The organism is Legionella wadsworthii DSM 21896 = ATCC 33877, assembly GCF_000701265.1.
GTDB lineage: Bacteria > Pseudomonadota > Gammaproteobacteria > Legionellales > Legionellaceae > Legionella > Legionella wadsworthii.
On the sequence record NZ_JNIA01000023.1, the window covers coordinates 56,982 to 114,652 of the forward strand.

Consider the following 57,671-nt stretch of genomic DNA (forward strand, 5'->3'; position numbering starts at 1 on the left):
TTTTGAAAAATTATAATAAGTTTGACTTTTATCTTGCCACTTACCCAAGAAATCCCGAATATGTTTGTCTAAATCTAAAAACAAAGAGGGAGGCGGTGTTTTTAAAATATCTGTTGACTCATTTTCTAGTAAGGCACTGATATATTTTTCAAAACGGTGTCTAGACTTATGGAGATCAGATGGCAGAATGAATTTTAAATAAGGTTGAAAAATGGGAAATAACTTACAGCATTCTTCTTTTGCTTTTTTATCAATACTCGTTAATAAAAAATTATTGTGACCATGTCGCCGTGATTTCAGCTCAATTTGTTTTTTTATGATATCGGAAAATTGGTTGTATGCTACCAGAATTTCCCGGAATTCATCTTTACCAAACCACTCTAAATCTATATGGTCTAAAAATGTATGGATATTTCTATTTAACCTATTAAAACTTTCTGTAGATGGCGCGCTTTTGATGGGTCTTGATGCAAACAAATCAGATAAATAATGTTCAAAACTGATTGCTAGGTTTTTAATCTCTGGTGCGATAATGGCAGTTAAATAAGGTTGAAAAACCTTTTTTTGGGCCAAGTCGTCGAATTCAGAAGAAATGATTGAAGTTAGATAAGGTTGAAAGACTAGAAATAATTGTTGGCATTCACTTTTTAATTCAGGAGCAAGAGCGTGTATACCTAAACTCTTTTCATAAAGAGCAGGTTCTTGTTCCATGTGTTCTTTAATAATGTGTGCAAAACGCAAATAAGCAAATTTTACATGTTGAAATTCTGCTTTAGAAAGTCTGGAATTTCTATCTTTTTCTTTTTCGGTGTCCAGAGGTATGGACTCATCAAGAGCATAAACATCCGCTTCTTCATGAAATGGGAATAAAACCAATTTCGCTTTTTTGTGGACCGAGTCAATGAGATCTTTATTTAAGTCAATATGAAACAACTGGCTGTTTTCATCTTTGGTAATTAAATCCTTTAATGCTTTTTCTTGAGCTAATATCCTGCTGATATGATCTACTGGAAGACGACGTGTCATATAGCGTATAGGCCTTCCCACATAAGAAGACCAGTCTTCGGGTTTGGTTAACCTAGAGATAATGAGATCATTTAAATTAAGATCCAGTTTGGCCATGTACGGCTTAATTAATTTATAAAGTAGGGTTAATTCCTTTTTGATATCTGCTGGAAGCTGATACAAACTGAGAGATTTGTATTGAGGATCATTTAATATTTCAAAAAACTGTTTACATGCCGAATTTGCCTTCTGAATCCTATTTAATTTTTTATTGGCTTTATCAATCCTTTTATAGGTTGTTTCCAATCTTAATTCAATAAAACGAGTATCTTCAATTTCGAGTAACTCTTCACCTTTCGCTTTGAAGTCTATTGCTTTTTTGGGTAAGTAAAGTATTTTTTCATATAAGACTTTGACTTGCTCCATTAGAGGAACTGACAAAGTTCCAGGCTTTAGCATGGCATTGTCTTCAATTTTATCAACCAAGCTAAACAAAGCTGGTAAAACCTCATATTTTAGTTTAGCCAGTTTCTCTCGAATCAGATCTTGGGAAGCCTCGCTCAGCTCTCCTATTTGTTCCAGTGAACTTGTGGAGAGGGTGATAATATTGCGGATGATATGGATATAATTTAAGAATTTTAAAGAAACAAAAAAACTATTCCCTTTTAAATTTTCAATATCATTCAATAAATTAAGGGCGGCTCTTTGTAATTCATCCAGTTTTTCCTGGTTCAGTTTCGGCTCGGATTTTTTTATTTCCGAAGAAAATTGTTCGATGTATTGGGTTAATCTATTGATATAACTCGGTAAAACAGCACTAAATTGGGTAAGAAAGTTAAAATCTACATCCCCACCGATAGGACGCATTTGATCAACTGCAATTCCTGCGATTTCGCCTGCTTCATAGGCTATAGGCATGGGATCAAGAGCCTTTACAATCTCTTCTTTGTTTTGAGCTTGTTTCTTAACAAATTCTTGAATTTGGTTGAATAAGGGAATGATAATAGAGAGCTCTTCCTGGAACATCTCTTTAAGATCAACATCTAAATGAGTCAGGAGATAACTGGCTTCATAGGCAAGATCTATGGTTTTACCATAAAGTAATTTCAGATCGGAATAACTTCTTTTTATATTTCTGACATCTACATTTTCTAAATCAATAAAAGTTAATCGTGCATAATAAAGTGCATTAATTAATTTTTTAATCTGAGAAATATTATCTGGATCCAGGGAGTAATCTTTAAAAGGTGCCCAACTGGTATGACCTAATCTGGACGTTGCTGACAATACTCTTGCCCTAAATGCTTTCAGGGTAAAGGGTTGGGAATGGCCTCTTTTAGAGGTAATACTTAATATATCAGGTAAAAAGGGTTCTAAATCTTCAGCTTTAAAACCTGGCTGTAGAGGAAGGCTGAGTTCTTCTTTCTTAATGAGACCAGTTCTTAATTTCCCTGTAGAATCAAGAACCGTGTACCGAAGACCTTTATCTACTGCACGGACGTATAATACGCCCTGTTCCACTTTCATGCCTTTTGTTATTAAGGATATCTTATAGTGAAATGGATTGGGGGCTGCAATTTCTTCCAGGACAGCATCTTTAATAATTTTATTATCAGGAGTAATGACTGAGTAGGCAATTTTTCCATTGTGCGCTCTTATATAAACTTTACCAGGCTGCAATTCGGTTTCGTCTGACATGAAACAAAGTTCATAGCGTGGAAAATAAGGAGCGATTCGATGACTTACATGTTTACTGTAAAGAACATCAAAAATTTTAGTGTCTATCCTTTCCAGTAATTTAGATATCTGGTTTTGCTTGAATGACTCTAATAATTTTATATATTCTTCAAATATCATTTACAGATAACCTAATGAAATTCATAAATAATTTCTGTCATTATATTATTTCGAATTAAGAATACCACAGTTTGGCAATATTTTCGTCGGTTATTTTGGTAAAAGCAATGTATATTTTTTGTATGTTAATTTTTGTTAATAGCAAAATTTATGGTTAGTTTGCTATTTTTACCGACAACTCTAAAACAAACTCTGCCACTAATTCTGTTAGATTGGGATAATCGGTATAAGCTTTGACTTGAATAGGTTCAGATACGCGTTCTCCTGTTTTCTTGGACCTCTCTAACATGGCCTCGACTTTTGCCCCTTCCTGACATTGAAAATACACATCGGATTCTGGCCGGCGTAAAAACTGCGCTTGAAATGACTTAAAAACAAGAGAAACCTGTATTTTTTTTTGATGTGCATGATAGAAACCATACAAACCCCCGGCCAGATCAGCTCCGGCACACAGAGCTCCGAAATACATGGAATTTAAATGGTTGCGGCTGCGTCTATTTAAAGGAAGCCGTATAATTATTTCTGTATCGTTTATTTTGATGAGCTGGGGTTTTAAATAACCCAGTAAAGGTACTTTGAAATGGCTAAATTTCCATAGAAAAAATTTAAATTGTGTCAAGATATTCATGAATGTCCCTTTTCCAACAAGTCCTTCTTCTCAATGGATATTTGTTCCATCGCTGGAATTTTTTTTTTGTAGTATAATCTTTAATTTTTAAATGTATACCGGATCATTTCATTTTTAAGAACAAAAATATGCTAAAATAGTTGATTATTTTAAACGTTTGCAAAAGCTTTATACGCTTTAGCGTTTTGGCGTATAATTGACTCCTTTGCAGCTGCTAGTGAACCAGATTATCAGACTTTATGCATACAATCTCCATACGTGGTGCAAGAACCCACAACCTTAAAAACCTGGATTTGGATTTACCACGAGATAAATTAATTGTCATTACTGGTTTATCGGGTTCGGGAAAATCTTCTCTCGCTTTTGATACTTTGTATGCTGAGGGACAACGTCGTTATGTTGAGTCCTTATCTGCTTACGCAAGACAATTTTTATCCATGATGGAAAAACCGGATGTAGATTCTATAGAGGGTTTATCGCCAGCGATTTCAATTGAGCAAAAAGCAACCTCTCATAACCCACGCTCTACTGTAGGTACAATAACAGAAATTTATGACTATTTGCGTTTGCTCTACGCACGAGTAGGTGAGCCGCGCTGTCCCACGCATCATGTCAGCTTGCATGCGCAAACCATTAGTCAAATGGTCGATCAAGTATTGGCTTTGCCCACCGACAGTAAGGTCATGATTTTGGCGCCCGTGGTTCGTGAACGCAAAGGAGAGCAGGTCCAGTTACTACAACAATTGCAATCTCAAGGATATGTAAGAGCTCGTATTGACGGGGTATTATATGAATTGGATTCTCCTCCAAAGCTTGGCTTACGTACAAAACATACCATTGAAGTAGTAGTCGATCGTTTTAAAGTAAGACCCGACATGGCACAACGTTTGAGTGAGTCCTTTGAAAATGCTTTAAATTTAGCAGAAGGACTTGCAGTAGTGGCTTCAATGGATGAGCAGTTTCAAGATCTTGTTTTTTCTTCCAAATTTGCTTGCCCAGAATGTGGGTATAGTCTTAGTGAGTTGGAACCAAGACTTTTTTCTTTTAATAATCCAGTGGGTGCTTGTCCTTCCTGCGATGGGTTAGGTGTTGACCAGTTTTTTGATCCAGAGCGGGTAATTCATGATAAAACAGCCAGTTTGGCAGAAGGGGCCATAAGAGGTTGGGATAAGAAAACCAACTATTATTACTCGATGCTTGAATCCCTTGCACAACATTATCATTTCGACACCAGCACTCCATTTTGTGATTTGCCTGAAGAAATATCCCGTGTTGTTTTATACGGTAGTGGTCATGAAGTCATAGAATTTCAATATCATCGGCCTAATGGTGGTTATACGGTAAAACGTCATGCCTTTGAAGGCATTATTCCTAATATGCAGCGGCGTTATCGTGAGTCCGAATCGGGAATAATCCGTGAAGAGCTTGCCAAGTATTTATCCTCTCGGCCATGTCAGGAATGCCACGGCACAAGATTACGTGAGGAAGCACGCCACGTCTTCATCGATAATAAAAATTTACCTGAAGTAACTGCCTATTCTATAGATAAGGCTTATATATTTTTTAAAAATTTAAGCTTGCCAGGGCATAAAGGAGAAATTGCAGCCAAGATTAACAAAGAAATTGTTGAAAGACTGGGATTTTTGGTGAATGTAGGTCTGGATTACCTCTCTCTGACGCGAAGTGCTGAGACATTGTCTGGGGGAGAAGCCCAGCGTATTCGATTAGCAAGCCAAATCGGCTCAGGGCTAGTTGGAGTGATGTATATTTTAGATGAGCCTTCAATTGGACTGCACCAGCGGGATAATGATCGATTATTAAAAACACTGGTGCATTTGCGCAATTTGGGAAATACGGTGATTGTTGTGGAGCATGATGAAGATGCCATCCGCAATGCAGATTATATTTTGGATATAGGACCGGGCGCAGGAGTACATGGAGGTGAAATTGTCGCCCATGGTAGTCCGAAGGAAATTATGAAATCTCCCCATTCATTAACGGGGCAATATTTATCAGGCAAAAAATCTATAGCCATTCCAGAAAAACGCTTACCGATGAATCCTGAAAAAATGATTCATCTCAAAGGTGTTGTTTGCAATAATTTACTGGGTGTGAATGTCAGTATTCCTTTAGGTTTGCTCACTTGCATTACCGGAGTTTCCGGGTCAGGCAAATCCAGCTTAATTAATGATACGTTATATCCTTATGCTGCCAATCAACTCAATAGAGCCAGCTTGTTCATTCCCGGATCAGTTAAAGAGATTGAAGGTCTCAATTTGTGTGACAAAGTGATTGATATTGATCAAAGTCCGATAGGAAGAACTCCTCGCTCCAACCCAGCCACTTATACCGGTATTTTCACTCATATCCGGGAATTATTTGCAGCCACGCCAGAATCTCGAGCACGAGGTTATCAACCTGGACGCTTTAGTTTCAACGTGCGAGGTGGACGTTGTGAGGCATGCCAGGGTGACGGGCTTATAAAAGTTGAAATGCATTTCTTGCCGGATATATATGTATTATGTGATGTTTGTAAAGGAAAGCGCTATAACCGAGAAACTTTGGATATTCAATATAAAGGCAAAAACATCCATGAAGTTTTAGAAATGACCGTAGAGGATGCAAATCAATTTTTTTCAGCAATTCCTGTTTTAGCTAGAAAATGCCAGACTTTAATGGATGTAGGTCTTTCTTACATTAAATTGGGCCAAAGTGCCACCACCCTTTCTGGAGGAGAAGCTCAAAGAATTAAATTATCTCGGGAACTATCCAAACGAGATACAGGTAGTACTTTATATATCCTTGATGAACCCACAACAGGGTTGCACTTTCACGATACAAAACAATTATTGGGCGTATTATTTCGCCTGCGGGAGCAAGGAAATACAATCGTCATCATTGAACATAATTTAGACGTGATTAAAACCGCGGATTGGATTATTGATCTAGGCCCCGAAGGTGGAAGCAAAGGAGGGCAAATTATAGCAATTGGTACGCCAGAGCAAGTCTCTGAATGTGCCGCATCTTACACAGGCCAATTTTTAAAACCTATTTTAAATGCGCGATAATTTTTCCATTTTTGAATTGGAATTCCGCGTGATGAAATAGTGATATAAATAAAAACTGGCTGGCAAGAGAAAAGCCCAAGTGATGCCTACGAAATAATAAAAAGGTGAATTTTTTTCAATAAAGACTATGCTGCATCGTGCTCCGATTTGGTATGCAAAAGGCATTAAAAAAAGAGTTAGAATAAACCAGCTAAAATAATAACGTGTTAATTTTTCATTAAGAATAATAAGATTCAATCCAAAACTTAACCAAATACAAATCATCCAGGGCGCTGTAAAATAGGACCTGAAGGGATTTGCTTTAAAATAAATATAATTTTGGTACAACCAAATCATATCAGTCAGCGAACCAACCATTGCAATAAATATTGCGAAATAAAGTGCATTTAAATACGGCAAACGATTCATGGATTGCCAGGCAATTTGTACTGCAATGAATAGGAAACCCATTATTGGTGCAAGATACTCATTATTTTGAGCCGCAAAATAGAAGCATGCAATCCAACTCAAATAGTAGGAAATAAAATGAATACACCATCCAACTTTGCTTTGACTCATAATTCATACTCTTAGTGAATGGATCACCAAAAACCTCGATACACGTACTGTTTTTTTTATCATTTTCGATCTATAACTAAATTGTAGAAAATTTTGCATAGGATGAAAAATGGGCACCTTTTTTATTGTTCTTCTTATTATTGTAGTACTTTTATTTATATGGGCCATTAGTGTTTACAATACCTTAATTCAGCTCATAGAAGCGATTAATAATGATAAAAAACAAATTGATATTCAGTTAGATCGCCGTTTTAAGGTATTTGAGTCTTTAATTGAAGCGGTTAAAAAATATATGGATTATGAACAAACTACATTGAAAGATGTGGTTGCTTTGCGGAATCAGGCTCAAGCGGCTAAAGCTGCGGGAAATGAAGAAGGGCGTATTGCTGCGGAAAATCAAATCTCACAGATTGCATCTGGTCTTAATGTAGTATTCGAAAACTATCCTGAGTTGAAAGCAAATCAAAATGTCATGCAATTGCAAGAAGAGATTGTGAATACGGAAAATAAGCTCGCTTATGCCAAGCAAGCTTATAATGATGGCATTGAACGGTATAATGCAAAAAAGAAATCATTCTTTGAATCGATGGTTGTTTCGTTCTTTGCTTCTTCATTGGATAAGGATTTTGTTTACTGGGGTCTACCTGAAGAGCAGATCCAAGCTAAAGAAAATTATACCGTAAAGTTTTGAGGCTAAAATATGAGCCTTGAAGATTATCATGGTAGCGTAGGCAATTGGCGTGAACAAATAAAGCGGAATCAACGTAAGACATTTGCGGTCATTACTTTGTATATCCTTATTTTTTTTGCAGTAGGATTGATAGCCGATTTATTTATTCTGCAAAGCACCTATCCGCAGGCTACTTTGCAGCAGTGTTTTTGGGCATTAACTCATCTGCGCGTCATCCCCTATGCCACTATTTTAATGATAGGTTTTGCCAGCATCTCTTTATTGATCACCTATGCATTTTATGATCGGATTATGTTGCTTGGTACTGAATACCATGAAATTACCCCTGAAACAGCACAAAATTTACAAGAGCAACAATTATATAACGTCGTCGAAGAGATGAAAGTTGCAGCGGGTTTACAGTACATGCCCAAAGTTTTTATCATCGAAGCAGATTATATGAATGCTTTTGCAAGTGGATATAGTGAAAAATCCGCAATGGTGGCTATTACCCGAGGTCTCATGCAAAAATTAAACCGAGCCGAAATGCAAGCAGTCATGGCTCATGAGTTAAGCCATATCCGTCACTATGATATTAAATTGACGCTCACGGTTGCCATCTTGAGTAATATTCTTCTGATTGTGGTAGATATGCTATTTTATTCAGCCGTGTATCGACGAGATAACAAGCGAGAAGATAATAGATTGCTCATGGTGATTGTCATATTACGTTATGTGTTACCTTTAATCACTTTGTTGTTAACTTTATTTCTCAGTCGAACACGTGAATTAATGGCAGATGCTGGGTGTGTTGAATTAATGCGAGATAATGAGCCCTTGGCACGGGCTTTGTTAAAAATTAATGACGATCATCAGCAAAATGCGGAACGTTATTCAGAAGAATATGGTAATACACCACATGAACAAGTAAGGCACGCATCATATCTTTTCGACCCATCTGATATTGATCCAGTAAAATCTTTAAGCAGTGCTTTTGCAACCCACCCTTCTATAGAGCAACGTTTAAGAGCATTAGGGTTTAATAGAAAATAAAGTAAAAGTCCAAAATGATTTGAGACTCATTGATCTGTTCTTGTATCCTCTTATGTTTTAAGTTTATGATTAGGCAAAAAAATAATACCTTCTCTAAAAAGGAATTTAGATGTGATGAAAATAAAATTGTTACTTTGTTCGATTTTTTTGCTCTCAACCGGATCATCCGCTTACGCAACAACATTGTCTAAAGATGAGGCCATTAATCAATCCAAGCTGTCAGAATATCTTCGAAAAATAACCCCGGAATTCCTTTATGGTTATACCGATTTTAAATTCAATTCCACCTCGGGTGCGAATTTTAATCGATATAATGGTCATTCAAATCTCTATTCTGGCGGGGGTGATCATATTACCTTAGGGCAAACGATGATGGCAGGTATTTATTATTTTGGAATTGATACCGCGCTTACTTCTCAATTTTTAATAAACCCAGGTTTTGTGACTACTTCGAATCAAACGATTCATAACGACACAATTTTTGGTCATTTATTTAAAATATTTAGTCCCGTCATTTATGCGGATTTATCGGGAGGGTATGGCTTTAACAAATTTGATACCTTAACCGTTATCGACTCAGGCCCTCCGGAACCTTTAATCGCAAAATCAACTAACAATAATAACAACTGGTTCATTAGTTTAAATGGAATTTATAGAAAAACATGGAATAAACTTCTTATGCGCGCTAATGTTGGCGTTTTATTCAGTGAAATTAACACGAGAAGCTATAATTTCTTTTTTCCAGCTACAGCAACCTTTCAAGGGGTTGCTCCATTAACCAATAAAGCAACCTTGTTTTTAGAAAATGTAGAATTAGGGTACTATATCAAGCCGAATGTGATGCCTTTTATTAGCGGCGGTTTAATCCAGGTAGCACAGTTTTCTAATAGTCGCCCTTTGATAGATCCTGCCAGTGTGATTAATGGCTCTCTTCCTCAATTAAATATGGATAAAAGCGGATTTCGTGTCGGTGGTGGTATCGCAATTTCCTTTAAAAAGGCTACATTACGAGTTGAAGAAAAATATTATAATGCCGGTGGCGTTTTTCAAAGTTATCAAACTTTAGCCGCTTTAGAATACCAATTTGGTTAGGATGATTCTATATTGACTTCTTTTGGTTTGGGGAAGAGAAGTTTTTAAGGATATTTTAGTGAATAAGGAATATTATTTCTCGCCAAAATCATTCAGGTCTAAAGGGACACAAATCCTTTTAGGTCTTTTCTTGACTTTTTTCATTTTTTTGGCTGATGTCATTCATATTCCATTTCTGAGCTCCTTCATTACCCAGCTGGATTATCGAACTTATGATCAGGTAGTCCAGTTAAACTGGCGCCCGCATCAGACTATCCCTCAAGTAGTCGTCATTGATATTGATAATAAATCAGTGCAACAAGAAGGCCGCTGGCCTTGGCCAAGAAATAAAATAGCGGAGTTAATTAATAAATTAAAACAAAATGGTGTCGTAACCATAGGAACAGATATTGTTATGGCAGAGGCAGAAGTAAATTATGCAATAGGTTTAAAAGATGAATTGAAAAAAATGATGCCTCAACTACCTTCTGAACAAAAGCAGTTCACTAATTTCCTTGAGCAAATAGCGCCACGAGTGGATAACGATCGCATATTGGCTCAGTCCTTACTTGATCATAACGTGGTTCTTGGGTTTTTATTCCATAATGACAAAGAAATTAGGAAAGGGGCGTTACCTTTGCCTTTAATGAACCCAGAGGATAAGTATTTATATAGAGACAGTTTACCTCTTTATCAATTTTCGGGATACAACGGATGCTTGCCGTTATTTCTCAATGCATCTACCCAAGCAGGCGCAGTGACCAATGTACCGGATTTGGATGGAACGATACGACATGGATTGATGTTGGCCAGTTATGAAAACAAATTATATCCGACCCTGGCTCTTGCAACAGCAATGAATTATTTGATGGTAAAACAGGTGGCCTTAAAAACAGATAATCACAAGCTTTTGGGGATACAAATGGGTAATGTATTCATCCCTACTAATGATAAAGGGCAAATTCTCATCCCTTTTTGGGGGCAAATTGGCTCATTAAATTATTACTCTGCGACCGATATTCTAAGAGACAAAATTGATCCCAAACAGTTACAAGGATCCATAGCAGTTATTGGTTCAACAATAATTCTTTTGGCCGATCTGCATCAATCTCCAGTAGCACAATCTTTTCCTGGCGTTGAGATGGTGGGCAACATGATCCAAGGAATTGTAGGACAACAATTGGTCTCTGAATTTGATTGGAGGACAACTCAAGGTAAAATATATTTAATATTGATTGGATTGCTTTTTACTCTGTTATTCTCTTTTTTAAGTGTTTCCAGAATTTTAATTCTTGCTGTGATTGGTATTCTAGTTCTTCGGGCCCTATCTATTTATTTATTTGTCTATCAGAGCTTATATCTTCCTATAGCTTTAATTCTCACCCTGGTTGTACTACTGACGTTAACAAATTACGGTTATTTATTTATTATCGAAAGACGTCAAAAAAGAAAATTAAACCAATTATTTGGTCAATATGTTCCAGAGGATTATGTTAAAGAACTCGTCGATTCTTCTCATCAGTACAGCATGGAAGGACAAGAACGTAATATGACCGTACTTTTTAGTGATATACGTAACTTTACAAATCTCAGCGAAACCCTGGATGCATCCAACGTTAAGCGATTATTAAATGCTTTTTTCACACCGATAACTGAAATAATTTTTAGTTTTCGAGGGACCATCGATAAATATGTAGGGGATATGATAGTTGCATTTTGGGGCGCCCCAATGCTTGATGAAGATCATGCTTCCCATGCAATTAACTGTGCTTTGACTATGGCCAAACAACTGCCACAGATCAATGAAAAAATTCGTGAAAAGGATTTACCCGCTGTCAGTATCGGTATCGGAATAGGAACAGGACTAATGAACGTCGGCGATATGGGTTCAGAATTCCGTCGCGCTTATACTGTTATTGGAGATACCGTAAATCTTGCTTCCCGCTTACAAGATTTAACAAAATTTTACAAAGTCATGATTTTAGTGAGTGATAAAACGCGAGCAGGACAAGACCAATTCGTATGGAGAACGATTGATAAAATTACAGTAAAAGGACGAAAAAGCGGATTGACTATCTACCAGCCTATAGGTAAGGTAACCGATGTTTCTGCAGAAATAGTGACTGAGTTGGATATATACCACGACGCTTTGAAGGATTATTATGAGCAGAACTGGTCGTCCGCAGAAAAAAAATTTGATATGCTATTAAGCAAATCCCCAGGTATTTATTTATATGGGATGTATCTTAAGCGGATTAAGGAATTTATGGAAATACCTCCTCCTGAAAATTGGGACGGAATTTTCGTGCATCAACATAAATAATTTTTAATTCAAGGAAGGAAAGCAAGGAATAGAATACGAGAATGGATGAGCTAAAAAGAGATTAGTAAGGATAGGCCTAGAAAAATCATGTTGTTCCAAAATTTTCAAGAATTCTATTCAAAATTCATTCGAAAAACAAATACGATTAATCATATCAAGGTTGATACATATTTGGTTTTATAGTCTACCTAATTTGCAGCATTAATTTAATAAATGGGACAAATTGTACAGGAATATATATGAAAAAAGTTATATTTACAGGCTTATTGATACTTTCTACTCAGATCTTTGCCCAATCTGCTGCTACCGTTTTATTTACCCAAAAACAAGTTGTAGTGCGCCACAATGGAGCGGAACATGGGATCTCCCGGGGATCTGCTGTTAACGTAGGTGACGAGGTGATTACAGGTAAGGATGCCGCAGCTAATCTTCAATATAAAAACGGAGCCTTGGTTAATCTGGGTGAGAATTCAAACTATAAAATTTTAGGTTATGCCCCCAAAGAATCAGTCCAAATTAAAGCAGAATTGAACAAAGGTAAGCTCGAAATAAAAACTCCTGAAAAAATTAAAGAGTCACTGAAAACACCAATACTCTCTTTAGCAATATTAGGAACCCACGTACGTGTCTATGTTGTTGGAAAAGATACGTATATCCAAGTTATTGAAGGACTTGTTTTGGCGAGGAATGAATACCTGCGTCCTGGTGCAAGCGTTCGTGTTACAGCAGATAAAATTGTTAAGGCTCCTTTCCCGAAAGAGGGTGAAATTAAACCAATTAAACCAGATGTTGTTTCGAGTACTACAGGGGCAGGAAAAACGGTCACTACTGGGGCAGGTGGAGTTATCGACAATGTCACTTATGTAACCGGGGTAGAGGTAACGACTACAGCAACTACTACTGCAACAGGAAGCATTCAAACTGCAGCAATTGCTGACATTTCCTTAATTTGCCAAATCCCTGCAACTCTTTAACGAGAATTCCAATCCTGGCCCTGGTTTGTTTTACAACCAGGATTGAATGACTCTGGTTGCAATCAGCCAGAATTAGGGAGTGAGCTTGGCGCAACAATGAAGATGAAAAAGATCAATCGCGAAGTCCCACTCCTCTTTTAAGTAAAATCATATTAACCAGGGTAAGTATGACAAGCATGAGACATATGATTCCCATTGCTAATGTCGTATTCACTTCACTTTGACCAATCATAGCCTTCCGGAGTGCATTAACCATGTATAAAATTGGGTTAAAAGAGGATACTTTTTGCCAAAATTCTGGAAGCATATGGATGCTGTAAAATACACCGCCTAAATAGGTAAGGGGAGTGAGTATAAAGGTAGGTATGATCATAATATCATCAAAATTTCGGGCAACCATCGCATTGGTAAACCCTGCGAGAGAAAATACAGCTGCTACGAGCAATACTACCAACAACGTCATGGGTAAGTGGCTTAATTGGACGGTAAGGAAAAAACTGGCAACAATGTAAACCAGGATTGCAACGATAAGACCCCGAAAGACGCCACCCAAAACATAACCTAAAAGCAAAAGACCGTGATGCATGGGGCTGACCAGCATTTCTTCAATGCTTTTTTGAAAGCGGACACTATAAAGAGAAGAGGATACATTGCCGTATGAGTTTACGATAACCGACATCATAATTAACCCGGGGGCAATAAACATGGGATAACTTACACCCTGAATAGAACCAATTCGAGGCCCGATTAAACTTCCAAATATAAGAAAATAGAGGGTGGTTGTAATCACAGGAGGTAAAAATACTTGGCTTGCAATTCGAAACATACGAACCAATTCGCGTCGTACTAAGGTATATAATCCAACAAGTTGTTTTTTAATGGCCATTTTTAATTAAATCCAGAAAGAGTTCTTCTAAACGATTGGTCTTGTTGCGCATACTATGAATTTGTATGCCATGCTTTGTAAAAAGAGCAAAAGCATCATTTAAATTTAAATTATTATCCACTCGTAGTTCAATGGTTGTGCTATCAACTAACTTGGACTTAAAAGGATATAAATCAGGTAATGATTCCAGCCGATTTTCTGTATTGAATATGAAAGTTTGATGCCGAAGTGTTTTAAGTAAGGCCTTCATCGAGGTATTTTTTATAATCTCGCCTTGATCAATGATGGCAATGTTTTTACATAATTGCTCGGCTTCTTCCAAATAATGGGTTGTGAGAATGATTGTAGTTCCTTCCTGGTTCGTCCGAGTGAGAAACTCCCACATGCTGTGTCTGATTTCTATGTCTACACCCGCAGTAGGTTCATCGAGGATGAGTACCTTAGGTTGATGTATCAAGGCTCGGGCTATCATTAATCGGCGTTTCATTCCACCGGATAAATGTCGGGCAATGGTATGCCTTTTTTCCCAAAGACCTAATTGCTGTAGAAGGGACTCTACCCTGGGCTGTGCATTTTTTCTGGTAATCCCATAATATCCAGCCTGGTTTAACAAGATTTGTTCACAATTTTCAAATATATTTAAATTAATTTCTTGGGGTACAAGGCCTAAACAGGACTTGGCTTTTTCAGATTCTTTTTCCAAATCATGACCTAAAATACTGATACTACCTGATGTTTTTTTTAGCAAAGTAGTAATCAAGCCAATAGTTGTAGATTTCCCTGCGCCATTCGCGCCTAATAAAGCAAAAAAATCACCTGTGTGAATGGTTAAATCTATTCCTTTTAGTGCTTGAACACCATTAGCATAGGTTTTGGACAGTTGTTTGATTTCTAAGGCATGCATAGAAGATTAAAAGAAAATAAAAAGTCATTATACACAATTATCCTCTTATAACGCGAGCACACCGTACCATTCATTTTTTAGTGATTCATTGAAAATATTCTATTTAAAAAGATTGGACTGAGTTTTCATCCAACCTGTGATACTGTAACGAGGTTGATGTGTCATACATACTTCATGAGGTAAATCACTTTTAAAGCATATAAAGCGGTTTTCTAAAGGAAGCACGCTTTCAATGAATTGGTCTTCGGTGTTGTAAATTTTTAATTCGCCTCCAAATTCAGTTTTCCATTTTTTATTAAGGTAATAGACGCAGGAGATTTTTCTTGTTTTTTGGGAAGCAAATTGATCCACGTGCTTTTTATAATAGGTTCCAGGCTGATAAGCAGCAAAGTGGGTTTCAAATTCGTGAACTCCCAGAAAAAGAGATTGGTTTAAAATTTGGGCCAAGTAATTTATTTTTTCTAAAAAGATTCGGATTGCCGGATTGTTTTCATAATCCTCTAACCACAGAATTTTATCAGTGCGTATGCTTTCGTTTTTTTGTAGATTTAGACCGATTTTAGCGCCACGGAATAATCCTTGTTCATACAATACTTGTGCAGTATCGCGTAATAACTGACATTGAGATGGTTGGAGAAAGCCATCAATAATTGAAAATCCTTGGTTACAAAGTTGGTGGATGACGCGGTCTTGATCAATCAACGTACGCGCTCCTCAAGCTGGTATTCATATTCGCGCCATTGTGGCATAAATTGATCCATTAACCTGTAAAAGCGTTGATTATGACTGGGTTCTAGAAGATGAATTAATTCATGAACAAGGACATATTCGAGACAAATTGGCGGTTTTTTCATGAGGTTGAGATTTAACCAAATCCTGGATGCCTTCGTATTGCAAGAACCCCACCGGGTTTTCATTTTTTTTATTCCCCATTCGACAACTTTGACACCAACAATGCTTTCCCAATGGCGAATGAGTTGAGGTAATAATTTTTGCATTTGTTGTTTGCACCAACGTTCAAAAATACTCTGGATTTGGCAGGGGTCACTGTAAGGCTGAGTATAACAAAACATCAATTCATCCTGGATACTAATCTGAGAGGGACCATGATGTTCCTCAATGATTAATAAATATTTTTTTCCCTGGTATAAAACAGTTGATCCTGTTGTATAGGTGCATTCTTCGACTACATGATAATTTAAAATACGCGCTCTTTGTTTGTTGATCCAGGCCATTTTAGACTGGAGGCTTTCTTTAAGTTGGTTTTCACTGAAACGAAGAGGAACACTCACCTTAACCAATCCGTTGGGCGGATAAATTCGCAAATTAATATTTTTAATTTTTTTTCTGGATATCTCTATAGGAATACCATCTAACTCTATAATCATTTATTTATCAGTAAAGGGGTCGAAACGGCGCAACCTGGGTGTGGAATAACTGCGCTTTATAAATCGGTCTATTTTTAAAAATAACTTTTAGGCTTCAAGCTATTGTACTATTTCTGAGCCCCAATACAAGGACTGTCTATGTATTCACCATTGATATCAAGAACCATATTAACATTAGCACGTTGATATCGGGCCAAGATGTCATACTCATGTTTGGTCAAATAGCCATAAGAGTTACCACAATAGACAAGTGAGGTAGCTCCTGGTCTAGGTGTCACTTTTACTGGTATGTCACATTCCCAACGAAATTGGGTTAAATCGCAATTTCCAAATGCAAATGCTAAATTAAGAGGTAAAAAAGATACAGCAATAGTCACATACCACTTCCTTTTCATAGTGTGCACCATTTGCTAATTTATGTTCTTTAAGTATAGGATAAGATTCAAAAAAAGCATTCAAGGATTGTTATGCTCTCTTCCAGTTTTGAATACATAAAAGCATTGCGCGAAGGAAAATATCTTCTATTTTTAAAATGGATCGATTTTATTACGAATAAATATGAACTTATGAATGCTGATGATACAGTGAATTTTTTAATTTATGACTGGTTAAACCATGGCTGCGGTGAGTTGGATGTTCAAAATTTAGCTGTTTTATGCGCCGTTCATTATCTGGAAGAAAAAGCATTGCAAGGAAAATTAGACTACGCGCTTCAATCCATTACCATTGCTTTATTTATTTGTATGGTTTTTCAAAAAAAAGGACTTCAATTGATTCTTTTGCCAGAAAAGGATGTATCCAGGGAGACGGTAAATCAGCTGGTAGAAGAAAAAATTCTTCAATTAAATCCATTTACCTATAAGGAATTATTAGAAGATATGCAAAGCCAATTTTATCAACGGGTTAATGAAGTTGATAAAAAGGAAGTAGCTGATGAATTTCAAAAAATATATGCCATCACCAAACCTAGATATCTTCTTGAGGAATATATTTTATATTTAGAACGCCTCAAATTAAAAGACGATGCACTTTATATTACCCGTTTAAGCATGGCTAATCGACTCCTTGTTTTTTTATATGAACAAACAGAAATGAATCTAGAAGTTTCAAGAGAAATTGCCCATTATGTGAATGCTCTTCGTGAATTGCATGCAGGAAAAGAAGAGCTGGACAGGTTGGACAGTATCTCTCCTCCATCTATTCTAGAGAATACCTGGCGATGGGTAGCGGGAGCTGGAATTACTTTTTTTCATATTTTCTTAAAGAATACCTCCCTCAGTGAGCTCATCTCTGAAAAAGCAACAGGTACAACCACCGGAAGTGTTGAACCTGGAAAAGAATACAATGGATTCACTTTGTAATAAAAATAATTCGCTTTAGTAAAAATATGGTAATATTTGGCGCTTATTGTTTAAAATATATCACCACTCTATTCTTTTCTGCTACACTTTAAATCACGTATTTAACAGTTTCACCAAAATACGATGATGTTTATTGTGTAGGCTAAGGGGTATTCTTTGTGTAGTTCAATTTCCTTGAAAGGCACCATCGACTCAAACGGATCATTTAAATCCCTACCTACTATTCTTCTACTGAAAATTTTTATAAGTAATTATTTTCAATTTTAATGAGGTAACAATGAATTTAAATTCCTTAACAATTTCAATAAAGGGATGGTTTGATACTGATTTAAAAGCAAAAAACATAAAAGAAGGAACAATACACTGGGTGCGTGCTGCAATTTTTATACTCTTTCATATAGGATGTCTGGCAGTATTATGGGTAGAATGGAGTTTTACTGCTGTTTTTACTGCCATATTACTTTTTTATCTTAGAATGTTCGCGATAACAGGATTTTATCATCGTTATTTCTCTCATAAGACATTTAAGATGAATCGTTTTTGGCAATTTGTTTTTGCCGTCGTAGGGAATTCTGCCATGCAACGGGGTCCGCTATGGTGGGCAGCGCATCATCGGATTCATCATCGCTTTACTGAAAAAGAACAAGATCCGCATTCTCCAATACAACACGGTTTGCTATGGAGTCATGTGGGATGGATTTTTTACTCAGATAATTTCAAGACGGATTACAAATCAATTGGTGATTTTGCCAAATATCCTGAATTAATATGGTTAAATCGACACGACAATGTGGTACCCCTTAGTTTGATGTTGATCTTGTTCCTTATCGGCTCCTACTTGCAAGCATATTATCCCAGCTTACATACCAGTGGAATGCAATTAGTCATTTGGGGCTTTGTGATTTCCACTGTTGCTTTATTTCATGCTACTTTTTCCATTAATTCAATGTCACACCTTTGGGGAACGCGAACTTTTCAAACCGAAGATAAAAGCCGTAACAATTTGTTTCTCGCATTACTGACAATGGGGGAGGGTTGGCACAATAATCATCACTATTATCCTCGATCTACGAGTCAAGGGTTTCGCTGGTGGCAAATAGACATTACATACTATTTGTTATGTCTTTTGGAGAAGATGCATATCATCCATGATATTAGCAGGGTTCCATTGGAATTAAAGAAAAAAAACATGGGGAAAATAGGTAAAGAGGTAACTTAGTGAATGACAAGATGGTTGGTTTTTAAATCGATAATTTATATTTATGTTGAATTATATTTCGAAGGAGGGTTAATGAACAATTACGTTGTGAATTGCCGCTGTATTGATGTGTTTTCTAAATATCATCTCAAAATACTTAATGAAAATACTCTTTAAGTTAGGTATGTCCATCCGCGTTATATATAGGTGTTTGTTATGAAAAAATCAAATTCAGCTTTAATAGAATCGATTATTCTATCTGTTATAGTATTGGGACTTACCTGGACGTTAGCCCTTAAATATCCAGCATTAAGAGAAGGCCTTTTAGGAGTAAACTGGATATATATTTCTATGTTCTTTGTCTGTTCTTTACACTTAACTGAAATTATCATGACGATTTACCTACATCGGGGAGAGTCCCATAGAGCAGTAAGATTTCATCCCTACGTCACTCATTTTTTTAGATTTTGGATGTGGTTAACAACAGGGATATCCAGAAGGAGATGGGTGGCTGTTCATCATCTTCACCATAAATATACCGATACCGAAAAAGATCCCCATTCTCCTGTAGTTTTTGGGCTTAAAAATATGTTTTTTTATGGTATCGAAATTACTCATTTATCCAAAGACAATGAAATGGTACGCAATTTCAATGACATTCGAGATAATGATTTTTTAGAAAAAAATCTTTATGAAAAATATTCGAATAAGGGACCTTTTGTTTTTTTGCTTTTGCAATTTCTTGCCATTGGTGTTTGGGCCGTGCCTGTCTGGAGTCTTCAAATGATTTTGGAGACATTTATTGCAACTTTTTATGTGAATGGCATTGCTCATGCTAAAGGTTACACGAATTTTGCAGTCGATAATACTTCTAAAAATGTGACTCGATGGGGCGTTTTTGCCTGTGGTGAAGAATTGCATAATAATCATCATGCCAACCCTGCAAGCGCGCAGTTTTCTTTTCGAAAAGATGAGTTTGATCTGGGCTGGTTTTATATTAAAAGACTTGAATCTTTAAACCTTGCGAGAATACGTAAAGGGTAAAATAGGCTCAACTAAATTTTTTTATTAAAAATATAATCAACTTATCTGGGAGATGTTTTAATAGTCCTGAGATAAAAACTAAAATAGGAGGTATGTTTATTTCAGCTTTTTTACGTTCAATACCCTTAAGTATTTTTTTAGCTGCTTTTGTTTTATCGTAAAGAAGAGAAGGGGGAAGCTTCAGTTTTTCAGTTAAAGGTGTGTTGATGAAAGTTGGCAAAATGGTGGAGACCCTGATGTTTTCTACTGACAGTTCAAGCCTTAGTCCCTGAAAAAAGGTACGAATTGCAGCCTTGCTTGCTCCATAAGCTTCTGTTCTTGGCAAGCAAATGTTTGAAATCGCACTACTCATTCCCACAAGATGTGGATTTTTACTCTCGCGTAGAAGAGGAAGGGCAGCCTCGACACCGTAAACGGTACTTAAAAAATTTGTTTTTACAATGTCATCAACAATCGAGCTGTCAAAATGGGTTACATCGAGTGCTTGATACTTACCAACGTTTAGAAAAACTAAATCAATATATCCATATTTTAACTTTATTTGCTTGGCTGCATTTAAATTTTCTTCTCTATTTGTTACATCAAATAGAAAAATATCTGCTTGAGTCCTTTTGGCAACTTTCTTTAATGCTGTTTCATTCCAGTCAGACAAGATCAACTGATAACCGTTAGCAAACATTTCATCAGCAACAGCCTCTCCTATACCTGAGGCAGCGCCAGTAATCCATGCAATTGTTTTCATTGGGAGCCTTTTTCAAATAATGTGACACAAAGAATCTAGAATCAAATTATAGCTGAGTTACAAAAGGTAAGTGGTATGATTCTCTTAGAATTAGTGAAACTAACTTGTTCCAGGGATATTCCACCATCCTCCGCCCAAGGCTTGAAAAAGGGCTGCAGTATCACTAAAACGCGCTGCTTCTGCTTGTATTACGTTCAAATGCGCATTCAAATACGCCTCTTTTGCGCTTAAGACGGATAAACGATTTACTTTACCCAACTGATATTGATTGGAGATAAGCCTAAATTGGGCATAGAGGTTATTTTCTATACTTGTTTGCGCCTGTAGAAGTTCTGCGTCAAATTCAAGTGCATGCAGCACATCAGCTACATCCAGAAATGCTTCAAGTACGACCTTTTTATATTTGGCACAGGCGTACTCAAATTCAGCAATAGCCATTTTCCTTTTAGCCAGTAAAGCCCCTCCTTTAAAAAGGGTTTGAGCAATTTGCGCACCATAGCTCCATACATTATTCATTGGATTAAATAAATTACTTAACGTTGTAGAAAACCATCCATAATTGGCCAATAAATTTAATTTGGGGAATAAATCTGCGGTCGCCACACCTATTTCTGCACTGGCTTTATGTAATATCGCTTCGGCACTGCGTATATCTGGGCGTTGTTTTACCAGCACCGAGGGCAAACTTACAGGTAAGTCGGTTGGTAGATGAAAACTTCTCAAATTAAAATGGGAGAGCATGCTCTCGCTGGGTAAAGATCCAATAAGCACAGCAAGGGCATTATATTTTCTTCCTAAATTATTTTTTATTGAAGGTAAAGTCGATAATGTTTGCTTCAAACGATTATCGCGATTCAAAACATCCAGGCGAGTAATATGTCCTAAATGATAGTGACGGTTAGCCATTGCCAATAATTTTTGTTGGCAATGAATTAAATCATGGGTTGTCTTTAACTGATCTTGAAGCGAGGCTATCATAATGCTTGTGGTAACTATATTCCCTGTCAAAGTTAAATAGGCTGCTTCTAATTCAAACCGCTCATATTCAATCTCAGCACGCAAAGCTTCGACTTGTCTTTGAGTGCCGCCAAATAAATCCAAGCTATAAGAGACACTCACCGAAGCATTATATAAATCAAATTGATTCTTGATTGAAAATGGGAGCTTTTGTCCGGGCAGCGGTGTAATATTGATTCCTGTTGCAAGTAACGTATTCCGCTCTCTGCTGGCAAAAAATTGGGAATTGACTGTAGGAAATAATTTAGGACCTGCAACGAAACGTAAATTGGCGTATGCTTTTCGTAAATTGGCTTTGCTCATCTCTACAGTAGGATTGTTTTTTAATCCTTGCTCAATCAGTGCATTTAATTCTTTGGAATGAAAAAGCTTCCACCAAGAACTCGAAATATCATGACTGTAGTTGAAGTGCTGGGAGTGTCCAGCAGGATTAGGAGAACTTACCGTTTTTGTGACCACAGGTTCTTTATTGTAACGAACGGTTTTTGGCGCATCCGGAGAGTTAAAATTTGGTCCAACCTTACATCCCGTAAGGAGAAACAAAGTACAAAATATTGAGATCTGTATAGTTCTTATAATCAGTTCCATTTATCACCATATTGGGTAGGCAGCCTGAACAATTCATTCTTATATTGGTCTTGAATCATGATTGAAACGAATACTGACCGGTTGTCCTGGGTGTAAATATTTAAATGCCGTTCTCGCGGGTTGGGCTTCAATGCGGTAAACAAATTTTGTTCGTGAGGTTTCGCTAAAGATGTAAGGAGGTGTATATTCAGTTTTTGCTGAAATATAACTTATTGTTGCAGGATAAATATCTTTGCAACCATCACAATGAATCATCACCTGATCCTTTAATTTAAGTTTTGCTAGTAAAGGCTCTGGTACATAAAAAATGACTTTAAGGTTTTCAGGAGCGATAATCGATAAAACGGGACGCTCTTTACCGACCAATTCGCCTACAGTGAAATAGGTGTCATAGATATATCCTGAAATGGATGCGTATACTTTTTTATTTGAAGTACTCCATTGGGCTTGTGCCAATTCTGCCTTTGAAGATTGGACAACGGCCTCTTGTGCAATGAACTCGTTTTTGGCGTGTTGATAGGTATTTTTTACTTCTTCTAATTGCTCTCTACTGACTCCACCCGATGCCATTAATTTTTGATATCTTTTTAACAAATTATTTTGATAATCGAGATTGGTTTGTTTTAAATTTTTAAGAACTGTAGCCTGCGTCAAATTTGCCTGGGCTTTTTTAAGCATCGATTCTTGTGGTTGCACATCAAGCGTAAATAGAAGATCGCCTTTCTTTACCAATGTACCTTTTGTAATATCCAAACTGATTAAATTACCCGAAGAGGTACTGGAAATATAAGTATAATCTGCATCGACATAGCCCTGGAGAAAATTGTTTTCTTTTTTACAACCAAGCATTGGTAGGCACGTGATGAAAAAAATTAGCCATCTTAGATAGATATATAGCATATTGTTCCATTGTTCAATTAAAAGAATCCCTCTGATACATGATTAATAATTCTATCCGAAAATAACGATAAAGCATCTGATCCAAAAGGTAAATATAATGTTTTCATTAGAATCAATAATTGTCAGTACAGTCATAAATAAGTTAGGATACGCGTATTGAATTCTTATCAGAACAGTAATCGCTATTGTTCATGATGATTTCTTCCCTTAGTTGCTTTAGTCAATGTTGAAGTAGAAAGGAAGGGGTTCTATTTGAAATTAGGGAAAATAATGCTAGAAGACAAACTTCTTCGAATTTGGGCTATTGCAAAAAAAGAATTTATTCAAATCCGAAGAGATAAAGTTGTTTTTTTATGGCTTTTGTTCGCTCCCGCAATACAGATTCTTTTGTTTGGATTTATTATTAATACCGATCCAAAGTATTTGCCGACAACTATTATCTCCACAGAAGACACACCGTTTACTCGAAGTTTATTAATGGGATTAAAAAATACTCATTATTTTTCTATCAATTCAGTAACTCAGGATGAGAAAGCAGCCGAGCGAGCCTTACTTAGTGGTGACTCTTTATTTGTAATTACCATCCCTCCTAATTTTTCCCGGAGTCTTATTCGAGAGGAGTACCCCCATGTCTTAATTGAAGCAGATGCTTCTGACCCCTTGACTGTCTCCAATGCATTTCGTGCTGCATCAGAACTTCCAGTGAAGGTGTTTGAACATGATTTTCAGGGTGCTTTAGAATACTTGAATACTGGTAAAATGGAGGTGCCCTTCGATTTTGAGATTCAAGCAAAATACAATCCGGAAAATATTCCGCAATACAATACAATTCCTGGTTTAATTGCTTATTTAATTTTTGCAACATTTACTGTGCTCACTGCAGTATCCATCAATGCTGAATTTGAACGTGGTACATTTGAGACTTTATTAATTACTCCGTTGACCCCTGCAAATATTATCTTTGGAAAAGTAATACCTCATTTTATCTTGGCTTTTTTATTGTTCTTTATACTTTTAGCAATAGCCCTTTTTATTTTTTCCATTCCATTCTATGGCAGTTTACCCCTGTACCTGATGTTGTTAGCTCCCTATACAGTTTCAAATATAGGTACGGGATTGGCTATTTCTGCTTTAACTAAGTCTCAATTTACTGCAGTAAGTTTATCAAATGCTTACATTTTAATAGCAACTTTAATTTCAGGATTTTTATTCCCATTCAATGGTATTCCACCTTGGGCACAATATTTTAGCCAGCTGCTTCCATTAACTCATTTTCTTAGAATTACTCGAAATAGCATGTTAAAGGGAGCGGGTTTTGATATTTTATGGCCGGATTTCTGGCCCATCATCCTGTTTACAGTATTCATTATTTTATTTTCCATTTTACTCTTTAGAAGAACTTTGGATTAATGATGCAACGCAACCATCCTATTTTAAAGGTGGATAGATATGAGCAGCCAACATTTAGAACAATATATTTTAAACCATCCATTATTTTGTCTTCTTGACAATAAAAGTGCGCACCAATTAATGGAATGTGCTCAGCCTGAGTGTATACAAGCCGGCCATTTTGCTGTAGTAGACGGAGATCCTATAGACAGTATTTCCCTTATCGTTTCTGGGAAAGCAGAAGTCATTAGAACAGTCTATACCATGGCAAAACATAGAGAGATGCGAATTGCGGAATTGAAAGAAGGGAATATTATAGGGCTTTCTTCAGAAGGTTTTGCATCAAGTACGGGGCTTCATACCAATTCGGTGCGAGCGCTTACCGAGATGCAACTATATAAAATTACTCTCTATGATTTTTTGCAATTTTTAAAAGACCCGAATATACGATATCCTTATTTGAAAAAATTAAGCGAAGAATTTCTTTTAATACAATTCATTCGGGCACACCACACCTTTCAAACTTTCTCCCATGAAAAAATACAAACCATGGTGAAAACCGCACGCAATGTAAAAATACCCGCAGGAACATTTTTGTATCGAAAAGGAGATGAAGCAGATACTTGTTATTATCTTCTCAATGGAGCCATACATCTTGATCATTCAAAAGAAAACAGTCCAACTTCCGTTGGAGTCAACCAAATGTTTGGTTGCAGTGAATTCTTAAGCAATAAAAAAAGAAATGAAAGTGCCTATGCGATGTGTGATAGTGAAGTATTGGTTATGGAAGCCAAAGTAGTTAATGAAATGTTTAAAGTCGAAGGGTACCCCTCATTGTTGCAACGGGTGACTTCTCAATTTAAAAAAAACAAATAGGCGTCTGACTAAGTATTTTCGTAGGAATTTTTATGGACAAAAGCAATTATATTATTGATGTGAGACACCTGACGAAGCGATTCAATAAAAACCGAGCCGTTAAAGATCTTGAACTGCAAGTGGAATATGGAGATATTTTCGGTTTTATCGGTCCTAATGGAGCAGGGAAAACGACTTCAATAAGAATGCTATGCGGGTTGATAACTCCTGATTCTGGAGAAGGTCAATGTGTAGGCTATGATATTCTTACTGCTTCTCGACAGATTAAATCATTAGTCGGTTATATGTCGCAGAATTTTGGTCTATATAAAGATCTTACTGTATATGAAAATATGCTTTTTTTTGCAGAAATATATGGCGTACTTGATAGAAGGAATCAGATAGAGAAGTATCTGCACAAATTTGATTTGTTCAAATATAAAAATCAAATAGCAGGGACACTGTCTGGCGGCTGGAAACAGCGGCTTTCACTCGCGGTATCTTTATTGCACGATCCTTTATTGTTGTTATTGGATGAGCCCACAGCGAATATCGACCCCAAAGCCAGGCGTGAATTTTGGGAGTTGATGCACCAGCTATCAAGAGAAGGAATTACAATTCTATTAAGTTCACATAACCTGGATGAAGTAGACAAATGTGACAAGATTGCATATATGTATTACGGACGTACTTTGATGTCTGGAACGATAGAAGACATTTTAAGAACCGTAAATTTGAAAACCTGGGCTATTAAGGGAACCAACTTGGCAATGTTGGCCCATCAATTGGAGGCAACAGAAGGTGTCGATCAAGTATTAAGATTTCATAATACCTTACATGTGAGCGGTAAAAATCATGACGATTTATCTGAGGCAGTTCAGCCCTACATCAATAATAAATATTTTCAGGGTAAAGAAATAGACTCTACATTGGAAGACGCTTTTGTTTGGCTGGCAACATTTGGTGCTCAGAGGTTATGAATGATAAAAATTGAACTTTGGCGGGTTTTGTCAGTAGCTAAAAAAGAATTTATTCAAATCAAACGTAATGGTTCCACTTTTTTATTGTTATTTTTAATTCCTGTACTGCAAATACTTTTATTCGGATTCATGATTAACACGAATCCTAAAAATTTACCAACCGCGGTGATTTCTTCTGAGGAGAGTTCATTTACTCGCTCTATACTTGAGGGATTTAAAAACACCGGCTATTTTACGATGAATTCTGTTGTATCCTCTGAAAAAGAAGGGGAAAAGTTATTACTTAGTGGAAAAGGGCTTTTTGTGATTAACATTCCTCCTAATTTTTCAAGAGATTTAATTCGGGGGAAAAAACCTTTGGTATTAATTGAAGCAGATGCATCCGATCCCATCTCCATCTCAAATGCTTTTCGAGCAGCATCCGAATTACCCTCCAAAGTATTTGACCGTGATTTACATGGTTCTTTAAATTATTTAGCGTCTGGACGACCTCCTTTTGTTTTTGACATTCATGCTAAATTTAATCCTGAAGGTATCTCACAATATAATACTGTTCCAGGGCTTATCTCTGTATTAATTTTCACAACATTAACGCTTCTTACCGCGATGTCGATTACATCAGAATATGAATTTGGGACTTTCGAAACTCTATTAATTACACCGCTTAGCCCGATGAATATTATCTTTGGTAAAGTAATTCCTCACTTTTTTGCAGGATATTTTATTTTATTTGTATTACTCATGATTTCACTTTTTGTTTTTTCAGTTCCCTTTTATGGAAGTATTTTTCTTTACATATTTATTATGGCCTTCTATTCTATCAGCAACCTCTCTCTGGGACTGGTTATCTCAGCATTTGCAAAAACGCAATTTCAAGCTGTTGCAGCAATTAGTGCTTGTATCCTTGTGGCAGTGATGACTTCAGGATTCCTCTTTCCCTTTACCGGCATGCCCATTTGGGCACAATATATCGGTCAAGTTCTGCCCTTAACGCATTTTATCCGAATTTCACGCAACATTATGTTGAAGGGAGCTGATTTCAGCATCTTATGGCCTGATGTCTGGCCCATTATTTTATTCACTTTTTGTATTATCATTTTGGGAACTTTAATTTTTAGAAAGACTCTCGATTAATGGAGATTTGGTTGAAAAGGGTGAGGCAAAAAAAATCCCCGCAAGTACGGGGATTGGAAATATTAAAACGAAATTAATCTGCTTTTTTAGTAGCCAATTTTTCTTTAATACGTGCTGCGCGGCCAGCTAAATTGCGCAGATAGTAAAGTTTAGCGCGACGTACATCACCACGTCTTTTTACAGTAATACTGTCAACAATTGGACTGTAGGTTTGGAATACACGCTCCACACCAACACCATGGGAAATTTTACGTACAGTAAATGCAGAGTTCAAACCACGATTGCGTTTGGCAATAACAATACCTTCAAAAGCTTGCAAACGCTCACGGTTACCTTCAATTACTTTCACTTGAACCAAAACAGTATCACCAGAATTGAATTCAGGAATTTCCTTGCCTTGCATCTGTTCCGCATTCAGTTGGTCAATAATATTAGTCATGACTACTCCTCAAATAGGTTCATCCTTTTAGGAATCACCGTGTTCATACTTAAACTCAGCAAGCAATTGCTTGTCTGTTTCACTTAACTGTATTTTTTCAAGTAAATCTGGACGCTTAAGCCAGGTTTTACCCAGAGATTGCTTCCTTCGCCACAGTTCAATATCTCTGTGATTACCACCTAATAAAACAAAAGGTACCTCTAACCCATCCACAGTTGCTGGTCGGGTATAGTGTGGGCAATCCAGTAAACCATTCATAAATGAATCTTGTTCTGCTGAACCAAGATGCCCTAAGCTACCCGGTATCAAACGAACAATTGCATCAATAAATACTGAAGCAGCCAGTTCTCCACCACTTAAAACAAAATCTCCGAGAGACCACTCTTCATCTACTTCTTGTTGAAGAATACGCTCATCAATTCCTTCATAACGCCCGGCAACAAAAAGCAGGGGTTGTTTGTCATTTACTACTTTATTTAAGTCATTTTGACGAATTACCTTTCCCTGGGGGCTTAGGTAAATCGTTTTACAATGACTTGGCATTTGACTTCGTGCCTGCATAATTGCCCCTTTTAAGGGCTCATACATCATCACCATGCCAGGCCCGCCTCCGTAAGGCTTATCATCAACTTGCCTGTAGGGCCTGGAAGCCCAATCTCTGGGATTCCAGCAATCAATTTTTACTAATTCCTGCTCAATTGCTCGACCCGTAATACCATAATTTAATGCATTAAGGATTTCAGGAATTAAGCTGATCACTCCAAGATGAAGCATCACTTAAAAATCCAGCTCCCAGTCAACAGTGATTATCTGCTGGCTGGTATCAATATCTAATATAAATTGGCCAGGTAAATAAGGTATTAAATGTTTTTTATTACCCATTACAACCAGTACATCATTTGATCCTGTGGGTATTATTTCAGCGACTCTCCCAAAAGCTTCCCCTTTTTGGTTAATCACATTCATACCTATCAGTTGATGCCAGTAATACTCACCAGGCTCCAGCTTTTTTAATTGCTCTCGTTGTACTGCAATTTCTATATTAGTAAGGTGAGCAGCCAATTCGCGATCAGAATATCCTTCAATTTGGACTATGATGGATTTGTTTTGTACTTCTGCATGTAATAATTTAATGGGCTGCCATTTATTATGAATAAAGGCATGCCAATCTACATACTTTAGAACATTATCTCGAGGCTCTGTAAACGAATGAACCGTAACAAAACCTTTTACACCATGAGGCCGACCAAAACGGGCAATTACTATCCAGTTTTCCAGATTATTCACGTTATTAAGCAGCTTCGCCTTTCTTGTTAAATTCTTTAACTAAAGCATTAACGCGATCAGATAGTTGCGCGCCTACTTTTTGCCAGTGGCTTAATTTTTCAGCATCAATGTGCAAACGTACTTCTTGCCCGCGTGCTATAGGATTAAAATAACCTATACGCTCAATGTAGCTGCCATCGCGACGCTTGCGGCTGTCAGTAACGACCATATGATAAAACGGACGCTTTTTAGCGCCACCTCTTGATAAACGTATAACGACCATTGTTTTCCTCTACTTTAGAGTGGTTACGTAAAAATGCCGTGTATTGTACGAAAATAAATTGAGCATGTGAAGTATTATTGTGAATTATTTAAAATCATCCGGCAATAAACCCTTTAATCCCGCAATTCCCCCAATTCCACGCATCATTTTTTGCATTCCACCAGGTTTGGTAAATTTTTTCATCATTTTTTGCATTTGTTCAAATTGCTTTAATAATTTATTCACATCTTGTATTTGGGTACCTGAACCCATAGCAATACGTTTTTTACGAGAACCCACAATAATTTTAGGTATACGGCGTTCCTTCGGGGTCATGGAGTTAATGATTGCAACGGTTTGAGACATCGCTTTATCACTCACCTGTTTCATGGCTTGCTGAGGCATCATTTGGCTTACGCCAGGTAGTTTACTCATCATTCCAGCAATACCACCCATATTATTCATTTGCAGGAGTTGTTGCTTGAAATCTTCCAGATCAAAGCCTTTTCCTTTTTTTAATTTTTTAGCTAATTTCTCGCTGGCTTGTTTGTCTGCTTTTCTTTCGACTTCTTCAATGAGGGTAAGAATATCACCCATACCAAGAATTCTTGAAGCAATCCGTTCCGGATGAAATGGTTCTAGCGCATCTACTTTTTCCCCACTTCCAATAAATTTAATGGGTTGTCCTGTGATTTGCTTTACGGATAAAGCGGCGCCACCGCGAGCATCACCATCAGTTTTAGTTAAAATAACACCTGTTAATGGCAATGCTTCATGAAAAGCTTTAGCGGTATTTGCAGCATCTTGCCCTGTCATGCTGTCTACTACAAATAAAGTTTCAATTGGAAGCAATTCTTTATGTAAGGCTTTAATTTCATCCATCATTTCAGTGTCGATATGCAAACGACCTGCTGTATCAATCAGCAAAACGTCCATGTACTGTTTTTTTGCACTATCAAGCGCTTTTTTTGCAATTGCAATGGGCTGCTCATTGGTCTCAGCAGGGACAAAAGCCACATCAATTTGCTCTGCTAGAACTTTAAGCTGTTGAATTGCTGCAGGTCGATAAACGTCGACACTCGCGACCATGACCTTTTTATTTTCCGATTCTTTTAAATAACGGGCCAGTTTTGCAGTACTGGTTGTTTTACCAGAGCCTTGCAATCCAGCCATAAGAAATACTGCAGGGGGTTGTGTTTTAAAATTAAGTTCAGCACGCTCATCACCCATAATACGAATTAATTCATCATGAACAATTTTGACAAAGGCTTGGTCGGGGTTTAATTCAGTTAAGACTTCTTTCCCCAGGGCATTTTGTTTGACGTGTTCGATGAATTCTTTAATGACAGGCAAGGCAACGTCTGCTTCAAGCAGTGAAAGCCTGACTTCACGTAGTGCGTGTTGTACATTCTCTTCAGTTAAGCGACCCTGCCCCCGTAAATTTTTAAAGGTGCGGGTCAAACGTTCGGTTAAGGTTTCAAACATGATAAGTTGCTCGAAAAAAATAAAAACTATAGCATAGAGAGGCTATGATATGAAACTGTTCGGTCCTGTTATCCCATAAAGATAAGTTAGGAATGACTTACCAAAAGGAAAGCTCAAGATTAAACCCATGGTATAAGTTTAGCAAATATATTCTATAAATATGATTTAAATCTTTTTTATGTGAGCTGCATGAGTAATAAGAGAAGTACAAATATTGGGGCGAGGGAACTGCTGATATTTTAAAAAAATAAGATCTTAGCTGATGGCATTTCCAACTAATTCAAATTGATTTTGTGCATAAAGACGGCAAAAAAGGCAGAGATTTTCAGATTAAATCATGCTATTTTACAGTGCAAGGTAAAACTTAACAGGCTGATAAACCAAATTAAGGAACATTTTGTTTATCTATTGTCCTATTATTAAGGGTTTCTTAAGCAATTTTCTATATAATGTAGCTTCTGCAAGCCTAAACTGCACTGAAGGAATGCGATGATCGAGAAAAAACATTCACTAACGATTTTCAGTCTCACTATGATAACTGTTGGGTCTGTAGATAGTATACGTAACTTACCTGCTACCGCCTTATTTGGTAGTCAGTTAATTTTTTACTTTGTTTTAGGTGCTCTTTTTTTTCTAATCCCTACCGCCTTGGTTTCCGCAGAGCTTGCATCAGGATGGGCCAAACAAGGTGGAATTTATATCTGGGTCAAACAAGCTTTTGGTAAAAAAGCAGGTTTTTTAGCCATTTGGCTGCAATGGATAGAAAATGTGATTTGGTATCCCACAATATTATCTTTTGTCGCAGGAACAATAGGTTATTTAATCAATCCAGCCTTAACAAGTAATCCATATTTCCTTTGGTCAATCATTGTCAGTTCCTTTTGGGGAGCTACAATATTGAATTTGCGTGGAATGAAATCCTCAGCTGTATTCAGTAATCTGTGTTCCCTTGCTGGTTTGTTGCTGCCCATGTCATTAATTATAGGACTGGGTGTTGTGTGGATTACACAGGGTAATCCTTTGCAAATTCAGTTTGATATTCCCAGTGTGGTACCGCATTTATCCGATAGATCTATGTGGGTTTCCCTTACGGCAATTATCATGTCTTTTTGTGGGATTGAAATTGCGACTGTTCATGCGAATGATGTCAACAATCCACAACATGCATTTCCCAAGGTTTTAATCTATTCAGTAGGAATTATTTTAAGTACTCTAATTCTTGGCTCTCTAGCTATTGCAATTGTGTTACCTGGGAAGGACATCAATTTAGTCGCAGGAATTATGCAAGCATTCGAAGCATTTTTCTCCAGTTATCACATGAAATGGATGATGCCCGTAGTCGCTGTTATGCTTGTACTGGGTGGTCTGGGGGGCGTAAGTAACTGGATAATCGCACCCACTAAGGGATTATTGGTGGCTGCTGAAGATGGCAATTTACCAGATTATTTCCAGCTTACTAACCGGAAAGGAGCTCCGGTCGTCATGCTTTATACTCAGGCAAGTATTGTTACTATCTTGTCAGCCTTATTCTTATTTATGCCGAGTGTAAATGGTTCTTATTGGTTATTAACCGCTTTAGCTGCCCAATTGTATATGTTGATGTATTTCATTATGTTTGCAGCTGCGATTAAATTACGGATTTCAGAGCCAAATCATCATCGACCGTTCAAAATCCCTGGTGGAATAGCCGGTATGCTATTTGTTGCAGGTGTAGGAATTATCGGCGTCTGTGCTACTTTAGCAGTGAGTTTTATTCCTCCGGAGGGAATTAATGTAGGTAGTCTGGTTCGTTATGAACTGACATTAATTATTGGATTGGTTTTGATGTGTTTACCACCATTCATCAGCTCTTGGGTTCAAGAAAAGAGGCCTGTTTTGGAAGCCCTACCCGATTAAAATGTATAGTCCCCTAGGATTAAGGATCGGAACAGGTTAGAACATGAATATACCCTCAGAATCCAGAGAGCTGCTGAGCGATTTAAGAGAACGATTGCCCGAATTGGAATGGAAAATTAGCCAGCTCGGCTCTTTTTTTTCATGCCAGCAGTTGCCTAGAGGATTATTTCGCTTGGATACGGATTCAACCAGTGCTGCCTGCATTGCAGAGATTAAAGCCGACATTGATGCATTATCCAAACAGCAAAATAAAGGAAGTGCCCTTTATCTGGCGGACCGAATAAGGCGAAAGGTACATGTGCTGGTCACTTTATGCCAGATGCATCAAGGAAAAAATAAACCGAGGGAAAAAGTTTATTTTGGTATCAAGACATTGAGTACACGCCAACAATGGATCAATGATCTTGAGCTTGAAATCAAGACTTTGTCCCAACAACAGCAAGCCATGATCAAGGCATTAAAACACCTCAAAGACTCTCCGGATGCAAATGCAATTTTGCATTTGAAAGCTGAATTAGGCGAAGTGGAACGTCGTTTAACTTTAGCGCAAGAAACATTTAATCGTGCTGTTTCTTAATGATTAATCTTTTTCTCAAGAAATTTATAAGGTAAATTTAAGAACTGCTGTTTATTTTCGTTTTGCTGTACTTCAACTCAAATACAAAAGGAAGAAAGTGTTCGTTAATTGAGTTAAATTAAACAGTCTTTGAGGCGTTTACGAGCGTCATACATTACATTACTTCGACTCAACTGTTCATCATTTGCTTGCCTTATCAATAAATCAAAGTAAATGAGTGAAAATGGTGTTCAAAAAGGAGCTTTTTATGTCAGATAAATTTTCTAGGGTTACTAAAGATATCAATACTCAATTAGCTAAAATGCAGAAAGAAATGCCAGAAGTCATGGCTGGATTTTCAGCATTGTCCAAAGCAGCAACTAAAGAGGGTGCTTTAGATAAAAAAACAAAAGAATTAATTGCTATGGCGTTGGCTGTCGCCAAGCAATGTGAGGGATGTATTGGGTTTCACGCGCAAACTTTAATAAAATTGAAAACGAGCCGTGAAGAATTCTTAGAAACATTAGGGATGGCTGTCTATATGGGGGGCGGTCCATCTTTAATGTATGCCGCTGAAGCTTTAGAGGCTTTTGAAGAATTTAGTCAATAGTTAATCTCACCTGATCCTGGATCAAGGGTAGATCCAGGATCATTTTACTTCCAGTTTGGATTCTGATTGAGGTTGGCCTAACGCCGCAGAAACATGCGCCATTTCATTTTTAGATGCAGTGTTTTGAGGGCATGGATAATGTTTACTTGCGCCCAGCCAGGCGACCTGTGAGACAGTCATGGAGTCTTTATCGCTTTGTTGACTTGAAAATTCCTTATAAGTCTGTTGAATTAATTCACATAGGGTAAATGCATTAAGCTGCACCCCGACGGGCAAGCAGAACGCTGGATTTCCATGAGTTTTCGCTATTTCATTGGCCTGAATCATTGTTTCAGCAATACTTTCACAAGTTATCGTTAAAACATGGCGCGCTGAACGAGCCCAGGCTTGTGCTTGAGGATCAGCTTTAATCTCCATTCGTGGAATATTCTCAGCAATGTTCATGTAATTTTTTATGGAGTCAGCGTAAAGGCAATTACATAGAAATAGAAAACTGATGAACAATATTCGCATATACTTATCCTTTAAATTAAATACCATGAGGTTTAATTAAACCCAGTTTAAAAGCAATTAATAAAAATATAAATAAACTAACCGAAATACTTATTCTTATGGTCAACGCTTTGACAGTTCTTTTCGAATTACCTGAGTCCCGAATAAGAAATATAAGGCCGCTTGCTAAAGATCCGGCAATGATAATCATAACGCAGATGATGATAATTTTAGTGATCATTTGTTATACTCCCGAAATTGCCGTTGAATTAACCCAGAAAACAGCGCACTCCAATGAGTAAACTTAGATAGCTGAAGATTGAGTCCCTTTGATTTTATTCATAAAATTGTAAGCAGTACTACAATGAATGAAAAAAATTTAAAAATTTCTTAAAATTGAGCCTTCAGTTTTTCGCAATTGGTTTCTACTGCTGCTTCTATGGATTATAACTAATATTTGAACAAAAAGATGCCTAGTTTAACCTGTTTTAAATTCCGTTTCACCCCAAGTTGGACCATGTTATTTTTAACTTTGGTATTTTTTTTATTTTTTATGCGTCTTGGTTTTTGGCAAATCCAGCGGGCTGATGAAAAAACGGAAATGATTGCGGCTCAAAAAGTCCAGGAAAAACAAGATGCAGTTGTATGGACACCAACGAAAAATCTGCCTTTGCAATACGAGCGCGTCGAGGTAAAGGGGAAGTATTTACCCCAAGTTTTTTTTCTGGATAATCAGCATCAAAAACACCAATTTGGATATAATGTCCTGTCTCCTTTGGCACTTTCTGATGGCTCAATTATTTTAATTGATAGAGGCTGGGTTCCCGGTGAATTAACGCGTCGTGTACTACCCAATATAAAAAGTCCTTCAGGGGTGCTGGAACTCGAGGGTTCTGCGTACTTCCCAAGCAAAAAACAATGGGTTTTGGGTCCTGCTTTTGAAGAAAAAGGAGTTAACGTTACCATTATAGAACGGATAGATGATCAATTGATAAGCAAAATTTTGCAAAAGTCGGTCTCTCCGTTTATTATTCGCCTCGACAAACAAGATTCAAATGGATTTGTGCGGGAATGGGAGACGGTATCCATGCCTCCTCAGCGTCATTTAGCATATGCGCTGCAGTGGTTTTTAATGGCATTGGTCGTATTAATTATATTTGTTGCATTAAATCTGAAGAAAAAAAATGAAAAAACAAGTCAGTAAATATTATATTTTAGTGGTTTTGGTTGTACTATTTGCTGCCCCTGGAATCGCTGCTTATCTGTTTTATCAGCATCCTTCATGGCTAGGAACTGCTCGAGTCAATAAAGGGGATTTGCTTCAACCACCTGTCAGGCTTCATGCTTTGGAGGGAAAATCCAAATGGGGTATTATTTATTGGAGTCCAAGCGCCTGTGATCAAGCTTGTATGAAACAGCTGGATGTCTTAGCCCGTATACGTCTGGCATTAGGACGTAAATTATACCAGGTTGACCAATGGCTTCTTCTAAGTGATGAAGCGCCTTCTTTATCAGCAGAGCAACAATCTCTTTTAAAGGAAATAGATTTTAAAGTCGTGAAATTACCAACAGCGGAAATGAATGAGAAACATAATTTATTTTCTGATTCCAAAATATTTATTGCTGATCCCAGTAAGTTTTTAATTCTCAGTTATGCATCTAAAGCTAATCCTGAAGATGTCTATAAGGATTTGAAGTTATTACTCAATACAACTGAAAATAAGAGTGAATAGTCAATGCAGAAAAATTTATTACGCCATGTAGTATCCTTTGCCATGCTACTGTCTTTATTTGTAGTGATGTTAGGTGCTTATACGCGCTTGACTGATGCGGGCTTAGGCTGCCCTGACTGGCCTGGCTGTTATGGGCAAATGGTGCTTCCAAGCGCTGGGGAAAAATTGAAGTCCGCTCAAACCCATTACCCGCAAATTCCTATTGAATCCAGAAAAGCATGGACAGAGATGGTTCATCGTTACGTTGCTGGTACCTTGGCTTTATTAATTTTTTTCATTGGTTTTTATACACTGCGCAAACGGTTACAAGGCAATAAATTACCTTGGCATTGGCCTGCAGTACTTTTCATATTGGTTTTGTTCCAAGCTGCTTTGGGTATGTGGACCGTTACCTTGAAATTATTACCTGTCGTCGTCATGGGGCACCTTTTAGGAGGTATGCTCATTGTGGCTTGTTTAACACGATTCCGCCTACAAATTAGTACTTTGAATGGACAGGATATGGACAGATGGCGTCCGTGGTTTTATGCTGGATTGTTTATCCTTTTCCTGCAAATCGCTTTAGGTGGATGGGTAAGCTCAAATTATGCAGGTATCTCTTGCATTGGATTCCCTACTTGCAATGGGGTATGGTTCCCTGAGTTACATTTTGCAAAAGGATTTAACTTATTTTCACCGGTAGGGGCTAACTATCAAGGTGGGGTGCTAGACCATGAAGTTAGAGTCACCATACAATTCATCCATCGATTGGGAGCTATCATAACGGCTGCTTATCTTTTAGCGCTCTCATTATTCATCTTGATAAGAAGTCGTTTTAATTATCTCAGGAGCGCAGCTGCAGTTATATTGTGTTTGATAATCATTCAATTTACTTTAGGAGTATTGAATGTAGTTTATTTACTCCCTATAAGTGTTGCTGTGGCACATAATGGCGTTGCCGCTTTATTGTTGGCAACGTTGTTTGGTACGCTCCATTTCCTGCGCAAGGAGCACAATAATGCGCACTGATACTGCTGTTCAAACTCCGCCAGCTGCTTGGCGTGATTATCTTGAGCTTTGTAAACCTCGTGTCGTTTTACTGATGCTATTGACAGTGGTCGTTGGAATGTATCTGGCAACACCAGGATGGGTGAGCATCCCCTTATTATTATTTTCTTTATTTGGCATTGGATTATGCGCGGGTAGTGCTGCTGCAATAAATCATTTAGTAGATAAACGAATCGATGCCATTATGGCCAGAACTAAAAAAAGACCGGTTGCCAGTGGGCAAGTTTCTGTAAGTCAGGCATTAGGGTTTGCTTTAGTTATGGGTTTTTTGGGGTTGTCTGTTTTGGTCATTTTCGTTAATCCATTAACAGCAATTCTCACATTTATTACATTAATAGGATACGCAGGAATTTATACAGGTTATTTAAAAAGGGCGACTTCACAAAATATTGTGATAGGTGGATTAGCAGGAGCAGCTCCTCCATTGCTGGGTTGGACTGCTGTGACAAATCAATTGGATCCGCAGGCTTTATTACTTGTATTGATTATATTTATCTGGACACCGCCTCATTTTTGGGCTCTAGCTATTTACCGCTACGAAGAATATCAACATGCTCAAATCCCCATGCTCCCGGTAACCCATGGGATAGCTTATACTAAATTGAATGTATATTTATACACCATTTTATTGTTAGTCGTGAGTGTATTGCCTTTTGTGATAGGAATGAGTGGTTTGTTTTATTTAATTGGGGCACTCGTATTAGGTGCGCGATTTTTATTTTGGGCGCACAAACTGTACCGTACCGAAAAGCCTGTGGTAGCAATGCAAACATTCCGATTTTCAATAGTGTACTTGATGTTATTGTTTGTTTTTTTATTAATTGATCATTATTTATAGTAAAAGTAAGAAATTATTCTATGACAACAGTCGATATAAAATGGTTATAGGATTGTTCATGTACTTTCAGGGGGATTGAATGAGTTTAAAGGCTAAAAGTGTTACCTTTACTGTAGTAGTTTTACTGGCTCTTGCAGGATTGTTTTCTGGCATTTTTGTCGGTCAGCATATCCATTTCAAGAAAAAAATTGATACCTCAACATTTAATGGAACTTATCTAGAAAATCCGAGGCAGGTGAATCAATTCAGTCTGACAGGGATTGATGAAAAATCCTTTAACAATAAAAATTTAAAAGGAAATTGGACTTTAATGTTTTTTGGATTTACAAATTGTGGTTATGTTTGTCCAACAACGATGGCTGAATTATCGAAAATGTATCGGCTCCTAGAAGAAAAAGGAGTCAAAAATTTGCCGCGCATTGTTATGGTATCTATTGATCCTGAACGTGATAGTCCAGAGAAATTACGCAATTATGTCACTTCGTTTCATCCCGCTTTTTATGGAGCTTTAGGAGAAGAAGATTCCATAAAATCCATGACCCGTGAAATGGGAATCGCTTATGCAAAAGTTATTGAAAAAGGAACGAACGACCCCAATAATTATGATATTCAGCATAGTGGTGCTCTGATGCTATTTAATCCGAATGGAGAATTAAATGCCTTTTTTACTTCCCCACACCATGCTGATTTATTAGCAAAAGACTATATGTTATTAGCATCCCAATAGGGTATTTATTTCACAAATATATTTTTGTTTTTCCCATGTGATTTTTACATTTTTCTACTAGGCTTTAGAAAAGAGGCCTAGTTATAAATTAAGTTTTTAGCAGGCTCAGCACTTCTAAAGAATAAATAAAAATAAAAAGTTGAGGAACGCGTTTTTCATGAAAATTGCAATATTGGCCACTAATCCCCATTTGTACTCTCACCAGCGTTTAAAAGCGGAGGGAGAGGCAGCTGGTCATGAGATAAAAATCATTAATCCTCTGTATTGTTATATGAATGTGGCTGCTTCCTGCCCTAAAGTTCATTATCGAGGGGGCTCACCTTTACCTCATTTCGACGCTGTAATTCCTAGAATCGGTGCTTCAAATACCTATTATGGGACAGCTGTTTTGCGCCATATGGAAACGATGGGTATGTATCCTTTGAATGAATCTCTAGCTATTGCGCGTTCTCGAGATAAATTTCGATCGCTACAATTGTTGGCACGCAAGGGTATTCCCATGCCATTAACCAGTTTCGCTCAATCTCCTGATGATACCGAAGATTTAGTACGAATGGTGGGTGGTGCGCCTTTAGTGATTAAATTGCTGGAAGGAACGCAAGGTAAAGGGGTTATATTGGCAGACAGTCATCAATCTGCTGTCAGTATCATTAATGCCTTTAAAGAGATGCATGCAAATATTTTAGTTCAAGAGTTCATTGAAGAATCGCGTGGGGTTGATATACGGTGTTTTGTGGTCGGAGAGAAAGTCATCGCGGCAGTGAAAAGACAAGCAAAAGATGGGGAGTTTCGTGCGAATGTGCATCAAGGCGGTAATGCTGTGAAAGTAAAATTATCACCCCAAGAACGTGCTATAGCTGTCAGTGCGGCTAAAACTATGGGTTTAAAAGTTGCTGGTGTGGATTTAATTCGATCAAATCATGGCCCTTTAGTATTGGAAATCAATTCCTCTCCAGGGCTTGAGGGCATAGAAAAGGCTACTGGAATTAACATTGCTGGAAAGATCATCGAATATATTGAAAAACATGCAAAGCCGATTAGCGCTAATGATCGGTTTCACGGATAACTTCCTATGTTGAATTCATCTTCTTGCTGGGTTATCCAACCCAGGTCATCTTTTTTGAATATAGAGGATTAAGCCAAAGATCCATTAGCTAACATATTGCTTTTAATCTGTTTACAGCGCGCTTTCCTCTCCAAATTATGGACAATCCAATTACAGAGAAAAGAAATAAAAATGCCATGACATCAATAAACCCATTCATAAAAATTTTGTTGAATAATTGATGTAGGAAATCATTTTTCGAAAGGTTTAAGGAAAGGGTTGGATTTGCAATAAAAGCTTTTAAACTTGAAATTTGTACTTGATCTAAACCCATTGATTGAGCCATAGAAGTTAAGAGATTCTTGGTTACAAAATTATAGATAACAATAGCAAGTGAAATACCTATAGAGCCTCCTATGTTAAAAAGAGTAACCAAAGATCCTGTTGCAACACTGGCCCGATCTGAACCTACAGCGGTTTGTGCGGCAATAATCGAAACGGTATTCCCCATTGCCCACATGCTGCCAAGACAAATGAATGCAAAAGTAATATAAATGACTGACATCGTACTGGTAAAGAATAATTGCAACAATGTAGAGAAACAAGCAAGAAACAATCCGATTAAAATAGTATGCAATACACCAAAACGTTTAATTAATTTTCCTACAAAAAATGCAATTAAAAACACAGAAATAGGAATTGTAAACAAAACAAAACCAGATGTTTGTGCAGATTCTCCTTTAATAAATTGTAAATATTGGGGATCAAAAAACAAAGTGACAGAACTTAATACGCCAGCTAGAAAGCAAAGAATAGCTCCTGCGGAAAAGAGTAAATTGGAGTAATCGTTCAAATCAATAAGAGGATTGGAATGTCTCTTTTCAACTTTAAATAATAAAATACCTGTTAGAATCGCTTCAACAAAAAAGGCCACAGTAGACGGAGCCGTCCAGCCATAGCTTTGGCTATAGATTAAGCCAAGTACGATGCCGCCCATTGTGAATGCAAGCAAGAACATACCTTTAATATCTAAAGAAGTGCGCTCGCTGGTTATTTTGGATTCAGTAACTGATTTGAAGCAAAAGAGGTATCCTAATACACCTATAGGAATGTTGATGAAAAAAATCCATCTCCATCCCAGATAAGTAACGATCAGTCCTCCTAAGAGTGGACCTAGGGCGAGTCCAATACCCCCAATGCTACCAAACCAGGCTAAAGCTTTTCCTCTTTCTTCTTCTGGAAAAAACTGTGGTAGTAATGAAAGACCTAAAGGAAATATAATCGCAGCGCCAACTCCTTGAAACAAACGTCCCAAAATTAACCAGTAAATATTAGAAGCAGAGCCAGCGATAATTGAAGCAATAATAAAAATCCCGCCACCGACGTATAAGCAACGTCGACGGCCATATAAATCACCTATACCGCCCATAACGGTTGCTAAAATACATAAAGCTAAAAAATAAATATTCATAACCCATTGTGCTGAGACTAGATTGGCTTGAAGTTCATTTTGAATGGTAGGTAAGGCAACATTCACTACCGTATAGTCGAGATAACACCCAAAAGAGAGCAAAGCGATTCCAATAAAAGCATACCATTTATATTGCTGACTCTTCACTTGACTCGTTTTAGACACGTTTTATCCCTATGCAAATGTTTTAAAAAAGGCTCGAGAACATAATTTTTTTGTCAATAATGCTGAAAAATTGTAAAGTAATATCTATTTTAAAACAAGAAAATGAATAAAATAAGGTGTATATGGTTTAAATGTGAGCAATAAAGGTTGTTTTATAGGGTGGGAAAGGATCGTTGTTAAAACAAATCCGTCCTCAGCATTGAGGTAGCTGATGACATTTATGTTGAGCTTGATTAAGGACATGCTCCAGAGCCTTCTTCTTCTTGCTCACTTTCACTTTCTGTAATTTCCTCGCTTTTTATTGTTTCATATTGTTTTTTGAAGGTGTAATACATCGGTGTATTCATCGAAACTAAAGCGGCGCTGTCTAAAGAGTCCCTAAATGCTTCCAAAGCCTTCTCTGTTTTCTTAGTGAAAACATGAGGCCAATTGTTACCGAGTTCGCGCTTTAGCATTAAAATTTGGAAATCCATCCCTTTTTTCATTTGTTGAATGTCATTATAACTTTCTAAATTATTGGCAGAAAATTGATCTATGTATTGAAGTAATTTCAATCTTGCCTCTAAATATTTTGATCGGTCTTCATCACCAGTTGCTTTCATTTTGCCATGACAGGCTTCAATTCTTTCTTCTATCATATGTTTAGCGATGCCAAATTTTAATTGAGGAGAAGCTGCAATTTGGGATTTGGAATGTGATTTGCAATAATCCACGAGATCAGATTGATCCTGCGACTCTTGCCATTGATTAAAAAGACTCTCAGAAAACAGTCGTGCCCCCTCATCATTTTGTTTTGCAGGAATCCATTTTCCATTAGCGGCAGGATCGGGTTTTAGCAAGATTAAATCATTGGTAATGACCATGTGTAATTTATCTTTACTGTGATTTTTAATCCATTCTTCCGCATTTTTAGAGCCATTCACTCCGAATTTAAATCCAAAATGACCATACGCTTTAGATTCTGTGAGACCCGTTTTGTTTAAAGCCAATGGGCTTGGTGTAAAATCATTCGTTTTCCATGCTCTCCTTGAGCCCATAAATGCGACAATTTCCCTAAAATTATCTTGGTCTTTACCTTCCACACGAGAAAAAATTTGCTTGGTATTGGGCAAGCTATCTATTCGAGGCATTAAACTTCGGATATCACTTAAAGGATTATCCCATTGAGAAAAAGTTTCTGGAATAACCACACCTAAGTCGGTCGTGAGAAAGGCTGCTTCTCTCACTCTATTTTTTACTTTTTCTAAAATTTTACAACGGCTATGTAAATCCTTTATACCAGAGTATCCCTGATTATTTGCAAGTTGGATGACTAATTTGCGCATTTGAGATACTTCTCTAATAATGCCTCCATCCGCGGCAACAACATAATTACCGCTTAAATCTGTTGGACTTGCTTTCAAAAACTGGTTGGATTTCTCTACTGCTGCTTTAGCAGCAAAAGATTTACCACATCCTGAGGGACCTGCAACAATGACTATTGGGCGCTCCTCCCATTTAGGACCTTCAAAATGAGAAGTAGATTGATAGACAACTGCATCTCTGAATTCTTTGCTATTCATTTCCTCCTCTAAAGCCTTTTCAAATAATTCAAACCCTTTTTTACCTAGAAGTTCCTTCATTTCTATGGTAGCTGCTTCAGGATTAGTCCCTCTGGTGTGAGGATTTCCTTTATATTCGGGAAAAGAGTGCTGTTGGAGAAATTCAATGAATTTTTTTCTGAAAAATTGAGCGTCATCTTTAGCAATTGAAAGATCACTTGCTTCATCATACGTATCTAGATATTTTTTAATTTTTTGAAAACGTTCATTCTGATATTCGCTTATTCCTTTGTATAATTCATTTTGTCCATTTAATGAAATATGAGCCTGTACCCATTCTTCTTGTTCATTAACAGAAACATCAGTTGGCTCCTGTATTTTATATTTTCCAATTTGATGCTGTAATGAAATGACAGTGGAGGAATCGATTAAAGCTTGCATAGACAACCTTATCATTGGACTATTTTGCTTTAATTATAGCCAAGATACAATGAAAGCGAGCAGAAGGGATTAAATAAAGAACTAATGGGAAGAATCGCCTTTCCCAGCCAACCAATCTGCACTGACTTCAAATTCTTGTGCTAAAGCGTTAAGAAGTTTCTCATCTGGATTTACAGCTCCATTTAATAAGGCTTCTGCTTTAAATTTCGGTATTTTAATCAGCTTGGATAATACCTCGATACGTTCTGCACTGGCTTCAGGCGCCCCAATATTATCAAGCTCTTTATTGAGTCTTTCTGAAAATCTCTTATTAAGCATCTGCTTCTCCTAATAAATGATTTAGTTAGTAAAGTACTATTAAGCGATCCCTCTACAGCTAAGCCATTAAAAGTCGGGCAGAAGCGAAGGACTATCTTATTTATTTCATATAGCATAAAAATGATGTTTTGCAATTTTGTAAACAAGAAGTAAGCAATAAACTCCTTTATAAAATATTGCTGCAATTTGCCAGGGTCGTCATCTGTTTGGGTTGATCTGTATTATCTTTCAATTTAGTATTAACCCTCCAAATATGATTGTTTAGGACAAACATGATCGAAGAAGTTGCTGTAAAATATCCGTGTGATTTAGTTCTATTTGGTGCCTTAGGAGATTTATCCTGTCGTAAAATATTCCCTGCGTTGTACCAATTAGAGCGTGCTAATCTTCTTCATTCTAATACGCGCATTATTGGCTGTGCACGAGACCAAATCGCTTTACCCAATTATATTGATTTTATAAAATCAAAAATAAAATCTTTCATAACCGATGAGCTGGACGAGCAGGTTTGGTGCCGTCTTGTAGCCAAAATGTCCTATTGCCAACTCGATCTAACTCGAACAGAAGATTACGCAAAAATACTAGACTTTGTTAACCAAGAAGAAGGCGTTTGCATATCGTATTTTGCAATTCCCCCTTCACTTTATGCCCAAACTTGCCAGGGTCTTTGGAGTATAGGTTTAACGAAACAGCCCTCGCGGGTGGTTTTAGAAAAACCAATTGGACATGATTTACCTTCATCTATTGTCATAAACGATGAGGTTGCTCATTACTTTACTGAGGAGCAAATTTATAGGATAGATCATTACTTAGGCAAAGAAACTGTTTTGAATTTATTGGTATTGCGATTTGCTAATGCTATTTTTTCTTCCAATTGGGATAATAAAGCAATTGATAAGGTTGAAATTACTGTTGCGGAAGAGGTGGGTGTAGAAGGTCGATGGTCTTATTACGATAAATCTGGGCAGGTGAGAGATATGTTGCAAAATCATCTCTTACAAATCTTGTCGCTTTTGGCAATGGAACCCCCGATGAGTTTATCTGCTGAATGTATTCGGAATGAAAAATTAAAAGTTCTCAAATCATTACGGCCTATTTCAGATGCTCAAGTTCATGAACATACAGTACGAGCTCAATATTCAGGAAATATTGTTAAAGGCCAACAAATACCAGGCTACCTGAATGAAGAAGGCGCCCGCAAAGGTTCAAAAACTGAAACTTTTGTAGCGATTAAAGCCTATATTGACAATTGGCGCTGGGCTGGCGTTCCTTTTTATTTATTAACTGGAAAAAGACTATCAAAGAAACAAAGTGAAGTAGTCATTTACTTTAAACCACAACCATACAATATTTTTAAAGAATTCAAACAAGAATTATCGCCGAATCAGCTCATCATTCGATTGCAACCTGACGAGGGGGTGGAATTGCGAATGATGAATAAAATTCCGGGTCTTAGCGAAAGTATGCAATTAAGAGACAGTAAATTGGATTTAAATTTCAATCATCTCTTCTATTCGCAAAGGATTGCTGATGCGTATGAACGTTTATTGTTAGAAGTGATGCTAGGTCATCAATATCTTTTTGTAAGTCGGGAAGAAGTAGAACAAGCTTGGAAATGGATTGATGAAATAGAAAAAGCCTGGGAAAGGCAAGAGATACCACTCCATACATATCCGTCGGGTACGTGGGGGCCTTTAGAGGTAATTCGCTTATACAATGGGAAAGCACATGTATGGGGGGAGCAAAATGCTGTTACGTAGTTTTAGCGAAGCGAATTTATTAACTGAAGACTTCGCAGGTCAGTTAAAACAGATTCTTTGTGAGGCTATTGCACAACGCGGACATGCTTATTTAGCAGTTTCAGGCGGGAAAACCCCTGTTGCTTTATTCGGCACACTGGCAAAACTTAATATTCCTTGGAATAAAGTCACCGTAACTTTAACCGATGAACGTTGTGTCCCAATCGATGATCCGGATAGAAACGAACGATTAGTGCGACAGTTTTTACTCCAGCACAATGCATCTGAAGCTCATTTTTTGAGTTTGTATCAAGAGGGGTATTCTTTAGAAGAAACCGAGCAAATGATTGCTTCTTTACCTCCTTTTGATGCTGTGATTTTAGGAATGGGCGAAGATGGTCATGTTGCCTCTTTATTCCCTTGCTCTGCGGAGCTTATGATGGGAATGGATGACAATGCCCCGGCGGTGCTTCGTGTGAACCCAAAGACTGCTTCTTATGAACGAATCAGTTTAACTAAAAAAAGGTTATTAAATAGTCGAGTCATATTTATTCATTTGCTGGGTAAGAAAAAATTGGCTGTATTGCATCAAGCAATGTCGGAACAGAATTCCATGGTTATGCCTGCCAGCGCTTTTTTAAATCATCTTGATGCGAATGTTCAGGTGCTGTACGCACCTTAAGGAAAAAGAATGCACCCGATTGTTGCCCAAATCACCGATAAGATCCGTGAACGGAGTACACGAAAAAGAGAAGTATATCTGAACCATATCGAAAAAATGCGTATTAAGGGGCCTCAACGCAGTGTACTACATTGCGGTAATTTAGCACATGGTTTTGCCGCTTGTGCAAAGCAGGATAAAACCAATTTGAGCGGTATGGCCAAAGCAAACATAGCAATTGTTTCCGCATACAATGATTTACTTTCTGCACACCAACCTTATCTCGACTATCCTGCTTTAATTAAAGACGCCATTTCTGCTGCTGGCGGTGTCGCACAATTTGCCGCTGGCGTTCCAGCTATGTGTGATGGAATTACGCAAGGTCAGGCAGGAATGGAGTTAAGTTTGTTAAGTAGAGACGTGATTGCAATGTCTACAGCAATTGGGTTATCGCATAATATGTTTGATGGCGCTTTAATGTTGGGTATTTGCGATAAGATAGTTCCCGGGTTAATGATGGCTGCTTTGAGCTTTGGCCATTTACCGTTTATTTTTATTCCTGCAGGACCGATGCCCTCAGGAATTTCCAATCAGGAAAAAGCGAGAATCCGTCAACTGTATGCACAAGGAAAAGCAGATAGAAGTGTCTTGCTGGAAACAGAAGCGGCCTCTTATCATTCTCCAGGTACCTGCACCTTTTATGGCACTGCCAATTCCAATCAATTAATCGTGGAGACCATGGGGTTACAACTTCCCGGGTCTTCTTTTATCAATCCCGGCACACCATTGCGTAGTGCATTGACCTGGTCTGCGGCACAACAAATTCTTAAATTAACTGATTTAAATGATCAATATATGCCTATTGGTCAATTAATGGATGTAAAAAATATTGTCAATGGTATAGTGGCTTTATTGGCATCTGGAGGCTCAACCAACCATACAATGCACCTTATTGCTATTGCCTCTATGGCGGGCTATACCATAAATTGGGATGATTTTGCTCAATTGTCAGCCGTAACACCCTTAATTGCCAAAATTTATCCCAATGGAAATGCAGACATTAATCATTTTCAGAGAGCAGGAGGTATGGCTTATTTTATTCGTTCTTTACTTGATGCCCAATTATTGCATGAAGATGTTCACACCGTGATGGGATATGGTTTAACGCGATATACAGAACAGCCCATGCTGGATAATGAGCAGTTAATGTGGGTTTCGGGTCCTTCTCGCTCAACTGACGAAACAGTTCTAACTTCAGCCAAAACCCCCTTTAAGTCACATGGAGGTTTACAAGTATTAAGTGGCAACTTAGGCCGTGCTGTCATGAAAACCTCAGGACTTGCTGCGGATAAATATAAAGTGAAAGCACCTGCGGTAGTTTGCTCCAGTCAAGAAGAATTTGATCAGATGTACCAAAAAGGAAGTTTGGAAAAGGATTGTGTGTTAGTTCTTCGTTTTCAAGGACCTAAAGCTTGCGGTATGCCAGAATTGCACCAGTTGACCCCCAAATTAGGGGTTCTTATGGACAAAGGGTTTCAGATTGGTTTAGTGACCGATGGCAGAATGTCTGGTGCTTCGGGCAAAGTGCCGGCGGCAATCCATGTGACGCCCGAGGCGATAGATAATGAAGTATTTTCTCTCGTTCAAACTGGAGATATTATTTTACTTGATGCGGAACAAGGTGTACTGCAATTGTTCGTTTCTGATGATGAATTACAAAAAAGAACTAGAGCTGTTTTAAAAAATATGGAGTTTCAGCTGGGGACAGGGCGAGAATTATTTACCAGTTTAAGATTAGAATTTTCAGGGGCTGAACAGGGAGCATGTAGTTTATTTAAAGGAAAAGAGTCTGCTTATGAGTTTTAAAGATTTAAAAATACAGGCAATTGTCGCGGATATTGGGGGTACTTTTGCTCGTTTCAGCCGTGTCAATTTAGAAAATTTGGTCATGGACAAAATAGAAATTTATTCCTGTGCAGCATACCCCAGCATTGAGTCGGTTATATTAGAATACCAGGCAAAACATCAACTGCAAGATATAAGGTATCTCGTTCTCGCTGTTGCTTGTCCTGTATTGGATGATCTCATTTGCATGACCAATGCAAATTGGCGTTTTTCTATTCATGAATTGAAACAAAAACTGGATTTTGATGACCTTAAGGTCTTAAACGATTTTAATGCCATTGCGATGAGTTTACCTTTCTTATCGGAACACCAAACGCTTCAAATAGGAAGAGGTACCGTTGATAGAAAGGGAGCAAAAGCTGTTCTCGGCGCTGGAACGGGTCTCGGTGTGGCCTTCCTGATGCCTCATGATGAAGGGTATTCTGCACAGGCAGGTGAGGGTGGACATGTGAGTTGGGGTGCAAAAAATGAACAAGAATGGTTTATTTATTCCTATTTAAAAAAGAAATACGAACATGTTTCATATGAGCGTTTATTGTCCGGTCATGGATTGGAGAATTTGTATCAAGCATTAGCTGCTTTTCATCAAGTAGAAAAAGCTTATGCACCTGCCTCAGAAATTACTATTTTGGCTGTAGAGCAAAGATGTTCTATTGCTGAAGCAGCAGTTGCTCAATTTTTTGCTATTTTAGGATCTTATGCGGGAGATTTGGCATTAATTTTTGCAGCTTTTGGCGGGGTTTATATTGCTGGAGGGATTGTTCCAAGATTAATTCCTTTGCTTCAGGGCAGTCACTTCAGAGCACGTTTTGAGGAGAAAGGCCGTTTTAAACCTTTCAATTCAAAAATTCCGACTTTTGTGATTACTGCGGAACAGCCCGGAATTCTAGGGGCTGCTGTTTATTTAAAACAAAAGTTTATTTAAATAAAATATAACATGAGAAGAACTGCTTAATCGAGTAGTATCAGATTAGTAGATAACCAGGAGGACTTATGTCTTTTCCAAGTTGGACGGTAACGCCGGACATTGTATATTCTACATCACCTGTAATTCCTGTAGTGGTTATAAAAGAAATAGAACATACAATACCTTTAGCCACTGCTTTATTTGCAGGTGGTATTCACGTCATCGAAGTGACACTACGAACCCCCGTTGCTTTGGACGCACTTAAATTGCTTGTAGAAACTTTTCCGGAAGCATTAATAGGAGTGGGGACAGTGATTACACCAGAGCAATTAAAAAAGGTCTCCGATTTGGGTGCCAAATTTGCACTGAGTCCCGGAAAAACACAAGCTCTATTAAACGCGGGTTTAACATCAAAAATAGCTTTAATCCCAGGGATATCCAGTGTTTCGGAATTAATGGAAGGGTTGACCTTGGGTTATACCCATTTTAAATTTTTTCCAGCAGCAGTTTCGGGTGGAGTGAATATGTTGCGTGCCATGTATGGTCCATTTCCTCAAGCTAGATTTTGTCCTACTGGGGGAATCAATGAGAGTAATTTTTCTGAATATTTGGCACTTCCAAATGTTTCCTGTGTCGGAGGATCTTGGATAGTTCCGGAGGAGGCTATTAAAAAAGGTAATTGGTCGTTAATTACCGATTTGTCTTTATCAGCCCGACAGAAGGTTAGAGGATGGGGTTAAGATAAAGAAATATTGGCTTATATCTGAACCGTAAATATAGGGAATACAAAGAATAAGAATTAACTTAGCACAACAATTTATCGCTTTATTGCTTTAGATTGGTCAATTAAGGAGTGAAACAATGACATGGTTTGTTGCAATAATTGGTTCGGTTGCTGGTTTTCTGTTTGGGTATGATGAAGGAATCATTGCGGGCTCACTAGATTTAGTTAAAAATTATTTTAACTTAAACCCTACGCATATTGGCGTTATGGCATCTGCTTTACCTTTTGGGGCACTGTTTGGCTCTATGCTGATAGGTGCAGTGACTGCCTCGCAAAGTGTGAAGCGTTTTGGGCGTCGTACATTACTTTCTTTTGCAGGAATTTTGTTTTTTCTAGGTGCCTTAGGGGCTGGATTCGCTGATTCGATTACTGTATTGATCCTCTCTCGCCTTATTTTAGGTCTGGCTATTGGTGTTGCTTCTGTAATGGCTCCTTTATATTTGGCAGAAACAGCCACTTTTGAAACAAGAGGGGCTGTAGTAGCCATTTATCAATTAGCTATGACTTTTGGAATCGTTTGTTCTTATTCAGTCAATTATCTTTTTATAGACAACCATGATTGGCGCGCCATGTTTGCTTCCAGCGCTTTACCTGCCATGATATTAAGTATTGGCATATTGTTTATGCCCGAGTCCCCAAGATGGTTGTGCAGCGTAGGACGGCGCGATGCCGCATCTAAAGCTTTAAAAAAATTGCGTCAGAGTCATTCAATTGAACAGGAACTCGCAGACATAGAGGTCACTTTAGCAAATGAACCTCGAAAAGGAAGCTGGTTATTCTTATTTCAAAAGCCCCTACTACCTGTATTAATGCTGGGTACTATCTTGTTCTGCTTACAACAATTGAGTGGAATTAATGTCGTGATTTATTTTGCCCCTGAAATCTTTAAAAATTTAGGAATGAATAGTTCAACGGGACAAATATTAGCAACGATTGGCATAGGGCTTGTTAATATGTTAGTTACCGTTATCGCCATATTAAGTGTCGATAAGATTGGGCGACGAAACTTACTGCTATTCGGCTTTTCCGGAATGTTTTTTAGTTTATTGGCCTTATGTATGTTTTCATTATGCCAAGTTGCATGGCTCCCCTATTTGTCTGTAGTCTGTTTAATTCTTTATATTTTTTCTTTTGCAGTGAGCGTTGGGCCCATTCCCCATATCTCAATGGCTGAGATATTTCCTTTACATGTACGGGGTGCAGGCATGGGATTTTCTGCCATGAGTAATTGGTCTTTTAATACTGTAGTTATCTTTAGTTTTCCTATTTTGGAAAGAATGATGGGTATTGAATATACTTTTGCTTTATATGCACTGATCTGTATTCTAGGCCTCGTATATACCTACTTTTATATGCCGGAAACAAAGGGTATTAGTTTGGAACGCATAGAGAATTACATCATGTCGGGTAAATCGTTACGTTGGTTAGGGCGGGAAGAGATAGTTCATCCCGTGGATATTAATAAAAAAGAATCATCCTACACGGCTCCAATTTAAAATATTCAAAAAGAAAAAAAGTGGAAAAAGTGCAATGTTGTGTTTGTTTGTGTGAAACGCTTTTGAAAATACTTCACGCATGGGTCTGCTAATCAATAGAAAATAGTTTCATTTATTTATATTATATTTGGAGTGCTATTTAATGGAACTTTCAATTACAAGGAGAAGTGATGATGAAAAAATTTGTATTGGGTACTTTGTTTTTATGTACTTCTACAGCTTTTACAGCAGACTGTAATTTCAACTTACATTTTAATGGCACTTGGACTTCTTTTAAACACTGGGTAGTAACAATAGTGGATGTTACAAATTCGACGGAGGTAGTGGGAGGGTTTCCCGTTTATTATCAAGGATTTTATCCTACGACAAATTTAATATCATTTACTGTAAAAAATTGTACAAATAAAACTCAGCTTGGCATATTTGGGCACTCTCCTGGGCTTCCTGGAAAAGGAGCTAGTAACGATGAATCTGCTAGTTTAGAATCCATGGCCTATGAACCCAATGTTTTTTTAGAGGGAATGTCGCGTTGTGTGGGAGATTTCAGTCCTGATCCATCTACCTGGAGCAACCTAACCTTAACAGTAGGAAATCCCATCGACCCAGGGGCACGTCCAAATAATTTCGAATTTACACGACCAGGGGATCCGTATTATAGATTGTCATGGTCGAAATCCCAGTTAGAAGTGACATGCAAAAACTCTGGTTTAGATTCTGAAAATGTAACTACTGATTTATAGAAAATCTATAATCTGCAAGTGTATACTAAACAATACTTGCTGATCAATGTGTTACCTTTGTAATTCTTAAAAATCAGAGTTCTATTCGAACTCTGATGAAATTGTAAGTCTACTGCTAAAAAACCTGCCGAGAGAAAGATAGTCGACTTATATACTGTGTGAGTAAACACCTTTTAATACAGGATTATTCAATTTTGTGGTTAGTTTATCCCGTAATTCAATAGCCCGTAGAACTGCGACATAACTCCAAGTGAGTGAAGATGCTCCCTGTTGGATTCCAGTATTTAAATTGATTTGCTCACGAAGTTTCATTTCTGGAGCATATTGCTTGATTAGTTTTAAATAATTATCTCCCCTTACAATATGTTTGGCTATTTTATCTTGGTTGCTTTGGGTTAAGATTAAATTATCGGCAAGGGTATAATAATATTCCGCCATAGTCGCAGTAAGAATAAACCAAGGATTTCCTAAACTATTGTTTTGGTAACCATCGTAGGTATCTCCTGGATAGCGGCCAAATAAAATTTCTTCAGAATGATTGCTGTTGATTGGAAACAACCAATCAAACTGCTCATATAGTGCCTGTACTGTATTGCGGACGTAAGTACTCCCTGGATAAAAATCACTATTTTCGTGAGGATTAAGTAAAACACCTAAAATCACTGAAGAATCTAACTCTAAAGTCTTTTGGGGCCCTGGGTGTGGTGCAAGCGTTGCTTGAATTATTTTATGATTAGGGTCAATATGTTGTTTTAGGCGAGTGCTAAGTAGCTTCGCTTGTTGCTCGTAATAAACTGCAGCGTCATCATCATGAAGACGACGAGCAAGAGCTGCACCTTCGAATAATGCTTTTTGTTGTGCCATTGCAGTAAAAAAATGATCTCCCAAGACTTCTTCCCAAAGGTCGAAATTTTTTTCCATCCAATGATGCGCTGTGTATTCTAAATCCATTTTAATCACACCCATGGAATTAGGATCTAAACTATTATTATAAAGATTAGTTGTGACGTAGTTTGTTTCATTATTATCCAACAACTGATGCGCAAATCGAATTAACACAGTAGCTCTCAGTGCTGGACCATCATTTTGAGGTCTACCCCAAGGCCCAGAGTAAGGATGGCCGTCTACATAAAACTTAGGTTCTCCTAATATGTCATATCCTGGTAAAGGATCTTCCTGATGTTGAAGTTTTTGAGACCAGGAAACATAATTTAATAAACGTTCTTTATATCCTACCGCGTGTGATGATTCATACCATTTTTCAATTAAACCCATAGCAATGGCAGAATCGCGAATCCAATCATAAAAGTAATCAGGATTTTGCTTGGAGGGTGAGGCAATAATGGCGCCATTCATTTGGATATTAGCAAAAAAATGTTGTCTCAGCTTTTGTACATCTTCAAGACTAAACACAGAGCCCATAGCTTGAGATACAAAAAATACCATTAAGAAAAAAATCCTTTTCAATGTAATCTCCTATAAAAAGTGAACGTTTCATAGTACCTTAAATTATTTAGGCAGAATAGGTATCCAGGGTCTACTAGATACACAAAGAACATGTACTTTCAGATACTTAAATAAAAAGTGCGGATTTAATCGGACCGGTATACTGAATGCAAAACTAAGTTTTTTTAAATTTTGTGATTCGTTTGGATATCAAAAAATAAATGGTGGGAAGAATTAATAAAGTAAACAAAGTGCCAATTAACAAACCACCAATGAGGACAATTCCAATGGCTTGTCTTGCTTCGGATCCTGCATTATGGGAAAACACTAAGGGGATAGCCCCAAAAACCATGGCGCTTGTGGTCATGAGAATAGGACGTAACCTTAAGGAACATGATGTTTTAATTGCTTTCGCTAAATGCATGCCTTCCTTTTGTAATTGATTGGCGAATTCAACTATTAAAATACCGTGTTTACTAATTAACCCTACCAAAGTGATCATCCCAATTTGGGTAAAAATATTTAAGGATTGCCCAAAGAAATAAGCAAAAAGTAAAGCCCCAAAACAGGCTAAAGGTACTGTAAAAAGAATAATAAATGGATAAATAAAATTTTCAAATTGAGCTGCAAGAATGGCATAGATGAAGATGATTGCCAGAGAAAATAGCAAAATCATAGTATATGAAGATTCATTGTATGCTTTAGCGGCGCCGGTCCAACTTAATTTATACTGCCTCGGAAGATTTTCCTTTGCTAATTTCATCAGTTGCCCCATTCCTTTTTTAAAGGATTGATTCTCAGGTAATTGGGCATATAAAGTCGTAGCGCGCATTTGATTGACATGTTCTAACGCAGTTGGCTGAGCACGTCTTTGCATTCGGGCTACTGCGCCTAACGAAATTCTTTTTCCCGATGATGTGGTAAGATAGAGCTCATCTAAAGTCCAGGGTTTAGAAGAACCCTGGAGTGTCACATTATAAGAGACACCGTCTTTTTGAAAAGAGATGGATTTATCCCCGCTAAAAAATACTTCTATTGTTTTAGCAAGTTGTGCAGGAGTCAATCCTAATTGAGCCAGCGCATTTTTATCAATATGTATCGAATAACCAAGTGAATCGAGGCGTAGGTCATAACGGGTAGCGCTAAATTGTTTCGTTTGATCAAGTATTTTTTTAAAATGTTCTGTGGCATTGAATAATTCACGAAAATTATCCGTAGTAGAAATCACAAGCTCCAACTCTGAATTATTTCGGGCATCTTCGACTCCAGGCAATCCAGAGTCCCAACTCCAAACATGTGGATCAATAGAAGGCAATTGTTCGGTTGTTGGTTTTATGGCATTGACAATATCCTCTGCCGAACGCTTTCTTTGTTGGTGTGCTTTTAAAGGAATGACAATGCTGCTTCCCCAATTCCCTAAAAAGGTTAGGGTGTTTTTTGCCTCAGGTATGTTTCCAATAGATTGTTGCAGGCGTTTGGTATTGGATTCCATGGTATCTAAATTATCTCCGGACAAGAGAGACGTATAAATTCCTATTAAACCACGATCTTCTTTTGGCGCTGTTTCCCCAGGTAATATTTTGTAAAAAAGGAAACTAAGCAGCAGTGTAGAAATGAGTGCCAGCAGAGCAGTCTTTTTCCGATAGATGATGATATGAAGTAGCTTATAATAATAATTGCTTAATGTGCCCAAATATTTGTCCAGGGATGGCCATAAATTATTAGTATTTTTATGGAGAAATGTCGCGCACATTAAAGGTGATAGGGTAAGGGCCACGATCCCTGAAATGAAAACACTTCCGGCCAGGGCTACAGCAAATTCGATGAATAATTGGCCAATCATGCCATTTATTAAAGCTATTGGGGCATATACGCTGGTTAAAGTAAGAGTCATTGCTACAATAGCAAAACCGATTTGCTTTGATCCTTTTAGTGCTGCATCAATAGGTGATAAGCCCTCTTCAATGTACCGCCAAATATTCTCTAGAACAATAATGGCATCGTCTACAACCAAACCCACTGCCAATACCATCGCCAGAAGCGTGATCTGGTTGATGCTAAATCCTGCAATTTTTAAAAATACAAGAGAACCTAAAAGCGACACTGGAATGGCAATTAAAGGAATTAGGGTGGCACGAATATTTCGTAAAAATAAGAAAATGATGACTAAGACTAAAATAATGGACTCAACAATGGAAGACTGGATATTTTTAAGAGAAGTTTTAATGAATTCAGATTGATCAATTATTATTTTGGTTTTAATGTTTTCAGGTAAAGTTTTTTTTAACTCGCTTAATTCTTTGCGGACACTTTGCGACACTTCAACTGGATTTGCGTCATTTGCCCGATTAACAGCAAGCACCAAACCAGAGTGGCCATTGACTTTCACTCGAAATTGGCTGTCGTCGGTGGTTAATTTTATTTGGGCTAGAGATTTAAGATAAACAGGGTGATTATTTAATGTTTTTACCACTAGGTTGGCATAATCCTCTGGAGTTTTTAATTCAAAATCAAGTGTCGTTGGAATTTTATTCTGATAATTACCGGCTGGCAAAGACAAACGATTATTGGCAATCGCATTCGCCACTTCATCAACATTAATTCCATATGCAAATAATTTCTTTTGGTTTAATTTAATATCATAGGTAAAAGGTTGTCCCCACACATCCACTGAGGCCACACCCTTAAGACTACGAAAAATGTTTTTAAGATTTAAATTGGCATAATGTGTGAGCTCACCAAAATTAAAAGAAGTCGATTCTAATGCAATTCCTATAAAGGGCAACCCATCAGCTTGTCTTTGGCGCTCTACTGTAGGTGCTTTTACTGCGCTAGGAAGTTGTGCTAAACGAACGGCCTCATTTGTGGCATTGAGGGCTTTGTCCATTAAGGTTCCTGACCGAAATTGCAGGGTAATATAGGATTTACCTGGCTTTGATCGTGAGGTCATTAATTCCAAACCTTCTACGCCCGCTAATTGATCCTCGAGTGTATTGGTTATTACGGATTCAATAAGTTCCGGGCTTGCATTCGGGTAATGAGTACTCACTGTGATGACGGGAAAACTGATATTAGGGTATTCTCGCAAAGGTAAGGAATTGAAACACAATATTCCTAAAAGCAGGATCATGCTGTTAAAAATAACTGCAATTACCGGATGTTTTAGAAAATAGCTTGTAAATTTCATACAGAAGCTAACCTTTAAAAATTAAGATTTCCTGTCCTGGATATAACCTTTCAGGGCTTTTACTCACTATTTGTTCCCCAGATTTTAATCCTGAAATAATCTCTACCTTATCCTCTTCTTGAATCCCAGTTTTAACGGCAATCAGTTCCACTTTATTATTTACCACTTTATAAACATGTGTTTTGCCTCTTTTGATAAATAAAGATTGGGTTGGAATTACAAGAGCCTCCATTTTTTTATTGACTATGAGCTGGCCAGCAATACTGGCGCCTATCAAGCAGTTGGCACATTGGATGTCCACGTCGGCAGGGCACATATGGGTATCATCATCTATCATTTTTTGCACATGACTTAAATGGTAAAGCTGATTCATGATGTAAATAGGTTGATTTTCTTCGATAGAATAGTGATTTGTGCAGGGGATATCAATTTCCACAGTCAACGAGTCCGGATCATATATAGTTACTACAGGAGCTCCCTCCGTTACTTGTGCTCCTTCTTTTATTTTAAATGCACCGATTACCCCATCAAAGGGGGCATAAAATCGCATGTTTTTTAGTTCAATTTTGGTTTTGGACTTTTCTTTTTGCGAGTCGATCCAGATTCTTTTCTTCTCTTCAACTTCTCTTGCACTGACAAATCCTGATTTTTGCAATTTTTTTAACCGTTGGTATTGAATATTCTCAAGCTGTTCTGTTTCTTTTGAGAGTTGATAACTTCTTTCTAAATCAGGATTTGATATTTTGGCAATCAGATCCCCTTTTTTTACAGTTTGTCCGGAACTCATGAGGGTATCAAGCATTCCAGAACCTTTTGCGACAAGAATGGTTGAATGTTTTGGGCGTATCATGCCGATGAGTTTTATTTTTTTTTCAATGAAG

The 57,671-nt window shown here is 37.5% G+C and carries 53 protein-coding genes (2 of these 53 cut by a window edge); 29 read left to right on the forward strand and 24 right to left on the reverse strand.

Going from position 1 to position 57,671, the window contains the following annotated elements; genetic code table 11:
- Positions 1-2,862: the 5' portion of a hypothetical protein gene (locus BU07_RS0102505; RefSeq protein WP_051635447.1), read on the reverse strand. 2,829 nt of this gene lie to the left of the window's left edge; 2,862 of the gene's 5,691 nt are visible here — the first part of the coding sequence; the start codon lies at positions 2,860-2,862; the stop codon falls past the left edge of the window.
- Positions 2,863-3,016: 154 nt separating this feature from the next.
- On the reverse strand, positions 3,017-3,490 hold the full coding sequence (locus BU07_RS0102510) for a PaaI family thioesterase (RefSeq protein ID WP_031563381.1): 474 nt from the start codon (positions 3,488-3,490) through the stop codon (positions 3,017-3,019).
- A 239-nt stretch (positions 3,491-3,729) separates the two neighbouring features.
- On the opposite strand from BU07_RS0102510, the gene uvrA reads away from it, so the two are divergent.
- Entirely contained in the window at positions 3,730-6,558 is a 2,829-nt protein-coding gene (gene uvrA, locus BU07_RS0102515; protein WP_031563383.1) for an excinuclease ABC subunit UvrA, read from the forward strand.
- Here uvrA and BU07_RS0102520 read toward each other — a convergent pair.
- A complete protein-coding gene (locus BU07_RS0102520) occupies positions 6,544-7,116 on the reverse strand; it encodes a DUF2878 family protein (protein ID WP_031563385.1) in 573 nt (190 codons plus the stop codon). The two genes, uvrA and BU07_RS0102520, sit on opposite strands and share 15 nt — an antisense overlap.
- A gap of 109 nt (positions 7,117-7,225) precedes the next feature.
- Between BU07_RS0102520 and BU07_RS0102525 the strand changes: the two genes are divergently transcribed.
- The 5 genes from BU07_RS0102525 (at position 7,226) to BU07_RS0102545 (ending at position 13,207) form a co-directional block, all read left to right on the forward strand.
- On the forward strand, positions 7,226-7,807 hold the full coding sequence (locus BU07_RS0102525; RefSeq protein ID WP_031563386.1) for a LemA family protein: 582 nt from the start codon (positions 7,226-7,228) through the stop codon (positions 7,805-7,807).
- A 9-nt stretch (positions 7,808-7,816) separates the two neighbouring features.
- Positions 7,817-8,839 carry a zinc metalloprotease HtpX gene (htpX, locus tag BU07_RS0102530; RefSeq protein WP_031563388.1) on the forward strand — a complete coding sequence of 341 codons (1,023 nt, stop codon included), beginning with the start codon at positions 7,817-7,819 and terminating at the stop codon, positions 8,837-8,839.
- 114 nt (positions 8,840-8,953) lie between these two features.
- On the forward strand, positions 8,954-9,931 hold the full coding sequence (locus BU07_RS0102535; RefSeq protein ID WP_031563390.1) for an autotransporter outer membrane beta-barrel domain-containing protein: 978 nt from the start codon (positions 8,954-8,956) through the stop codon (positions 9,929-9,931).
- Positions 9,932-9,989: 58 nt separating this feature from the next.
- The gene (locus BU07_RS0102540; RefSeq protein WP_031563393.1) at positions 9,990-12,233 is read left to right on the forward strand and encodes a CHASE2 domain-containing protein; all 2,244 of its coding nucleotides are present in this window, start codon (positions 9,990-9,992) and stop codon (positions 12,231-12,233) included.
- A gap of 239 nt (positions 12,234-12,472) precedes the next feature.
- Positions 12,473-13,207 carry a FecR family protein gene (locus tag BU07_RS0102545; RefSeq protein WP_031563396.1) on the forward strand — a complete coding sequence of 245 codons (735 nt, stop codon included), beginning with the start codon at positions 12,473-12,475 and terminating at the stop codon, positions 13,205-13,207.
- A gap of 112 nt (positions 13,208-13,319) precedes the next feature.
- Here the strand turns inward: BU07_RS0102545 and BU07_RS0102550 are convergent, their stop codons facing one another.
- The 5 genes from BU07_RS0102550 to BU07_RS0102570 form a co-directional block, all read right to left on the reverse strand.
- Positions 13,320-14,093, reverse strand: coding sequence for an ABC transporter permease (locus BU07_RS0102550; RefSeq protein WP_031563398.1), 774 nt, complete (start codon positions 14,091-14,093; stop codon positions 13,320-13,322).
- Complete coding sequence (locus tag BU07_RS0102555; RefSeq protein ID WP_031563400.1) at positions 14,083-14,997, reverse strand: ABC transporter ATP-binding protein; 915 nt, start codon at positions 14,995-14,997, stop codon at positions 14,083-14,085. The genes BU07_RS0102550 and BU07_RS0102555 overlap by 11 nt, the downstream gene beginning before the upstream one ends.
- Positions 14,998-15,096: 99 nt before the next feature.
- A complete protein-coding gene (locus BU07_RS0102560; protein ID WP_031563402.1) occupies positions 15,097-15,699 on the reverse strand; it encodes a 2OG-Fe(II) oxygenase in 603 nt (200 codons plus the stop codon).
- A complete protein-coding gene (locus tag BU07_RS0102565; protein ID WP_031563404.1) occupies positions 15,696-16,385 on the reverse strand; it encodes a M48 family metallopeptidase in 690 nt (229 codons plus the stop codon). The genes BU07_RS0102560 and BU07_RS0102565 overlap by 4 nt, the downstream gene beginning before the upstream one ends.
- Positions 16,386-16,492: 107 nt before the next feature.
- Positions 16,493-16,780 (reverse strand): hypothetical protein, encoded by a 288-nt coding sequence (locus BU07_RS0102570; protein ID WP_031563407.1) that lies wholly within the window; start codon positions 16,778-16,780, stop codon positions 16,493-16,495.
- Positions 16,781-16,852: 72 nt separating this feature from the next.
- Between BU07_RS0102570 and BU07_RS0102575 the strand changes: the two genes are divergently transcribed.
- The 3 genes from BU07_RS0102575 (at position 16,853) to BU07_RS0102585 (ending at position 19,988) form a co-directional block, all read left to right on the forward strand.
- Complete coding sequence (locus tag BU07_RS0102575; RefSeq protein ID WP_031563409.1) at positions 16,853-17,746, forward strand: helical bundle domain-containing protein; 894 nt, start codon at positions 16,853-16,855, stop codon at positions 17,744-17,746.
- Positions 17,747-18,023: 277 nt separating this feature from the next.
- Positions 18,024-18,965: an acyl-CoA desaturase gene (locus BU07_RS0102580; RefSeq protein ID WP_031563411.1), complete on the forward strand. Its 942-nt coding sequence runs from the start codon at positions 18,024-18,026 to the stop codon at positions 18,963-18,965.
- A gap of 195 nt (positions 18,966-19,160) precedes the next feature.
- Positions 19,161-19,988 carry an acyl-CoA desaturase gene (locus BU07_RS0102585; protein WP_031563413.1) on the forward strand — a complete coding sequence of 276 codons (828 nt, stop codon included), beginning with the start codon at positions 19,161-19,163 and terminating at the stop codon, positions 19,986-19,988.
- Positions 19,989-19,995: 7 nt separating this feature from the next.
- Here BU07_RS0102585 and BU07_RS0102590 read toward each other — a convergent pair whose 3' ends face one another.
- The 3 genes from BU07_RS0102590 to BU07_RS0102600 all read right to left on the reverse strand — a co-directional run bounded on the left by BU07_RS0102590 (position 19,996) and on the right by BU07_RS0102600 (position 23,184).
- Complete coding sequence (locus BU07_RS0102590; protein ID WP_031563415.1) at positions 19,996-20,730, reverse strand: SDR family NAD(P)-dependent oxidoreductase; 735 nt, start codon at positions 20,728-20,730, stop codon at positions 19,996-19,998.
- A gap of 99 nt (positions 20,731-20,829) precedes the next feature.
- Positions 20,830-22,335 carry an efflux transporter outer membrane subunit gene (locus BU07_RS0102595; protein WP_031563417.1) on the reverse strand — a complete coding sequence of 502 codons (1,506 nt, stop codon included), beginning with the start codon at positions 22,333-22,335 and terminating at the stop codon, positions 20,830-20,832.
- A 39-nt stretch (positions 22,336-22,374) separates the two neighbouring features.
- Positions 22,375-23,184 carry an HlyD family secretion protein gene (locus tag BU07_RS0102600; RefSeq protein ID WP_242601882.1) on the reverse strand — a complete coding sequence of 270 codons (810 nt, stop codon included), beginning with the start codon at positions 23,182-23,184 and terminating at the stop codon, positions 22,375-22,377.
- A 321-nt stretch (positions 23,185-23,505) separates the two neighbouring features.
- On the opposite strand from BU07_RS0102600, the gene BU07_RS0102605 reads away from it, so the two are divergent.
- From BU07_RS0102605 to BU07_RS0102620, 4 genes are read left to right on the forward strand one after another with little or no spacing between them, the layout of a single operon-like run.
- Positions 23,506-24,645, forward strand: a complete 1,140-nt coding sequence (locus BU07_RS0102605) for an ABC transporter permease (protein ID WP_031563422.1) — start codon at positions 23,506-23,508, stop codon at positions 24,643-24,645.
- Positions 24,646-24,684: 39 nt separating this feature from the next.
- Positions 24,685-25,500 carry a Crp/Fnr family transcriptional regulator gene (locus BU07_RS0102610; RefSeq protein WP_031563425.1) on the forward strand — a complete coding sequence of 272 codons (816 nt, stop codon included), beginning with the start codon at positions 24,685-24,687 and terminating at the stop codon, positions 25,498-25,500.
- A gap of 32 nt (positions 25,501-25,532) precedes the next feature.
- A complete protein-coding gene (locus tag BU07_RS0102615; protein WP_031563427.1) occupies positions 25,533-26,459 on the forward strand; it encodes an ABC transporter ATP-binding protein in 927 nt (308 codons plus the stop codon).
- Entirely contained in the window at positions 26,460-27,593 is a 1,134-nt protein-coding gene (locus BU07_RS0102620; RefSeq protein WP_031563429.1) for an ABC transporter permease, read from the forward strand.
- Between the two features lie 73 nt (positions 27,594-27,666).
- Here BU07_RS0102620 and rplS read toward each other — a convergent pair whose 3' ends face one another.
- From rplS to ffh, 5 genes are all read right to left on the reverse strand, one after another.
- Positions 27,667-28,032 carry a 50S ribosomal protein L19 gene (rplS, locus tag BU07_RS0102625; protein ID WP_031563431.1) on the reverse strand — a complete coding sequence of 122 codons (366 nt, stop codon included), beginning with the start codon at positions 28,030-28,032 and terminating at the stop codon, positions 27,667-27,669.
- Positions 28,033-28,059: 27 nt separating this feature from the next.
- Positions 28,060-28,809, reverse strand: coding sequence for a tRNA (guanosine(37)-N1)-methyltransferase TrmD (gene trmD / locus BU07_RS0102630; protein WP_031563433.1), 750 nt, complete (start codon positions 28,807-28,809; stop codon positions 28,060-28,062).
- The gene (rimM, locus tag BU07_RS0102635) at positions 28,810-29,319 is read right to left on the reverse strand and encodes a ribosome maturation factor RimM (RefSeq protein WP_031563435.1); all 510 of its coding nucleotides are present in this window, start codon (positions 29,317-29,319) and stop codon (positions 28,810-28,812) included.
- 4 nt (positions 29,320-29,323) lie between these two features.
- Positions 29,324-29,581: a 30S ribosomal protein S16 gene (rpsP, locus tag BU07_RS0102640; protein WP_031563438.1), complete on the reverse strand. Its 258-nt coding sequence runs from the start codon at positions 29,579-29,581 to the stop codon at positions 29,324-29,326.
- Positions 29,582-29,665: 84 nt separating this feature from the next.
- Positions 29,666-31,045 (reverse strand): signal recognition particle protein, encoded by a 1,380-nt coding sequence (gene ffh / locus BU07_RS0102645; RefSeq protein WP_031563440.1) that lies wholly within the window; start codon positions 31,043-31,045, stop codon positions 29,666-29,668.
- A 489-nt stretch (positions 31,046-31,534) separates the two neighbouring features.
- Here ffh and BU07_RS0102650 point away from each other — a divergent pair, with 489 nt between their 5' ends.
- The 3 genes from BU07_RS0102650 to BU07_RS0102660 all read left to right on the forward strand — a co-directional run bounded on the left by BU07_RS0102650 (position 31,535) and on the right by BU07_RS0102660 (position 34,107).
- Positions 31,535-32,941: an APC family permease gene (locus BU07_RS0102650; RefSeq protein WP_031563442.1), complete on the forward strand. Its 1,407-nt coding sequence runs from the start codon at positions 31,535-31,537 to the stop codon at positions 32,939-32,941.
- Positions 32,942-32,984: 43 nt separating this feature from the next.
- A complete protein-coding gene (locus BU07_RS0102655; RefSeq protein ID WP_031563444.1) occupies positions 32,985-33,518 on the forward strand; it encodes a hypothetical protein in 534 nt (177 codons plus the stop codon).
- A 247-nt stretch (positions 33,519-33,765) separates the two neighbouring features.
- Positions 33,766-34,107 (forward strand): carboxymuconolactone decarboxylase family protein, encoded by a 342-nt coding sequence (locus tag BU07_RS0102660; protein ID WP_031563446.1) that lies wholly within the window; start codon positions 33,766-33,768, stop codon positions 34,105-34,107.
- Between the two features lie 39 nt (positions 34,108-34,146).
- Here BU07_RS0102660 and BU07_RS0102665 read toward each other — a convergent pair whose 3' ends face one another.
- Both BU07_RS0102665 and BU07_RS0102670 read right to left on the reverse strand, forming a co-directional pair.
- Complete coding sequence (locus BU07_RS0102665; RefSeq protein WP_031563449.1) at positions 34,147-34,620, reverse strand: hypothetical protein; 474 nt, start codon at positions 34,618-34,620, stop codon at positions 34,147-34,149.
- A gap of 16 nt (positions 34,621-34,636) precedes the next feature.
- On the reverse strand, positions 34,637-34,840 hold the full coding sequence (locus BU07_RS0102670; RefSeq protein WP_031563451.1) for a twin transmembrane helix small protein: 204 nt from the start codon (positions 34,838-34,840) through the stop codon (positions 34,637-34,639).
- 228 nt (positions 34,841-35,068) lie between these two features.
- On the opposite strand from BU07_RS0102670, the gene BU07_RS0102675 reads away from it, so the two are divergent.
- The 6 genes from BU07_RS0102675 to rimK all read left to right on the forward strand — a co-directional run bounded on the left by BU07_RS0102675 (position 35,069) and on the right by rimK (position 40,010).
- Entirely contained in the window at positions 35,069-35,803 is a 735-nt protein-coding gene (locus BU07_RS0102675) for an SURF1 family protein (protein ID WP_031563453.1), read from the forward strand.
- Positions 35,784-36,332: a hypothetical protein gene (locus tag BU07_RS0102680; RefSeq protein WP_031563454.1), complete on the forward strand. Its 549-nt coding sequence runs from the start codon at positions 35,784-35,786 to the stop codon at positions 36,330-36,332. Before BU07_RS0102675 ends, BU07_RS0102680 begins: the two co-directional genes overlap by 20 nt.
- Before the next feature lie 3 nt (positions 36,333-36,335).
- Complete coding sequence (locus tag BU07_RS0102685; protein ID WP_031563456.1) at positions 36,336-37,340, forward strand: COX15/CtaA family protein; 1,005 nt, start codon at positions 36,336-36,338, stop codon at positions 37,338-37,340.
- Complete coding sequence (gene cyoE / locus BU07_RS0102690) at positions 37,330-38,217, forward strand: heme o synthase (protein ID WP_031563458.1); 888 nt, start codon at positions 37,330-37,332, stop codon at positions 38,215-38,217. The genes BU07_RS0102685 and cyoE overlap by 11 nt, the downstream gene beginning before the upstream one ends.
- A gap of 79 nt (positions 38,218-38,296) precedes the next feature.
- Positions 38,297-38,944 (forward strand): SCO family protein, encoded by a 648-nt coding sequence (locus tag BU07_RS0102695; RefSeq protein WP_031563461.1) that lies wholly within the window; start codon positions 38,297-38,299, stop codon positions 38,942-38,944.
- A 157-nt stretch (positions 38,945-39,101) separates the two neighbouring features.
- On the forward strand, positions 39,102-40,010 hold the full coding sequence (gene rimK / locus BU07_RS0102700) for a 30S ribosomal protein S6--L-glutamate ligase (protein WP_031563463.1): 909 nt from the start codon (positions 39,102-39,104) through the stop codon (positions 40,008-40,010).
- Between the two features lie 88 nt (positions 40,011-40,098).
- Here rimK and BU07_RS0102705 read toward each other — a convergent pair whose 3' ends face one another.
- The 3 genes from BU07_RS0102705 to BU07_RS0102720 all read right to left on the reverse strand — a co-directional run bounded on the left by BU07_RS0102705 (position 40,099) and on the right by BU07_RS0102720 (position 43,925).
- Positions 40,099-41,625: an MFS transporter gene (locus BU07_RS0102705; protein ID WP_031563466.1), complete on the reverse strand. Its 1,527-nt coding sequence runs from the start codon at positions 41,623-41,625 to the stop codon at positions 40,099-40,101.
- A gap of 233 nt (positions 41,626-41,858) precedes the next feature.
- Positions 41,859-43,607 (reverse strand): P-loop NTPase family protein, encoded by a 1,749-nt coding sequence (locus tag BU07_RS0102715; protein WP_031563469.1) that lies wholly within the window; start codon positions 43,605-43,607, stop codon positions 41,859-41,861.
- An 81-nt stretch (positions 43,608-43,688) separates the two neighbouring features.
- Complete coding sequence (locus BU07_RS0102720; protein ID WP_031563471.1) at positions 43,689-43,925, reverse strand: hypothetical protein; 237 nt, start codon at positions 43,923-43,925, stop codon at positions 43,689-43,691.
- A gap of 272 nt (positions 43,926-44,197) precedes the next feature.
- On the opposite strand from BU07_RS0102720, the gene zwf reads away from it, so the two are divergent.
- From zwf to BU07_RS0102755, 7 genes are all read left to right on the forward strand, one after another.
- Complete coding sequence (zwf, locus tag BU07_RS0102725) at positions 44,198-45,685, forward strand: glucose-6-phosphate dehydrogenase (RefSeq protein ID WP_031563473.1); 1,488 nt, start codon at positions 44,198-44,200, stop codon at positions 45,683-45,685.
- Complete coding sequence (pgl, locus tag BU07_RS0102730; RefSeq protein ID WP_031563475.1) at positions 45,672-46,346, forward strand: 6-phosphogluconolactonase; 675 nt, start codon at positions 45,672-45,674, stop codon at positions 46,344-46,346. The genes zwf and pgl overlap by 14 nt, the downstream gene beginning before the upstream one ends.
- A gap of 9 nt (positions 46,347-46,355) precedes the next feature.
- Positions 46,356-48,191 carry a phosphogluconate dehydratase gene (edd, locus tag BU07_RS0102735; RefSeq protein ID WP_031563477.1) on the forward strand — a complete coding sequence of 612 codons (1,836 nt, stop codon included), beginning with the start codon at positions 46,356-46,358 and terminating at the stop codon, positions 48,189-48,191.
- The gene (glk, locus tag BU07_RS0102740; protein ID WP_031563478.1) at positions 48,181-49,155 is read left to right on the forward strand and encodes a glucokinase; all 975 of its coding nucleotides are present in this window, start codon (positions 48,181-48,183) and stop codon (positions 49,153-49,155) included. Before edd ends, glk begins: the two co-directional genes overlap by 11 nt.
- A gap of 68 nt (positions 49,156-49,223) precedes the next feature.
- The gene (locus BU07_RS0102745; RefSeq protein ID WP_031563480.1) at positions 49,224-49,877 is read left to right on the forward strand and encodes a bifunctional 4-hydroxy-2-oxoglutarate aldolase/2-dehydro-3-deoxy-phosphogluconate aldolase; all 654 of its coding nucleotides are present in this window, start codon (positions 49,224-49,226) and stop codon (positions 49,875-49,877) included.
- Between the two features lie 121 nt (positions 49,878-49,998).
- Positions 49,999-51,417, forward strand: coding sequence for a sugar porter family MFS transporter (locus tag BU07_RS0102750; protein WP_031563482.1), 1,419 nt, complete (start codon positions 49,999-50,001; stop codon positions 51,415-51,417).
- Positions 51,418-51,587: 170 nt separating this feature from the next.
- On the forward strand, positions 51,588-52,157 hold the full coding sequence (locus tag BU07_RS0102755; RefSeq protein ID WP_115262303.1) for a hypothetical protein: 570 nt from the start codon (positions 51,588-51,590) through the stop codon (positions 52,155-52,157).
- Positions 52,158-52,304: 147 nt separating this feature from the next.
- On the opposite strand, the gene BU07_RS0102760 is transcribed toward BU07_RS0102755, so the two are convergent.
- From BU07_RS0102760 to BU07_RS0102770, 3 genes are all read right to left on the reverse strand, one after another.
- Complete coding sequence (locus tag BU07_RS0102760) at positions 52,305-53,603, reverse strand: glycoside hydrolase family 15 protein (RefSeq protein WP_031563486.1); 1,299 nt, start codon at positions 53,601-53,603, stop codon at positions 52,305-52,307.
- Positions 53,604-53,778: 175 nt separating this feature from the next.
- Positions 53,779-56,790, reverse strand: coding sequence for an efflux RND transporter permease subunit (locus BU07_RS0102765; RefSeq protein WP_031563488.1), 3,012 nt, complete (start codon positions 56,788-56,790; stop codon positions 53,779-53,781).
- Between the two features lie 7 nt (positions 56,791-56,797).
- Positions 56,798-57,671, reverse strand: partial view of an efflux RND transporter periplasmic adaptor subunit gene (locus BU07_RS0102770; RefSeq protein ID WP_031563496.1) — the 3' portion only. It continues 179 nt past the right edge of the window; 874 of the gene's 1,053 nt are visible here — the last part of the coding sequence; its start codon lies beyond the right edge, outside the window — the gene reads right to left on this strand; it ends in the stop codon at positions 56,798-56,800.

Excerpts from the sequence above, each read along its gene's own strand:
- BU07_RS0102510 (WP_031563381.1), bottom strand. The coding sequence starts at position 3,490 with ATGAATATCTTGACACAATTTAAATTTTTTCTATGGAAATTTAGCCAT.
- uvrA (WP_031563383.1), top strand. The coding sequence starts at position 3,730 with ATGCATACAATCTCCATACGTGGTGCAAGAACCCACAACCTTAAAAAC.
- BU07_RS0102520 (WP_031563385.1), bottom strand. The coding sequence starts at position 7,116 with ATGAGTCAAAGCAAAGTTGGATGGTGTATTCATTTTATTTCCTACTAT.
- BU07_RS0102525 (WP_031563386.1), top strand. The coding sequence starts at position 7,226 with ATGGGCACCTTTTTTATTGTTCTTCTTATTATTGTAGTACTTTTATTT.
- htpX (WP_031563388.1), top strand. The coding sequence starts at position 7,817 with ATGAGCCTTGAAGATTATCATGGTAGCGTAGGCAATTGGCGTGAACAA.
- BU07_RS0102535 (WP_031563390.1), top strand. The coding sequence starts at position 8,954 with ATGAAAATAAAATTGTTACTTTGTTCGATTTTTTTGCTCTCAACCGGA.
- BU07_RS0102545 (WP_031563396.1), top strand. The coding sequence starts at position 12,473 with ATGAAAAAAGTTATATTTACAGGCTTATTGATACTTTCTACTCAGATC.
- BU07_RS0102550 (WP_031563398.1), bottom strand. The coding sequence starts at position 14,093 with ATGGCCATTAAAAAACAACTTGTTGGATTATATACCTTAGTACGACGC.
- BU07_RS0102555 (WP_031563400.1), bottom strand. The coding sequence starts at position 14,997 with ATGCATGCCTTAGAAATCAAACAACTGTCCAAAACCTATGCTAATGGT.
- BU07_RS0102565 (WP_031563404.1), bottom strand. The coding sequence starts at position 16,385 with ATGATTATAGAGTTAGATGGTATTCCTATAGAGATATCCAGAAAAAAA.
- BU07_RS0102570 (WP_031563407.1), bottom strand. The coding sequence starts at position 16,780 with ATGAAAAGGAAGTGGTATGTGACTATTGCTGTATCTTTTTTACCTCTT.
- BU07_RS0102575 (WP_031563409.1), top strand. The coding sequence starts at position 16,853 with ATGCTCTCTTCCAGTTTTGAATACATAAAAGCATTGCGCGAAGGAAAA.
- BU07_RS0102580 (WP_031563411.1), top strand. The coding sequence starts at position 18,024 with ATGAATTTAAATTCCTTAACAATTTCAATAAAGGGATGGTTTGATACT.
- BU07_RS0102585 (WP_031563413.1), top strand. The coding sequence starts at position 19,161 with ATGAAAAAATCAAATTCAGCTTTAATAGAATCGATTATTCTATCTGTT.
- BU07_RS0102590 (WP_031563415.1), bottom strand. The coding sequence starts at position 20,730 with ATGAAAACAATTGCATGGATTACTGGCGCTGCCTCAGGTATAGGAGAG.
- BU07_RS0102595 (WP_031563417.1), bottom strand. The coding sequence starts at position 22,335 with ATGGAACTGATTATAAGAACTATACAGATCTCAATATTTTGTACTTTG.
- BU07_RS0102600 (WP_242601882.1), bottom strand. The coding sequence starts at position 23,184 with ATGCTTGGTTGTAAAAAAGAAAACAATTTTCTCCAGGGCTATGTCGAT.
- BU07_RS0102605 (WP_031563422.1), top strand. The coding sequence starts at position 23,506 with ATGCTAGAAGACAAACTTCTTCGAATTTGGGCTATTGCAAAAAAAGAA.
- BU07_RS0102610 (WP_031563425.1), top strand. The coding sequence starts at position 24,685 with ATGAGCAGCCAACATTTAGAACAATATATTTTAAACCATCCATTATTT.
- BU07_RS0102615 (WP_031563427.1), top strand. The coding sequence starts at position 25,533 with ATGGACAAAAGCAATTATATTATTGATGTGAGACACCTGACGAAGCGA.
- BU07_RS0102620 (WP_031563429.1), top strand. The coding sequence starts at position 26,460 with ATGATAAAAATTGAACTTTGGCGGGTTTTGTCAGTAGCTAAAAAAGAA.
- rplS (WP_031563431.1), bottom strand. The coding sequence starts at position 28,032 with ATGACTAATATTATTGACCAACTGAATGCGGAACAGATGCAAGGCAAG.
- rpsP (WP_031563438.1), bottom strand. The coding sequence starts at position 29,581 with ATGGTCGTTATACGTTTATCAAGAGGTGGCGCTAAAAAGCGTCCGTTT.
- ffh (WP_031563440.1), bottom strand. The coding sequence starts at position 31,045 with ATGTTTGAAACCTTAACCGAACGTTTGACCCGCACCTTTAAAAATTTA.
- BU07_RS0102650 (WP_031563442.1), top strand. The coding sequence starts at position 31,535 with ATGATCGAGAAAAAACATTCACTAACGATTTTCAGTCTCACTATGATA.
- BU07_RS0102655 (WP_031563444.1), top strand. The coding sequence starts at position 32,985 with ATGAATATACCCTCAGAATCCAGAGAGCTGCTGAGCGATTTAAGAGAA.
- BU07_RS0102660 (WP_031563446.1), top strand. The coding sequence starts at position 33,766 with ATGTCAGATAAATTTTCTAGGGTTACTAAAGATATCAATACTCAATTA.
- BU07_RS0102665 (WP_031563449.1), bottom strand. The coding sequence starts at position 34,620 with ATGCGAATATTGTTCATCAGTTTTCTATTTCTATGTAATTGCCTTTAC.
- BU07_RS0102670 (WP_031563451.1), bottom strand. The coding sequence starts at position 34,840 with ATGATCACTAAAATTATCATCATCTGCGTTATGATTATCATTGCCGGA.
- BU07_RS0102675 (WP_031563453.1), top strand. The coding sequence starts at position 35,069 with ATGCCTAGTTTAACCTGTTTTAAATTCCGTTTCACCCCAAGTTGGACC.
- BU07_RS0102680 (WP_031563454.1), top strand. The coding sequence starts at position 35,784 with ATGAAAAAACAAGTCAGTAAATATTATATTTTAGTGGTTTTGGTTGTA.
- BU07_RS0102685 (WP_031563456.1), top strand. The coding sequence starts at position 36,336 with ATGCAGAAAAATTTATTACGCCATGTAGTATCCTTTGCCATGCTACTG.
- cyoE (WP_031563458.1), top strand. The coding sequence starts at position 37,330 with ATGCGCACTGATACTGCTGTTCAAACTCCGCCAGCTGCTTGGCGTGAT.
- BU07_RS0102695 (WP_031563461.1), top strand. The coding sequence starts at position 38,297 with ATGAGTTTAAAGGCTAAAAGTGTTACCTTTACTGTAGTAGTTTTACTG.
- rimK (WP_031563463.1), top strand. The coding sequence starts at position 39,102 with ATGAAAATTGCAATATTGGCCACTAATCCCCATTTGTACTCTCACCAG.
- BU07_RS0102715 (WP_031563469.1), bottom strand. The coding sequence starts at position 43,607 with ATGCAAGCTTTAATCGATTCCTCCACTGTCATTTCATTACAGCATCAA.
- BU07_RS0102720 (WP_031563471.1), bottom strand. The coding sequence starts at position 43,925 with ATGCTTAATAAGAGATTTTCAGAAAGACTCAATAAAGAGCTTGATAAT.
- zwf (WP_031563473.1), top strand. The coding sequence starts at position 44,198 with ATGATCGAAGAAGTTGCTGTAAAATATCCGTGTGATTTAGTTCTATTT.
- pgl (WP_031563475.1), top strand. The coding sequence starts at position 45,672 with ATGCTGTTACGTAGTTTTAGCGAAGCGAATTTATTAACTGAAGACTTC.
- edd (WP_031563477.1), top strand. The coding sequence starts at position 46,356 with ATGCACCCGATTGTTGCCCAAATCACCGATAAGATCCGTGAACGGAGT.
- glk (WP_031563478.1), top strand. The coding sequence starts at position 48,181 with ATGAGTTTTAAAGATTTAAAAATACAGGCAATTGTCGCGGATATTGGG.
- BU07_RS0102745 (WP_031563480.1), top strand. The coding sequence starts at position 49,224 with ATGTCTTTTCCAAGTTGGACGGTAACGCCGGACATTGTATATTCTACA.
- BU07_RS0102750 (WP_031563482.1), top strand. The coding sequence starts at position 49,999 with ATGACATGGTTTGTTGCAATAATTGGTTCGGTTGCTGGTTTTCTGTTT.
- BU07_RS0102755 (WP_115262303.1), top strand. The coding sequence starts at position 51,588 with ATGATGAAAAAATTTGTATTGGGTACTTTGTTTTTATGTACTTCTACA.
- BU07_RS0102760 (WP_031563486.1), bottom strand. The coding sequence starts at position 53,603 with ATGGTATTTTTTGTATCTCAAGCTATGGGCTCTGTGTTTAGTCTTGAA.
- BU07_RS0102765 (WP_031563488.1), bottom strand. The coding sequence starts at position 56,790 with ATGAAATTTACAAGCTATTTTCTAAAACATCCGGTAATTGCAGTTATT.